This is a genomic window from Halomonas sp. BM-2019 (assembly GCF_017584085.1).
In genome coordinates this window covers 3938202-3983251 of record NZ_CP071922.1, presented here as the reverse complement: position 1 = coordinate 3983251, position 45050 = coordinate 3938202, and the positions used below count along the sequence as shown (strand labels likewise).

Annotated in this window: 37 protein-coding genes and 2 pseudogenes; 15 read left to right on the top strand and 24 right to left on the bottom strand. The window is 67.0% G+C overall.

Going from position 1 to position 45050, the window contains the following annotated elements; all coding sequences use genetic code 11:
- The 3 genes from J5F18_RS19680 to rpoH form a co-directional block, all read left to right on the top strand.
- A partial coding sequence (locus J5F18_RS19680; protein ID WP_346300199.1) for an ATP-binding cassette domain-containing protein occupies positions 1 to 261 on the top strand: 261 nt, incomplete at its 5' end.
- Positions 258 to 1232, top strand: a complete 975-nt coding sequence (gene ftsX / locus J5F18_RS19675) for a permease-like cell division protein FtsX (protein ID WP_346300198.1) — start codon at positions 258 to 260, stop codon at positions 1230 to 1232. The genes J5F18_RS19680 and ftsX, both read left to right, overlap by 4 nt.
- Positions 1233 to 1462: 230 nt before the next feature.
- Complete coding sequence (gene rpoH, locus J5F18_RS19670; RefSeq protein WP_346300197.1) at positions 1463 to 2329, top strand: RNA polymerase sigma factor RpoH; 867 nt, start codon at positions 1463 to 1465, stop codon at positions 2327 to 2329.
- Between the two features lie 300 nt (positions 2330 to 2629).
- On the opposite strand, the gene slmA is transcribed toward rpoH, so the two are convergent.
- The 5 genes and pseudogenes from slmA to coaBC form a co-directional block, all read right to left on the bottom strand.
- Entirely contained in the window at positions 2630 to 3241 is a 612-nt protein-coding gene (slmA, locus tag J5F18_RS19665) for a nucleoid occlusion factor SlmA (RefSeq protein WP_346300196.1), read from the bottom strand.
- 77 nt (positions 3242 to 3318) lie between these two features.
- Positions 3319 to 4227, bottom strand: coding sequence for an acetylglutamate kinase (gene argB / locus J5F18_RS19660; RefSeq protein WP_346300195.1), 909 nt, complete (start codon positions 4225 to 4227; stop codon positions 3319 to 3321).
- Positions 4228 to 4377: 150 nt separating this feature from the next.
- Positions 4378 to 5752, bottom strand: a pseudogene (locus J5F18_RS19655) (phosphomannomutase/phosphoglucomutase).
- A gap of 46 nt (positions 5753 to 5798) precedes the next feature.
- Entirely contained in the window at positions 5799 to 6266 is a 468-nt protein-coding gene (dut, locus tag J5F18_RS19650) for a dUTP diphosphatase (protein ID WP_346300194.1), read from the bottom strand.
- A gap of 27 nt (positions 6267 to 6293) precedes the next feature.
- Positions 6294 to 7550: a bifunctional phosphopantothenoylcysteine decarboxylase/phosphopantothenate--cysteine ligase CoaBC gene (coaBC, locus tag J5F18_RS19645; protein WP_346300193.1), complete on the bottom strand. Its 1257-nt coding sequence runs from the start codon at positions 7548 to 7550 to the stop codon at positions 6294 to 6296.
- A gap of 112 nt (positions 7551 to 7662) precedes the next feature.
- Here coaBC and radC point away from each other — a divergent pair, with 112 nt between their 5' ends.
- The 10 genes and pseudogenes from radC (at position 7663) to J5F18_RS19595 (ending at position 16040) form a co-directional block, all read left to right on the top strand.
- A complete protein-coding gene (radC, locus tag J5F18_RS19640; RefSeq protein ID WP_346300192.1) occupies positions 7663 to 8337 on the top strand; it encodes a DNA repair protein RadC in 675 nt (224 codons plus the stop codon).
- A 184-nt stretch (positions 8338 to 8521) separates the two neighbouring features.
- Positions 8522 to 8758, top strand: a complete 237-nt coding sequence (gene rpmB, locus J5F18_RS19635; RefSeq protein WP_346300191.1) for a 50S ribosomal protein L28 — start codon at positions 8522 to 8524, stop codon at positions 8756 to 8758.
- 42 nt (positions 8759 to 8800) lie between these two features.
- Entirely contained in the window at positions 8801 to 8956 is a 156-nt protein-coding gene (gene rpmG, locus J5F18_RS19630; protein WP_016417370.1) for a 50S ribosomal protein L33, read from the top strand.
- A 111-nt stretch (positions 8957 to 9067) separates the two neighbouring features.
- On the top strand, positions 9068 to 9898 hold the full coding sequence (gene mutM, locus J5F18_RS19625; RefSeq protein WP_346300190.1) for a bifunctional DNA-formamidopyrimidine glycosylase/DNA-(apurinic or apyrimidinic site) lyase: 831 nt from the start codon (positions 9068 to 9070) through the stop codon (positions 9896 to 9898).
- 17 nt (positions 9899 to 9915) lie between these two features.
- On the top strand, positions 9916 to 11109 hold the full coding sequence (locus J5F18_RS19620; protein WP_346300189.1) for a class I SAM-dependent rRNA methyltransferase: 1194 nt from the start codon (positions 9916 to 9918) through the stop codon (positions 11107 to 11109).
- 36 nt (positions 11110 to 11145) lie between these two features.
- Complete coding sequence (locus tag J5F18_RS19615; protein WP_346300188.1) at positions 11146 to 11466, top strand: DUF2007 domain-containing protein; 321 nt, start codon at positions 11146 to 11148, stop codon at positions 11464 to 11466.
- Between the two features lie 210 nt (positions 11467 to 11676).
- The gene (gene ald, locus J5F18_RS19610; protein ID WP_346300187.1) at positions 11677 to 12792 is read left to right on the top strand and encodes an alanine dehydrogenase; all 1116 of its coding nucleotides are present in this window, start codon (positions 11677 to 11679) and stop codon (positions 12790 to 12792) included.
- A gap of 81 nt (positions 12793 to 12873) precedes the next feature.
- The gene (locus tag J5F18_RS19605) at positions 12874 to 13899 is read left to right on the top strand and encodes a tryptophan--tRNA ligase (RefSeq protein WP_346300186.1); all 1026 of its coding nucleotides are present in this window, start codon (positions 12874 to 12876) and stop codon (positions 13897 to 13899) included.
- A 124-nt stretch (positions 13900 to 14023) separates the two neighbouring features.
- Positions 14024 to 14230 (top strand): annotated as a pseudogene (locus J5F18_RS19600) (YeeE/YedE thiosulfate transporter family protein); the annotation flags it as partial.
- Positions 14231 to 14360: 130 nt separating this feature from the next.
- Positions 14361 to 16040, top strand: a complete 1680-nt coding sequence (locus J5F18_RS19595) for an NAD-dependent malic enzyme (protein ID WP_346300185.1) — start codon at positions 14361 to 14363, stop codon at positions 16038 to 16040.
- A 62-nt stretch (positions 16041 to 16102) separates the two neighbouring features.
- On the opposite strand, the gene J5F18_RS19590 is transcribed toward J5F18_RS19595, so the two are convergent.
- From J5F18_RS19590 to acnA, 19 genes are all read right to left on the bottom strand, one after another.
- Complete coding sequence (locus J5F18_RS19590; RefSeq protein ID WP_346300184.1) at positions 16103 to 18046, bottom strand: DUF6519 domain-containing protein; 1944 nt, start codon at positions 18044 to 18046, stop codon at positions 16103 to 16105.
- 12 nt (positions 18047 to 18058) lie between these two features.
- Positions 18059 to 20632: a hypothetical protein gene (locus tag J5F18_RS19585; RefSeq protein ID WP_346300183.1), complete on the bottom strand. Its 2574-nt coding sequence runs from the start codon at positions 20630 to 20632 to the stop codon at positions 18059 to 18061.
- Complete coding sequence (locus tag J5F18_RS19580) at positions 20629 to 24042, bottom strand: putative baseplate assembly protein (RefSeq protein ID WP_346300182.1); 3414 nt, start codon at positions 24040 to 24042, stop codon at positions 20629 to 20631. Before J5F18_RS19580 ends, J5F18_RS19585 begins: the two co-directional genes overlap by 4 nt.
- The gene (locus J5F18_RS19575; protein WP_346300181.1) at positions 24039 to 26660 is read right to left on the bottom strand and encodes a hypothetical protein; all 2622 of its coding nucleotides are present in this window, start codon (positions 26658 to 26660) and stop codon (positions 24039 to 24041) included. Before J5F18_RS19575 ends, J5F18_RS19580 begins: the two co-directional genes overlap by 4 nt.
- Positions 26657 to 27019, bottom strand: a complete 363-nt coding sequence (locus tag J5F18_RS19570) for a GPW/gp25 family protein (protein ID WP_346300180.1) — start codon at positions 27017 to 27019, stop codon at positions 26657 to 26659. Before J5F18_RS19570 ends, J5F18_RS19575 begins: the two co-directional genes overlap by 4 nt.
- Before the next feature lie 319 nt (positions 27020 to 27338).
- Entirely contained in the window at positions 27339 to 27836 is a 498-nt protein-coding gene (locus tag J5F18_RS19565; protein ID WP_346300179.1) for a phage baseplate assembly protein V, read from the bottom strand.
- Positions 27833 to 28969, bottom strand: a complete 1137-nt coding sequence (locus tag J5F18_RS19560; RefSeq protein ID WP_346300178.1) for a hypothetical protein — start codon at positions 28967 to 28969, stop codon at positions 27833 to 27835. The genes J5F18_RS19565 and J5F18_RS19560 overlap by 4 nt, the downstream gene beginning before the upstream one ends.
- On the bottom strand, positions 28966 to 29265 hold the full coding sequence (locus J5F18_RS19555) for a hypothetical protein (protein WP_346300177.1): 300 nt from the start codon (positions 29263 to 29265) through the stop codon (positions 28966 to 28968). The genes J5F18_RS19560 and J5F18_RS19555 overlap by 4 nt, the downstream gene beginning before the upstream one ends.
- A gap of 9 nt (positions 29266 to 29274) precedes the next feature.
- Complete coding sequence (locus J5F18_RS19550; protein WP_346300176.1) at positions 29275 to 29892, bottom strand: hypothetical protein; 618 nt, start codon at positions 29890 to 29892, stop codon at positions 29275 to 29277.
- A 4-nt stretch (positions 29893 to 29896) separates the two neighbouring features.
- Positions 29897 to 30919: a HEAT repeat domain-containing protein gene (locus J5F18_RS19545; protein WP_346300175.1), complete on the bottom strand. Its 1023-nt coding sequence runs from the start codon at positions 30917 to 30919 to the stop codon at positions 29897 to 29899.
- A gap of 15 nt (positions 30920 to 30934) precedes the next feature.
- Complete coding sequence (locus J5F18_RS19540) at positions 30935 to 32698, bottom strand: DUF4157 domain-containing protein (RefSeq protein WP_346300174.1); 1764 nt, start codon at positions 32696 to 32698, stop codon at positions 30935 to 30937.
- On the bottom strand, positions 32695 to 32928 hold the full coding sequence (locus J5F18_RS19535) for a hypothetical protein (protein ID WP_346300173.1): 234 nt from the start codon (positions 32926 to 32928) through the stop codon (positions 32695 to 32697). The genes J5F18_RS19540 and J5F18_RS19535 overlap by 4 nt, the downstream gene beginning before the upstream one ends.
- Positions 32925 to 35030 carry an ATP-binding protein gene (locus tag J5F18_RS19530; RefSeq protein WP_346300172.1) on the bottom strand — a complete coding sequence of 702 codons (2106 nt, stop codon included), beginning with the start codon at positions 35028 to 35030 and terminating at the stop codon, positions 32925 to 32927. Before J5F18_RS19530 ends, J5F18_RS19535 begins: the two co-directional genes overlap by 4 nt.
- On the bottom strand, positions 35027 to 36331 hold the full coding sequence (locus tag J5F18_RS19525) for a DUF4255 domain-containing protein (protein ID WP_346300171.1): 1305 nt from the start codon (positions 36329 to 36331) through the stop codon (positions 35027 to 35029). The genes J5F18_RS19530 and J5F18_RS19525 overlap by 4 nt, the downstream gene beginning before the upstream one ends.
- Positions 36332 to 36334: 3 nt before the next feature.
- The gene (locus J5F18_RS19520) at positions 36335 to 36502 is read right to left on the bottom strand and encodes a hypothetical protein (RefSeq protein ID WP_346300170.1); all 168 of its coding nucleotides are present in this window, start codon (positions 36500 to 36502) and stop codon (positions 36335 to 36337) included.
- A gap of 878 nt (positions 36503 to 37380) precedes the next feature.
- Positions 37381 to 38100, bottom strand: coding sequence for a hypothetical protein (locus J5F18_RS19515; RefSeq protein ID WP_346300169.1), 720 nt, complete (start codon positions 38098 to 38100; stop codon positions 37381 to 37383).
- Between the two features lies 1 nt (position 38101).
- Entirely contained in the window at positions 38102 to 38629 is a 528-nt protein-coding gene (locus tag J5F18_RS19510) for a phage tail protein (RefSeq protein ID WP_346300168.1), read from the bottom strand.
- Between the two features lie 32 nt (positions 38630 to 38661).
- Complete coding sequence (locus J5F18_RS19505; RefSeq protein WP_346300167.1) at positions 38662 to 40278, bottom strand: phage tail sheath C-terminal domain-containing protein; 1617 nt, start codon at positions 40276 to 40278, stop codon at positions 38662 to 38664.
- A gap of 420 nt (positions 40279 to 40698) precedes the next feature.
- On the bottom strand, positions 40699 to 43458 hold the full coding sequence (gene acnA / locus J5F18_RS19500) for an aconitate hydratase AcnA (protein ID WP_346300166.1): 2760 nt from the start codon (positions 43456 to 43458) through the stop codon (positions 40699 to 40701).
- Between the two features lie 255 nt (positions 43459 to 43713).
- Here acnA and J5F18_RS19495 point away from each other — a divergent pair, with 255 nt between their 5' ends.
- Together J5F18_RS19495 and trxB are read left to right on the top strand one after the other, a co-directional pair.
- Complete coding sequence (locus J5F18_RS19495; protein ID WP_346300165.1) at positions 43714 to 43935, top strand: CPXCG motif-containing cysteine-rich protein; 222 nt, start codon at positions 43714 to 43716, stop codon at positions 43933 to 43935.
- Positions 43936 to 43994: 59 nt separating this feature from the next.
- The gene (trxB, locus tag J5F18_RS19490) at positions 43995 to 44945 is read left to right on the top strand and encodes a thioredoxin-disulfide reductase (RefSeq protein WP_346300164.1); all 951 of its coding nucleotides are present in this window, start codon (positions 43995 to 43997) and stop codon (positions 44943 to 44945) included.
- Positions 44946 to 45050 lie beyond the last annotated feature (105 nt).

Below are 45050 nucleotides of genomic sequence, written 5' to 3'. Positions count from 1 at the left end.
GAGCTCTCCGGGGGGGAGCAGCAGCGGGTGGGCATCGCCCGGGCGGTGGTCAGCAAGCCGTCGCTGCTGCTGGCCGACGAGCCCACCGGCAACCTGGACCCCCAGCTCTCCGCCGACATCATGGCGCTCTTCGAGGACTTCAACCGGATCGGCACCACGGTGATGATCGCCAGCCACGACCTGGCGCTGATCGCCCGGCTGCGCCACCGCATCCTGCGCCTGCACGACGGTCGCCTGGTGGCCGACCAGGAGGCCGCATGAGCCGCCGTCCCGCCCCGCCGCCGCGCGGGGCCCGCACCCATCGCACCCGCTCGTCGAGCCGGCTGCGCGGCTGGCTGCGCCACCACCGGGCCATGGCCCTGGACAGCGCCTGGCGGCTGCTGAAGGCGCCCATCGGCAGCCTGGTGACCATGCTGGCCATCGCCATCGCCCTGGTGCTGCCGGCGGCGCTCTGGCTGACCCTGGACAGCGCCCGGCTGCTCGACGCCGAACTCACCGAGAGCGCGACCCTGACCGTCTACCTGGCCCCCCAGGTGGACGAGGCCCAGGCGACGCGCATCGACCAGGCCCTGGCGGCCCACTCGGGGGTGGCGCGGACCCGGCTGATCACCGCCGCGGAGGGCATGGCGGAGTTCCAGCAGGCCCTGGGGCTCACCGACGCCCTGGAGCGCCTGGAGGAGAACCCGCTGCCGGCCAGCGTGGTGGTGACGCCGGTCGACCCCGCGCCGGAGACGGTGCGCGCCCTGGCCGCGGAGCTGGAGGCGATGAGCGGCGTCGACGAGGTGCGCCTCGATCTGGCCTGGATCGAGCGGCTGCGCCACCTGGCGGAGCTGGGGCGTCGCGTGGCCCTGGCGCTGGGGGTGCTGTTCGGCGGCGGGGTGCTGCTGGTGGTGGGCAATACCATCCGCCTGGCGGTGGAGAACCGGCGCAAGGAGATCGAGGTGGTGACCCTGATCGGTGCGACCCACGGCTTCGTGCGTCGCCCCTTCCTCTACAGCGGCGCCTGGTACGGGCTGGGCGGTGGCCTGCTGGCCTGGGGGCTATTGACGCTCGGCAGCGAGTGGCTGGCGGCGCCGGTCGCGGCCCTGGCGGCCAGCTACGGCGCCAGCTTCAGCCTGCCACGGCTGGGGGCGGACGGTTCTGCTATGCTGGTGGGCTGTAGTATACTGCTGGGCTGGCTGGGGGCCTGGATCGCGGTCAGCCGCCACCTCGCCGAGGTGAAGCCGCGATAGCGGCGCGAGAAGAGCTGAAGCCGCGCTAGCGGCACGAGAAGAGCTGAAGCCGCGCTAGCGGCACGAGAAGAGCTGAAGCCGCGCTAGGGGGGGCAGGCCCGCGATCGTGTGGCTGCCCGCCAGGTTTTATCGTGTTACCCTGTGATTTCACGGAACTTTCTTCGATCCTTGGCATCTATCCAAGCCGAAACGCCAATGGATTTCTGGGCTGACAAGGAGACATCCGGCACATGAGCACCAGTCTTCTTCCGGTGGGCCATCTCTCCCCGGGGCACGACCTCAACGGCTACCTCAAGGCGGTGAGCAGCATCCCGCTGCTGACCGCGGAGGAGGAGCGTGAACTGGCCTTCCGTCTGCACGATGAGGGCGACCTGGAGGCGGCCCGCCGCCTGGTCCTGTCGCACCTGCGCTTCGTCGTGCATATCGCCCGTAGCTATTCCGGATATGGCCTGCCCCAGGCGGACCTGATCCAAGAGGGCAACGTTGGCCTGATGAAGGCGGTCAAGCGCTTCGACCCCAACCAGGGCGTGCGCCTGGTCTCCTTCGCCGTGCACTGGATCAAGGCGGAGATCCACGAATTCGTGCTGCGCAACTGGCGAATCGTCAAGATCGCCACCACCAAGGCCCAGCGTAAGCTGTTCTTCAACCTGCGCAGCGCCAAGAAGCGCCTGGCCTGGCTGAACAGCGACGAGGTCGCCGCCATCGCCGAGGATCTCGACGTCAAGCCCGAGGTGGTGCGCGAGATGGAGGGGCGGCTCTCCGCCCACGATGCCGGCTTCGATGTCGCGCCCGGCGAGGACGAGGAGAGCAGCTGGCAGGCGCCGGTGCACTTCCTGGACGACGCCTCCGCCGACCCGGCCGCCCAGCTCGAGGAGAGCGACTGGGAGGGCGACGCCACCCGCCGCCTGCAGCTGGCGCTGGAGGCCCTCGACGAGCGCTCCCGGGACATCCTGCAGCGCCGTTGGCTGGTCGAGGAGAAGGCCACCCTGCACGAGCTCGCCGACGTCTACGGCGTCTCCGCCGAGCGCATTCGCCAGCTCGAGAAGAACGCCATGAAGAAGATCCGCCAGCAGATCGGCGACGCCCTGGTAGCGTAAAAACACCGAGCTACAAGCTACAAGGAGCAAGCTCCAAGGTAACCCCTTGGCTTGCTCCTTTTGTTTTGGTTCTTCACAGACTGGCGTGAATCAGTTCGGCTGGGAGTGGTGGGAGGCCGGGTTTCCCCGGGCGAAGGAGCCGAAGGCTCCCGGCGGAAGCCGCCAACCTCAGCAACACCCCCGGGGCGCCTGACGGCGCCATTCGCGCGGCAGAGCCGCCCTCCCACTAAGGCTGCCTCACGCTAATATGCGATGAGCCTCTTTTTTCTTGTGAGGCTTTTCCTGGCAACTCGGCGCTGGCTACGCCGTCTCCGGGCTCTCCCGCAGCAGCTGCGCCGAGAGCAGCGCCCACTGCGCCTCCCAGTGCTCGGTGGGGCGGCGCTTGAAGTCGCTCCTCACGTACTGGCTGATCCGCCCCTCGGCGGCGGCCAGCAGCAGGTTGGCGGCGGCCGAGGCGGGCAGGGTGGTACGGCGCCCCTCGCGCAGTTCCGCCTCGCGCAGGATCTGCTTGAGCTGGGTCTCGAGCCGTTCGAAGAGCTGGTGGATCCGCACCCGCAGGCGCGCCGTCTCGCCGGTGAGCACGCCGCCGTCGAGCAGTCGGGAGAGGCCGGGGTTCTTCTCGGCGAAGGCCAGCAGCAGGGTGAGCAGCGCGCCGCAGCGCGGCAGCGCCTCGGGGGTCTCCTCGAGGATGCGGGTGATGCGCTCGAACAGCGCCGCCTCGATGAACTCGATGAGCCCTTCGAACATGCGCGCCTTGCTGGGGAAGTGGCGGTAGAGGGCGGCCTCGGAGACGCTGACCTGCTTCGCCAGGGCGGCCACGGTGATCCGCTTGCCGCCGTCCTCCTCCAGCATCAGGGCCAGCGCCTGGAGGATCTGCTCGCGGCGGCTGGGCGTGGGAGTTGCCTGCGTCATCTGGGTCGTTTCTTGTCTAATGGTCGACTCATGCTAGTCGGGCCCTCGCCGCGACGCAAAGGCCGCGGCGAGGAGCCTTACTCCGCCTGGCTGGCGTCGGTGATCAGGGTGCCGACCCCGGCGTTGGTGAAGATCTCCAGCAGGGTGGCGTGGGGCACCCGGCCGTCGATGATATGGGCGCTCTTCACGCCGCCCTTCACCGCCTCCAGGGCGCAGCGGATCTTGGGCAGCATGCCGCCGTGGATGGTGCCGTCGGCAATCAGCGCGTCCACCTGGGCGGTGGTCAGCCCGGTGAGCACCTCGCCCTCGGCGTTCATCAGGCCGGCCACGTTGGTCAGCAGCATCAGCTTCTCGGCGGAGAGCGCCTCGGCCACCTTGCCGGCCACCAGGTCGGCGTTGATGTTGTAGCTGTGGCCCTCGGCGTCCACCCCGATGGGCGCGATCACCGGGATAAAGTCGCGCTCGGCGAGCATCTCGATGAGGTCGGTGGAGATATGCTCCACCTCGCCCACGTGGCCGATATCGATGATCTCGGGAGCGGTCATCTCCGGGGTCTGGTGCTCGACCTTGAGCTGGCGGGCGCGGATCTGGCTGCCATCCTTGCCGGTGAGGCCGATCGCCTTGCCGCCGCACTGGTTGATCAGGTTGACGATGCCCTTGTTGACCAGCCCGCCCAGCACCATCTCCACCACGTCCATGGTCTCGGCATCGGTCACCCGCATGCCGTTGACGAAGCGCGACTCGATGTTGAGCTTCTTGAGCAGGTCGCCGATCTGCGGGCCGCCGCCGTGGACCACCACCGGATTGATGCCCACCTCCTTCATCAGCACCATGTTGCGGGCGAAGGAGTCGATCAGGGTGTCCTCGGTCATGGCGTTGCCGCCGTACTTCACCACCACGGTCTTGCCGGTGAAGCGCTGGATATAGGGCAGCGCCTCGGAGAGTACCTCTACCACCAGGCGCGGGTCGCGGGTCTGTTCGGTCATTGTCGGTTCCCTTCTCTTGCTCCTGGCCGCCGGGGTCCCGGCGGCGCTGCTTGCGTTTCTGAAAGCCGCTGAGGAGCCCTTCGGTCTCCCTTCGCCGGGCAGAGCCCAGCTCCTACGGCGTCCTACCATGCTTGGCGGGCTTCCTCGGGGTTAGAGCGCCAGGTCCAGCTCCGGCGCCACCGCCGCCAGGGCGGCGGTGAACCTGCCCTTGATACGCGCAAGCGCCGCCTCGCTCTTGCCCTCGAAGCGCAGCACCAGCGCCGGGGTGGTGTTGGAGGCGCGGCACAGCCCCCAGCCGTCCGGGTAGTCGACGCGGATGCCGTCCAGGGTCGTCTTCACCCCCGCCACGCCGAAGTCGCCCTCGCGGGCCAGGCGCGCCACCAGGTCGAACTTGGTCTCGTCGCTGGCGGCGACGTTGATCTCCGGCGTGCCGAGGTCCTGGGGAAAGCGGTCGAAGAAGGCGTCGGCGTCGTCCGCCTGGCGGGAGAGCATCTCCAGCAGGCGGGCGGCGCCGTAGAGGCCGTCGTCGAAGCCGTACCAGCGCTCCTTGAAGAAGATATGCCCGCTCATCTCGCCGGCAAGCTGCGCACCGGTCTCCTGCATGCGTGCCTTGATCAGCGAGTGGCCGGTTCGCCACATCTCCGGCGTACCGCCGGCCTCCTCGATCACCCGGGTCAGGTTGCCGGTGCACTTGACGTCGAAGATCACCCTCGCCCCCGGCTGGCGGGAGAGGGTGTCCTCGGCGAAGGCCATCAGCAGGTGGTCGGGGTAGATCAGCCGGCCGCTGGGGGTGACCACCCCCAGGCGATCGCCGTCGCCGTCGAAGGCCAGGCCGATATCGGCGCCGGTCTCCTGCACGGTGCGGATCAGGTCGACCAGGTTCTCCGGCTGGCCGGGGTCCGGGTGGTGGTTGGGGAAGGTGCCGTCGATCTCGGCGAAGAGCGGGATCGTCTCGGCGCCGAGCCGCTCCATCAGCTGAGGGCCCAGCTCGCCGGCCACGCCGTTGCCGCAGTCCACCACCGCCTTGAGCGGGCGTGCCAAGCGCACGTCGGCCAGGATGCGCTCGAGATAGGCCGCGCGCACGTCCTGCTGGCGCACGCTGCCCTGGCCTTCGACCAGGTCGCCCGTGGCGAGGCGGGTGTGCAGGGCGGTGATCGCCTCGCCGGCGAGGGTCTCGCCGCCGAGCACGATCTTGAAGCCGTTGTAGTCCGGCGGGTTGTGGCTGCCGGTGACCATCACGCCGGAGGCGGTGCCGTCCAGGGCGTGAGTGGCGAAGTAGAGCACCGGGGTGGGCACCCGGCCGATGTCGATGACGTCGCGCCCCGCGGCGGTGAGGCCCCGAACCAGGGCGGCCTGCAGGCGCGGGCCGGAGAGACGGCCGTCGCGGGCCACCACCAGGGTGGATTCGCCGCGCGCGGCCGATCGCCTCGGCGCTCGCCTCGCTGAGGGTGTCGTCGACGATGCCGCGGATGTCATAGGCGCGAAAGATGGCGGCGGGGGCTGCGCGGCTGGTGTCTGGGGTCATGGGGTCGATCCGTTGCTGGCGCCAGAAAGAAGGGGGAGCCTCCGGCTCAGTGTCGTCCCGAACTGCCGAAGCCGCCGGTGCCGCGCCGGCTCTCGGCGAAGTCCTCGACCACCTCGAGCTCGGCCTGCACCACGGGGACGAGCACATACTGGGCCAGCCGCTCGAAGGGCTCCAGGGTGAAGCTGGACTGGCCGCGGTTCCACACCGAGACCATCAGCTCGCCCTGGTAGTCGGAGTCGATCAGCCCGACCAGGTTGCCGAGCACGATGCCGTGCTTGTGGCCCAGCCCCGAGCGGGGCAGGATCAGGCCGGCGAGCCCCGGGTCGGCGATATGGATGGCGAGCCCCGTGCGGACCAGCTCGCACTCGCCGGGGGCCAGGGTCAGGGGGGCGTCGAGCAGGGCGCGCAGGTCCATGCCGGCGGCGCCGTCGGTGGCGTAGTGGGGCAGGTAGTCGGCCAGGCGCGGGTCGAGCAGCTTCACGGCCAGGCGGGGCTTGGCGTCGGGGTGGGGCATGGGGCTTTCCTGTGGGCGTGGGTTGGGTCAGCGGGCGGGACGGGTGGCCAGGCAGGCCAGGGCGCGGCGTACCACCGCCATGGCCAGCTCGCGCTTGGGCTGGGGCCCCAGGCTCTCCTGGCCGTCGTGCCATAGCACCAGGGCGGCGTTGTCGTCGCTGCCGAAGCCGAGTCCCTCCCGGGAGACGTCGTTGGCGACGATCATGTCGAGCCCCTTGCGGGCGAGCTTGTCCCGGGCATAGGCCTCCACGTCGCGGGTCTCGGCGGCGAAGCCCACCACCAGGGGGCGGCTGTCGTCCGGCAGGGCGGCGACGGCGGCGATGATATCGGGGTTCTTCACCAGGCGAAGCACCAGCGCCTCCTCGCCCTCCACCTTCTTGATCTTGTGCTCGGCGAGCTGCTCGGCGCGGTAGTCCGCCACCGCGGCGCAGCCGATGAAGAGGTCGCTCTGCGGGGCGAGCCGCTGGGCGGCCTCGTGCATCTCGATGGCGGTCTCCACCTCGATCCGCTCCACGCCCGCCGGGCAGGGCAGGCTGACCGGGCCGCTGATCAGCGTGACCCGAGCGCCCAGGGCGGCGGCGGCCTCGGCCAGGGCGTAGCCCATCTTGCCGGAGCTGTGGTTGGAGAGGTAGCGCACCGGGTCCAGCGGCTCCCGGGTGGGGCCGGCGGTGATGGTGACGGCCAGGCCCGAGGCGGGGTCGGTGGCGGCTCCCGCGGCGCCGCCGGGCGCGGCTTCGGGCGCCTTGAGGATCGCAAGCAGGGCCTCGAGAATCGCCTCGGGCTCCAGCATACGCCCGGGGCCCACGTCGCCGCAGGCCTGGTCGCCGCTGTCCGGGCCCAGCAGCCGCCAGCCGTCATCCATGAGCCGCGCGGCGTTGCGGCGGGTGGCGGGATGGGACCACATGGCCTGGTTCATGGCCGGGGCCATCACCTTCTCGGCCTGGCTGGCCAGGCAGAGGGTGGTGAGCAGGTCGTCGGCCATGCCAGCCACCAGGCGCGCCATCAGGTCGGCGGTGCCCGGGGCGACCAGGATGGTGCCGGCCTCGGCCTCGGGGTCCAGCAGCGAGGTGCGCACCGGCTCGCCGGTGAGGGCCTGCAGCGTCAGGGGCGTGATAAAGGCCTGGGCGCCCTCGGTCATCACCACGCGAACCTCGCAGCCGGCCTGCTTGAGCAGGCGGGCGAGGACGGCGCTCTTGTAGGCGGCGATGCCGGCGCTGATGCCGAGCAAGATTCGGCGGCCGGCGGTCCGGCGGCCGGCGACTCCGATTCCGGAAGGCGATGACATGGGCGTGTCCCGGGGTGGTCTTGTCAGCCGCCTACCTTACCATCGGTGCCGAACCTTGCGTAGCGCAGGGAGTGGCTACACTGGGGGGAGACGGCAGGGCAGGGAGGCGGAGATGTCGATCAGGGACTGGCCGGAGGGGGAGCGCCCCCGGGAGAAGCTGCTGACGCTGGGGGCCGAGACGCTCTCGGATGCCGAGCTGCTGGCGATCTTCCTGCGGGTGGGGGTGCAGGGGCGTTCGGCGGTGGATCTTTCTCGGGACCTGCTGCTCGAGTTCGGTGGGCTGCGTCAGCTGCTCGAGGCCGACCAGGCGCGGTTCTGCGCGGCCCGGGGCATGGGCAGCGCCAAGTATGCCCAGCTGCAGGCGACCCTCGAGCTGTCACGCCGCCACCTGGCCAGCCAACTGGCCAGGGGCGAGGCCTTGACCTCGCCGACCCTGGTGCGCGCCTACCTGGCGTCGCAGCTGCGCCACCTGGGTCACGAGGAGTTCGCCGCCCTCTTCCTCGACAGCCAGCACCGGGTGATCCGCTTCGAGTCGCTGTTTCGCGGCACCCTGGACAGCGCGTCCGTCTACCCCCGGGAGGTGGCTCGCCGCGCCCTGGAGCTGGGCGCCGGGGCGATGATCTTCGCCCACAATCATCCCTCCGGGGTAGCCGAGCCCTCGGATGCCGACCGGCGCATCACCGACCGGCTGCGCGAGGCGCTGGGGCTCTTCGAGATCCGCGTTCTGGACCACTTCGTGGTGGGGGATGGCGAGGTGGTCTCCTTCGCCGAGCGCGGCTGGCTTTGATGCGGTAAGGTTCGCACGCTGGTAGGCCGATGTTGCCAGTTGCGCGATGGTCTGGTATAAAGTGCAGCCTTTGAATTCCCTTGGGTCAAATTTCACGGGATCTCCCGGTTTGCCCGACAGGTTTTGAACACTCAGGGTTCGCGCACCCGGCGCCGAACACCTGGCCAAGCGGTTGGAGGCTCCCATGTCCAAAGTATGTCAGGTTACCGGCAAGCGCCCGGTGACTGGTAACAACGTTTCACACTCCCAGCGCAAGACCCGCCGCCGGTTCCTGCCGAACCTGCACTCCCACCGCTTCTGGGTGGAGTCCGAGAACCGCTTCGTCAAGCTGCGCGTCTCCTCCAAGGGCATGCGCATCATCGACAAGAAGGGCATCGAGGCGGTGCTCAGCGACATCCGCAAGCGCGGCGACGCCGTCTAAGCGATTCGCGTTCCAGCGATCCATCAATGGGAGCAAGCAGTCATGCGTGACAAGATCAAGCTGGTGTCCAGCGCCGGTACCGGCCACTTCTACACCACCGACAAGAACAAGCGGAACACCCCGGACAAGCTCGAATTCAAGAAGTACGACCCGGTGGTCCGCAAGCACGTGATGTACAAGGAAGCCAAGATCAAGTAAACCTTGGTCGTCTTCCGCAGGTGTTCCAGCCTGTCCCCCTGAACCCGGCTGCGTCAGCCGGGTTCAGGCGTTTGTGGGGAAGCCGTCCGACGACCGCCCGAGCGTAGCGCCATGCCCGAACTGCCCGAAGTCGAGACCACCCGCCGCGGCATCGCCCCCCATCTGGAGGGGCGCCAGATCACGGAAGTGATCGTGCGCCAGGCGCGTCTGCGCGTACCGGTGCCGGACGATCTCGTCGAGCGCCTGGTGGGGGCCCGGGTGGGCGACCTTGTGCGCCGCGCCAAGTACCTGCTGGTGCCGCTTTCCGGCGGCGACTCGGCCGGCGGCACCCTGCTGTGGCACCTGGGCATGTCCGGGAGCCTGCGCATCGCCCGCCTCGGCGAGCTGCCGAAGAAGCACGACCACCTCGACCTGGTGCTCGACGACGGTGCCATCCTGCGCTACCACGATCCGCGCCGCTTCGGCTTCGTGGACTGGTTGGCCGGCGGCCCCGAGCAGGACCCGCGCCTGGCACGCCTGGGCCCCGAGCCGCTGTCGGACGCCTTCGACGGCGCGCGGCTCTACGCCCTCTCCCGGGGGCGGCGCCTGGCGGTGAAGCCCTTCCTGATGGACAACGCCGTGGTGGTGGGGGTGGGCAACATCTACGCCGCCGAGGCGCTGTTCCTGGCCGGCATCGATCCGCGCCGCGCCGCCGGGCGCATCAGCCGCGAGCGCTACGACCGCCTGGCCGCCGCCGCTCGGGCGGTGCTGGCCGCGGCCATCACCCAGGGCGGCACCACCCTGCGCGACTTCGTCAGCGGCACCGGCGAGCCGGGCTACTTCAAGCAGCGCCTCAACGTCTACGGCCGCCACGGCCAGCCCTGCCGGCAGTGTGGTGCCGAGCTGCGCCTCGTCACCCTCGGGCAGCGGGCCAGCGTCTTCTGTTCCCACTGCCAGACCTGATTCTTCGAGAGACCCCCATGACCCTGTCCTCCCTGCGCCTGAAGAAACACGCCGACCGTCGCCTCAAGGCCGGCCACCTGTGGCTCTACTCCAACGAGATCGATACCGCCGCGACCCCGCTCAAGGACCTGGAAGCGGGTCAGCAGGTGGTGGTGGAGGCCGTGGGCGGCAAGGCGCTGGGCGTGGCCTACGTCAACCCAAATTCGCTGATCTGCGCGCGGCTGGTCTCCCGGGACCCGAAGCAGGGACTCGACCGTTCGCTGCTGGTGCACCGCCTCAACCAGGCCCTGGCCCTGCGCCAGCGCCTCTTCGCGGCGCCCTACTACCGGCTGGTCCACGGCGAGGGCGACCTGCTGCCGGGCCTGGTGATCGACCGCTTCGCCGATACCCTGGTGGTGCAGCTCAACACCGCCGGCATGCAGGCGGTGCTGCCCGAGCTGCTCGACGCCCTGGACAAGGTGCTCTCGCCGACCACGGTGGTGCTGCGCAACGACACCCGGGGTCGCCGCGAGGAGGGCCTCGAGCCCTCCGTGGAGGTGGTCAAGGGCGAGCTGGCCGAGCCGGTGCTGCTGGAGGAGAACGGCGTGCGCTTCGCCGCCCCGGTGCTCGACGGCCAGAAGACCGGCTGGTTCTACGACCACCGGGTCAACCGCGCCTGGCTCAACCAGTTCGTGGCCGGCAAGCGGGTGCTGGACCTGTTCAGCTACGTGGGGGGCTGGGGCGTGCAGGCCGCGGCCCACGGGGCGCGCGAGGTGCTCTGCGTGGATGCCTCCGCGGCGGCCCTGGAGCGGGTGGCCGAGAACGCCGCCCTGAATGGCCTCCACGAGCAGGTGGCGGTGGGCGAGGGCGACGCCTTCGAGGCCCTGGCCGCCCTCAAGGCCGACGGCGAGCAGTTCGACGTGGTGATCCTCGACCCGCCGGCCTTCATCCGCAAGCGCAAGGACATCCCCGCGGGCGAGCGCGCCTACGGCAAGCTCAACCGCGAGGCGATCCGCCTGCTGGGCCGCGATGGCCTGCTGCTCTCGGCCTCCTGCTCCATGCACCTGGCGCCGGAGCGGCTGGTGGACGTGGTGCGCGGTGCGGTGCGCCACCAGGATCGCCACGGCCAGATCCTCTTCCAGGGCCACCAGGGGCCGGACCACCCGGTGCATCCGGCGATCCCGGAGACCGGCTACCTGAAGGCCCTGGGCGTGCGGGTCTTCCGGGATTGAGGGGAGGGCGGTGCGCTTGCGACTGTCACCAGTGCCATGACCGATTTCCAGCCCGTCCGCGTCTTCGCCCACAGCAATGCGCTGCTGGTCAGCCATGTGCGCAACCTGCTGGAGGCCGCCGGGATTCCCGCCGAGCTGCGCAACATGACCCTGGGCGGTGGCGCCGGCGAGCTGCCGTTGGGGGAGTGCGAACCCGAGGTGTGGGTGAAACCCCATAATCGTGAGCGCGCCGAGACGCTGATCCGCGAGGCCCTGGCCGGGGAGGGCGGCGCGCCGGCCTGGCGCTGCCCCGGCTGTGGCGAGCCCCAGGAGGGCGTGTTCGACGCCTGCTGGAAGTGCGGGACGCATCGTCCCTGACCCAGCGCTTCACCGTCCTGTTGATGGCCATACCCTTTCTGCGCGCCTGCACCCGCTTCGCCTGAATCGCGCTATCCAGCGGCGTCTTGCCCGAGGAGTATCGCCGACGCTACGGCGAGGCCGCCGTGTCGGAGTGATTGCGCCGACGGCGCCGGTCGGGCTGTGCTGTAATGAAGGGAAGCACAGGTCCCGCCAGGCAGAGGAGCCGCCATGCTGATCGCCGTTCCCCGGGAGATCAAGACCCACGAATACCGCGTCGCCCTGACTCCCGCCGGGGCACGGGAGCTGGTCGGCCACGGCCATGAGGTCAGGGTGCAGACCGGGGCGGGTGAGGGGGCCGGCTTCACCGACGCCGCCTACGCGGCGGCCGGCGCTCGGATCGTGAACGAGGTGGCAGCGGTGTGGGACGGTGCCGAGCTGATTCTCAAGGTCAAGGAGCCCCAGCCCGAGGAGATCGCTCGGCTGCGCCCTGGCCAGACGCTCTTCACCTACCTGCACCTGGCCGCCGACGAGGCGCTGACCCGGGGGCTGATGGGCAGCGGTGCCACTGCCATCGCCTACGAGACCGTGACCGATAGGCAGGGCGGCCTGCCGCTGCTGGCGCCCATGAGCACCGTGGCCGGGCGCATGGCGATCCAGGCCGGCGCCCATGGCCTGGAGAAGGCCCAGGGCGGCTCCGGCGTGCTGCTGCCCGGGGTGCCCGGGGTACCGCCGGCCCGGGTCGCGGTGATCGGTGGGGGCGTGGTGGGCGAGAACGCGGCGCGCATGGCGCTGGGGCTAGGCGCCGAGGTGACGGTGCTCGACAAGTCGATCCCGCGCCTGGAGGTGCTGGATGACCGCTACCAGGGGCGGCTGCGGACCCTCTTCGCCACCGCCGATGCCATCGAGGCGGCGGTGCGCGAGTCCGACCTGGTGATCGGCGCGGTGCTGGTGCCCGGTGCCGCGGCGCCCAAGCTGATCACCCGGGCGATGCTGGCCGAGATGAAGCCCGGCAGCGTGCTGGTGGACGTGGCCATCGACCAGGGCGGCTGCTTCGCGACCAGCCGCCCTACCACCCACGCCGCGCCCACCTTCGTCGTCGACGGCATCGTCCACTACGGCGTGGCCAACATGCCCGGCGCCGTGGCGCGCACCGCCACCCAGGCACTCACCAACGCCACCCTGCCGTTCGTGATCGCCCTGGCCGACCGTGGCTGGCGACGGGCCCTGGCCGAGGACCCGCACTTCCTGTCCGGGCTCAATGTCCACGACGGCCAGCTGGCCTATGCCGCGGTGGCCGAGGCCTTCGGCCTCGAGTGGGTCGAGCCGGCCGGTCTGTTGGACTGAAGTGGCGGGGGCCCGGTCGCCTTGAGGGGGAGCGCGCGTTACCATAGCGGGCATTTCCGAACAGCAGAGTCCGCTTTCCCCATGAGTGCAGCTTCCGAGAAGACCCGCGTTCTCACCGGCATCACCACCACCGGCACGCCCCACCTGGGCAACTATGTCGGGGCCATCAAGCCCGCCATCGAGGCGAGCCAGGACCCCAGCGTGCAGTCCTACTATTTCCTGGCCGACCTCCACGCGCTGATCAAGTGCCAGGAGCCGCGCCGGGTGCAGGAGTCGCGCCTGGAGATCGCCGCCACCTGGCTGGCGCTGGGGCTGGACAGCGACAACGCCATCTTCTACCGCCAATCCGACGTGCCGGAGATTCCCGAGCTGACCTGGATGCTCTCCTGCGTCTGCGCCAAGGGGCTGATGAACCGCGCCCACGCCTACAAGGCGGCGGTGGCCGAGAACGAGGCTGCCGGCAACCAGGACCCCGACAAGGGCATCACCATGGGCCTGTTCGGCTACCCGGTGCTGATGGCCGCCGATATCCTGATGTTCAACGCCAACAAGGTGCCGGTGGGTCGCGACCAGATCCAGCACATCGAGATGGCCCGCGACATCGCCGGGCGCTTCAACCACCTCTACAAGGGCGAGTACTTCACCCTGCCCGAGGCGGTGGTGGACGAGCGGGTGGAGGTGCTGGGCGGCCTGGACGGGCGCAAGATGTCCAAGAGCTACAACAACACCATCCCGCTGTTCGCCGCCGAGAAGAAGCTGCTCAAGCTGGTCCGCAAGATCAAGACCAATTCGCTGGAGCCCGGCGAGCCCAAGGACCCGGCCACCTGCACCCTGTTCCAGATCTACTCCGCCTTCGCCACGGCGGAGGAGAGCGCCGCCATGCGCCAGGAGTACGCCAACGGCATAGGCTGGGGCGAGGTCAAGAACCGCCTCTTCGAGACCCTCAACGAGCAGCTGCGCGAGCCCCGCGAGCGCTATCAGGCGCTGCTGGAGGACCCCGGGCACATCGAGTCGGTGCTGCTCAAGGGCGCCGAGCGCGCCCGCGCCGAGGCCGCCCCCGTCATGGACCGCCTGCGTCAGGCGGCGGGGCTGGGGCGCTTCGTCTGAGGCGCGACCCTCAGGGATGCCGCCGCGGTCGCCTGGCGGCGCCCGCCTCTCCGTGCCCGTCGTGGCCGCCGGCGCCCTGCTGCTGGGTGCCCTGGTCGTAGGCTCCGCCTTCGGTGCCCTGATGGTGATCGGCGGCCTCATGCTCGGCTACGGCGCACGCCTGGCCTTCGGCTGCAACATCGGTGCCTACTTCGGCGGCATCGCCTCGGGCAGCCTGCACGGCTGGGTCTGGCTGGTGGCGGCCTTTGCCGGCAACATGCTTGGCGTCAAGCTGCGCCCCTTCTTCTTCGGGGGCGGGGCGGCTCGCGTGTCGGCGGCCAAGGGCACCTGAACCGCGTCGATACTCGTGAAGCGCGCCCCGGCCCCGGCCGGGGCGCGGTCGTTTGGGGCATGGTAGAGTGTCGAGGAAGGTGCCGGCAGAGCGCCTACGGCCCGTTCCAGCCACCGCATCGAGACTCGAGATGACCAACGATCGCAAACGTCCCCTCTATATCCCCTATGCCGGTCCTCCGCTGCTGGAGATGCCGCTGCTCAACAAGGGCAGCGCCTTCACCAACGAGGAGCGCATCGAATTCAACCTGATCGGCCTGCTGCCGCAGAACGTGGAGTCGATCGACGAGCAGGTCGAGCGGGCCTATCGTCAGTATCGGCTCTGCCAGACCGACCTGGACAAGCACGTCTACCTGCGCGCCATCCAGGACGACAACGAGACCCTCTACTTCCGGCTGGTCACGCAGTACCTGGAGGAGATGCTGCCGATCATCTACACGCCCACGGTGGGGCTGGCGTGCCAGGAGTTCTCCAACATCTATCGCAGCCACCGCGGCCTGTTCATCAGCTATACCCATCGCGATCGCATGGAGGACATCCTGCGCAGCGCCACCAAGGACAGGGTCAAGGTGATCGTGGTAACCGACGGCGAGCGCATTTTGGGCCTGGGCGACCAGGGCATCGGCGGCATGGGCATTCCTATCGGCAAGCTGGCGCTCTACACCGCCTGCGGCGGCATCAGCCCGGCCTACACCCTGCCGATCATGCTCGATGTGGGTACCAACAACCAGCAGCTGCTCGACGATCCCATGTACATGGGCTGGCGCCATGAGCGCATCGGTCAGGAGGAGTACGACGCCTTCATCGCCCAGTTCATCGACGCGGTGAAGCGACGTTGGCCGGGTGTGCTGCTGCAGTTCGAGGACTTCGCCCAGGCCAACGCCGTGCCGCTGCTCGAGCGCTATCGCCACGAAATGTGCTGCTTCAACGACGACGTCCAGGGCACCGCCTCGGTGGTGGTGGGGACCCTGATGGCGGCCTGCCAGGCCCGCGACGAGGGCATCGGCGACCAGCGTGTGGTGTTCGTCGGGGCGGGTTCCGCCGGCTGCGGCATCGCCGAGCAGGTGGTGGTGGCCATGCAGGCCGAGGGGCTCACCGAGCGGGAGGCTCGCGCCCGGGTCTTCATGGTCGACCGCGAGGGGCTGGTGACCTCGGACCAGACCTGGCTGCGTGATTTCCAGCAGCGCCTGGCCCATGACCCGACCCTCACCGAAGGGTGGCAGGGCCAGGACCTGGTGGAGACCGTTCGGCATATCCGGCCCACGGTGCTGATCGGCGTGTGTGGACGGCCGGGCATCTTTACCGAGGAGGTGGTGCGCACCATGCACGCCGGCTGCGAGACGCCGGTGATCATGCCACTCTCCAACCCCACCTCCCAGGCCGAGGCGCGCCCCGAGGACGTGATCCGCTGGACCGAGGGCGCGGCCCTGGTGGCCACCGGCAGCCCCTTCGCGCCGGTGGAGTTCGAAGGGCGCACCTATCCCATCGCCCAGTGCAACAATTCCTATATCTTCCCCGGCATCGGGCTGGGGGTAGTGGCCTCCGGAGCCCGCAAGGTCACCGACGACATGCTGATGGCGGCCTCCCGGGCGCTGGCCCGGGAGGCGCCCATCGTCAAGGCGGGCGAGGGCGCGCTACTGCCGCCGCTGTCGAAGATCCGTGAGCTCTCCAAGGCGATCGCCTTTGACGTGGCCGCCCAGGCCCAGGGCGAGGGGGTGGCGCTGAAGACCGACGGCCTCAAGCTGCGGGCGTCCATCGAGCGCAACTGCTGGACGCCGGAGTACCGGCACTACCGACGCCGCTCGTTCTGAGTCACGAGCCTGGCAAGGCAAAGGCCCCGCCGGCTGACTTTTCCTCGCGCCAGCGTCGACCATCACGGCTTGCCTGACAGTTCGCGGGCTTCACGCAGAATCTCTGCGGCGCGGCTACGCGGAAAGGCGCGGCCTCCGGGGGTGCTGAGCACTTGTATCAGCGCCCTCTCGTCGAGTCGCGATAGCGCCAGCGAATCCTTGATCCCTGCCGCTACCAGGCGAGCCGCGGACACATCCCCGACACCCGGTACGTCGTTGACCGGCGCCCGCACAGCTACGCCGGCGCTGCCCTGGATGGCGCCCCTTCGGGTGCCGAGTACCATGTCGCTCTCCACTCGCGGCTCCCCGGAGTCGGCCGTGCTGATTTTGAGTGGCGAAATGGTCTGTGCAGGTACGCCGGCCTCGATGTAAGCCTCCACCACCAGATCTCCCCGGCGCTGGGCGATGGCCACACCCGCCTCCCCCTCCTCGGGCGCGATGGAACGCATCTCGACCCGCGACAACTGGTTCGCGGCAATCGTCTGAAGCAGGCGCATGCTATTCGCCTGCAGGACTGCGCTCGACGGTTCGGAGGGGGTAGCGGTCTCCCACTCGAACTCGATAGTGCCTAGGGGCACCCGTGCTTCTTCCGGCTGTTCGACGACTTTCTCGCCTGTCAGCGCACAGAGGGAAGCGAAGACACAGCGGCAGTCTTCGCCGCTTGTCACGCGACCGGTTGCATCGAGCTCAATGCGGCGGAGCGGTGCGATCCGGTGGCGGATGCCACTGGGCGGCAGCGCCTGCGGCCACGGCGTGCCGTCTGGCCCGGTCTCCTGCGGCCAGAGCACGTCGGCGATGGCGGTGCGGGCGGGTATCTGCCAGTAGTCGCCGATCTTGTAGTCGCCGCCCTGTTCGAACCAGACTTGAACCCCATCCTCGAGTTCGATCCATTTCGATTCCTGTACCGGGATGGCGTCCGAGGGCTGGTCCCAGCGGCGCAGCAGAGGGTGGGTCATGGCGGCCTCGTCGAATACTGGCAACGCGAACCCGTCGGGCACCGCCAGCGTCACCTCTGCGGTCACCCTGTTCACCGAATCGACTTTGAGTAGCGGCCGCGGCATCGCCCGTAGTTCCGAGACGTCGTCGACGATCTCGACCCAGTCGTTCTCCTTCAGCCCGCGGGCCCTGTCCGGACCGAGAGTGTCGAGCCGAACGAGCGCGCCCTGCAGGCTACGGATGCCGAAGGCGACCGACCCGTTGTCCCGTGACCATTTGAACGTTGCCTGTGTTCTGGCGCCGCCGGTGGTACCGGGGTCATGGATTTCGACCCGGTACAGCTGGTTCTCGGGCCCCCGATATTGCGCCGTCGGCGGTACGAGGCAGGGGTCGTCCGAGGGCATCTCGACCTTGGCGCGGGCGCGCAGGCAGCGCGGCCGGCGGAGGTCGGCACCGACCAGGTCGTCGAGCAGCGCGTCGCAGCCCAGGTCCTCGTCCGTCTCCTTGTCGAGTGGCGCGGCCTTGACCTGACAGACTACCTTCGTTCGTGTAGCGGTATCGGGCCCGCCGAGAGCCAGCTCGCGAATGTGGTCAGCCTGTAGGTAGTTCAGATGCCGTTCCCAGACGTCGAGGTAGATGAGATAGCGTCGGCCTGGTTGCAGCTCCGCCGGGTCGTCTCCGCCCGTCAGGAACGGAAAGTCGGCCTGGGCCGTGTAGAGTACCGGCTCTGGATGGGGCTCCGGCGGACAGCGCACCTCGGGCATGAGATTGCAGGCGATGCCGTCGACATAGTAGCGGCCCCAACCGATCTCGAAGTCACAGAGAAGATCGCCGGGGCAGGTGATCAGGAAGCCGTCGCCTGGCCCCCCATGCGGACCGATCAGGTCGGCGGCCAGCGATCGGGTCTGCTCGAGGAGGATCGCCACCTGCTCGTTCCAGTCGGCATCAAGGAGTACGCGGCCCTGTTGCATCAGTACCCTGGCGTAGTGGTGCTGGCGGTAATAGCTGTCGCGGCTCATGTCGGCTTTCACGGATCTACCCTCCTAGCTGGCAAACAGGAGCCCGGCGGACATACCGGCTGGAACGTGGCCCGCAAGTCGCGCCGAGAGCGCCGAGGCGCGTTGTGGTTGGTAAAGGTCGTGGAATGCGCCCATCTCGGAGGCGTCGCTGGCGCCCTCGCGTATGGCAGGAGCAGTGCAGAGGTCGAGCTGGCAGTAACCCGGGCGGCCATAGCGGCGATCCACGAAGAGCGGGTGCACAGCCGATCGTGCTTCTTCGCGCAGGCGATCACGGTAGGCTGCGCCGTCGTCCAGGAAGGTATACGCCGAGATAAACGCGCCGATATGTGGTGGCTCGGCCAGCGAGGCCACGGTCAACCGTGCGGTCAGCACGGCACGGCCGGCGGGGGGAAGTTGCGCAATCTCCCAGACCGGCGGATCGATGTCGTCGACCAGTGCGCCGCGACTGACGGTAACGTCAGGATCCGGTTCGAAGGGGCTCTGGGAAGCGTCGCCGGGCCTGCGCGGCGGGTTGATTGTGATCGCGATCCCTGCCGTGGTCCGCGGGCCCAAATTGTCGATCGCCAGCGTCAGTGTGAGGGTCTCGCCAATGGCCGGTGCCGGATTGCTGGTGTCGAAGTGCAGTCGCAGGTTGGCAGACTCGGGAATCGATTCCTCGATCACCCCCATGTCGCCCCCGACATGGATTGGCGCAACGACCGGTCCGCCGCGCTCTGCCACCGGCAGCGCCTCGAGCGCTTCGCTCACCGCCAGGTCCGGCTGGCAGCGGTAGCGGTGCGGTGTGCGTGAGCCAGCGGGCACGTAACAGAATCGCATACAGCCGATCTGGCGCCGCGCCACGCGGACAGTGCCGGTGAAGAGACTGTCCTCGGCGAGAAGGATCGCGTGGGTCTGCACCTGGCCTATCACCGTGCTCCGGTGAATGCGGAGTACGGCATGCGCCAGCGGCCAGGACGGTGCGCCCACCGCTTCGCGCGTTTCGGAAGTGGCATCGACGATGCTGTCGGTGATCGTGATCAGCGCCGGGTCGGCGCCGACCTCATCCTGGCTCACCTGGATAGACCCCAGGATGGACCGCTCGATCGTCACCACCGCGGTGCAGTCAATCAGCTCGAGGCTCGGCTCGACCGGCCGGCTGGGGCTGCAATCGGGGCCGATGCTCCAGCCGGGGACGAGCGTTGCATGTGAAATCCGCAGCTTGGCCATCGGGCCTCGGCACTGCAGGCTGCGCCCCGTGATCACGACCCCGTCGATCACGAACCGGCTGCCGGTCGCGCCCTGTACCGCCATAGCGTCACCGCGGGAGGCACGGTAGTCCAGCAGACGCAGCACGGCCCGGGTCCCATTCCGGGCCCTCAGCTGCAGGCTCTGTGCCTCGCGCAAGGCGATAGCCAGCGGCTCGGTATAGACGCCGCCGTCGACGATCTCGATGACAGCATCATCGGGATCGTCCGCGCGCCAGGCCTCGAGTGCCGTGCCGATCGATGGGTACTTCGCCCCTTCCCCTACCGGGTAGGTGGCGGCACCCCCAGGCTGGCGCAATGCGCGCGGATAGGCGCCGCCGCCGGTGTCGTCGCTGAACCCGTAGTGGTAGCGTACGTGCACGTCGCCAGCGGGCGCCTGCCGCTTGTGAAAGGCGATCCGACCGAGCTCAGGGTCTACGGCGATGTGGTTGCGGGCGGGTTGGTAGTGCCAGCCACTCAGATCCGCCACGATGACTTTCTCCGCCTCTACCAGCCCACCTTCGCCACGCCGCGGCCAGTCCTCCGCCCAGATGGCAAAGCTCTTGTCAGGCCCATAATAGGTCGCGAGGTTCTGCGCCAGCACCCGCCGCAGGATCGGCGCGGGGACGTTTGGCGGCTCGGCTAGGGCGTCGGGCCCCGGCTCCGGTACCGGAAGGGTGAACAGGGGCAGGTCATTGCCCAGCACGCTGAACGTGTAAGCGCCCGAACCTAGCTCCTCTCGTGCGTAGGCCGGCTCGTGGGCGACGGCATAGGGCTTCAGCCGCCAGACGTAGGCGCCGACGTGGGGAACGTTGAATGTTCCCTGAGTCCGCGTCGAGGTGATCCGGCGTACGTCGATGGTCCGTGCCACCGAGTCGAACGGCCCCCCCAGCAGCGTCAGTGCCAAGCCATCACGCAGATCCGCCGTGCGCCCGCGCGTCAACCGGTGGTGATTGACGGGCTGCATCCAGGCCAGCAGGCGGTAAAACTCCACAGCCCGCGCCGGCCAATCGGCGGTGTCCTTTGCGATCAACTCCAGCAGGGGTAGCGTCCCCTTGCGCCGTCGGTCGCGGATGCTGTTCGCCACCGCGCGGCGCGGCGTGATAACGGAGGACAGCAGTGCGGTGCGTTCACTGTCCGCGACCACTTGCGGTGGTGTTTCATAGCCGATCAGTGCCCCGATATAGGGCACCACCCAGTCGTCGCAGGTCTCAATGAACCAGTCGGCGTACTGCCGCGCGAGGTCGTCCTCCAGCACGTCTACCTGCTCGGTGACGACCTGCAGGAGGGCGCGAAGCGGTTCGCCGCGCTCGCTATCCCGCTGGCGGTGAACAACGGGTAGAAGGTGGTAGAGCCGGTCGGGATCGCGTGTCATAACGTCACCTCGGTGAGGATCAGCGCGTCCGCAAGCGCGGGGTTCAGATAGACGACCTGCGCCGGGCGTAGCTCTCCGTTCTCGCGCCGCGCCAGCGCCGCGGGCAGATAGGCGCTTGCGAGCGCCGCCTCGGGCCGCGCCGCGAATTCAGCCAAGCGTGCCGCGAGTGTCTCGGGAGTTTCTGCGTCCTTCTCGTACACCGCTTCGAAGAGGTCAACGTCGACATAGTCGACACCGGTTGCGGATTGCATGACGGCGACTACCTGGCTGAGCCGCAGAGGCTGGCCGAGCCCGCGTGCCTCGAAACCGAATGCCTCGAAGAGTCGCTGCCGCAGCGGCGGCTCCACATTCTCCCAGAGGTGGTCGGTCTGGACCCGAACCTTCGCACTCAGGAACACGAAAGCGGCCTCGCGCGGGGCCAACACGACTGGAACCGAGGGGTCTCCGAACCGGGTCAGCGAGGTCATCAGGTTGCGCCAGAGCGCCGACTGCGGGTCGATCGGCGCGTCGGCGGCCCCGGCGAGGGTCAGATGAACCACCTCGCGCCGACCGTCGGTGAGCCGAGCCGCCAGTGCCTTGTCGATCCCGGCGTAGAGTGTGGCGAAATCGGTGTAGTCATCCACCGACACCAGCCGGTCGAGTGCCCGCGTGGCGAGCGGCACTCGAGGTCGCGCCTGGTCCCGGGTCTCGGGGTCCGCGCCTCCGCTTGCACGCCGGGGATTCATGACTTCCTTCACACCGAGCGGCTTCGGCCCCAGCGTGGTGATCTGCTCGGCGTCCACGTTGCCCGGCGAACCAATCCCCACGCGGTAAGTCGCGGTCACGTTTTCCGACCCGCTCGGTACTCGTGCGCCGCGCAGGCCATCGCCGAAGGTGACGGCTGTTGTGCCTTCGTTGTTGGTGGCAATCTGATAGCCGCGGTCCAGAGGGGCCAGCGCCAGGAGGCTCTCGGCTTGTTGCCAGAGGATGTGATTGACGCGAAGTGCGAGCGTATTTTCCGTCCCCGCAGGCGTAGGCGCCGAGATATGGGTGAGCGGGCTACGAGACAGCGCAAAGGTCTGCATCCGCGCGGCGCTGTCCCCGCTGCCGATGGTCTCCCTCACCGTCTCGCCATGGGTGGCGAGTACGACGTTGGCGTTCACCGCCGCGGTGTGGCGCTTGTAGGTGTAGGCGAGTGGCTCGGCGAAGGTCAACCGGGTGTGCAGCGTATCGCCGGGCAGGTCGATCCGGTTGCCTTGTGGGTCGACGATCTGCGCCGTTAGGTGCTCGATGCCCGCGAGCATCGCCAGTTCGGTCCCCTCGACCCCCTCGACCGGCGTGCCGTCCGTGGTCAGTACGTCCGTCCGTTCGCCACTCACCGCTACCCAGCGCCCGGCCTCGAGCCCCTCGTACAGTCCACCGAGTTCCACCTCGACGCCCTTCAGGTCCTCGGTCAGCGGTTCCTCGGCCAGTTCCAGCGGCTCATTCTGGGCATGGATCGTGACCGGGCGGATGTCGGCGAGCGTCGCCTCCGCCCCACTCAGCCAGGGCTGGTCCAGAAGCGCGAGCGTTACCCGCTGGGACAGTCCGTAGTCTGAGCGCACGACACTCCGCACGTCGAGCACACCGTAGACATGGCAACCCTGCATCGGGCCGTCGACCATCAGCCGGCTGCCCGGTACGACACCTGGATACTCGGCATCGAAGGCCAGAATGCGCGTCGCCTCGGGCGTACCGGCGAAGCGGCTCTCGCTGCGTACCACGGTCAGCACGGTAGCGGCGGCATCGATCTGCACCGTTACCTGACTGCCGTTTCCGCCGGTGAATTGCGCCGGCTCAGGTGTGGGCGAGATCCCTCCGACGATGAAATCGAACTGGACGACCAGGCCGGTGTTCGCGGCAGCGGCCTCAACGGCGCCGCTGAACTCTGAATCGATGACGAAGGCATGGCCGAAGACGAACCACCGGGATTCCTCGCCCCCACCTCCCGCCTGGCGCCAGTTCACCCTGACTGTCCGCAGCCGTCCCGTCCCATCATCTGCGACGTGGTAGAGCGCCTCTACCTCGAGATTGACCCCGTCGAAGCCCTCGCGCCAGCGGCGGATCCCGCGCCCCCCGTCGGTTTCGGCGAGTTGATCGAGGCCCAGGATTACCTCCCGCGCCGCGGTCATCGGATCCCAGACCCGGATGGTCAATTCCAGCGGCGCCGCTTCGCCTTCAGAGAGGTTGACCGCCTCCTCAAAGGCTCGATCCAGGCTCGCGTCTCCGGCCAGCGTCGCGCGCGCGGCGACCGACAGGCTGCTGCGCCGCTCGGCCAGCAGCCATTCGCGCCGGGACACGGCGCCGTCCCTGCCATAGATGAACTCGAGCGGGGCCGTCGCACCGAAGGGTACCGCCGAGACCCGCAGCGCCTCTATCCCGTAGCGCTCCTCGGGGCGACTGCCCGTCACCGGGGCGTTGGCGTAGGCGGTGAAGAGCTGGCCGCGCAGCGTTGGTGCGAATTCTGCCAGGAGCTTCGGGCCGAGATTCGCCGAGGTGGAGTAGGTGCGCGCCGGATCGCGGCCCAGCTGGAATCTCGAGGCAGGCTGATCCGATGGCGGCCGACGCAAGGCCTTCACCACGTCGCCCAGCAGTGCCAAAGGTGACCGCTCCGCTGTCTCCTTCAGCCCGGTGAACGCGGTCGTGTGGAGGGCTCGTTTTTCGGCGAAAGCGATCCGCGTGAGCTGCGACTCGGCATCGGGCTCGACGCTGCGCAGAACGTAGGGCAGTAGCGCGCCGGGGCCCACTACCAGGATCATCTGGCTCGCCTCCAGCCCGGTCTCGGTGCCGGCGAGAAATCCCGTCATGGTGCCCGTGAAGCCAGGGGAGGGGGGAAACAAAACGTAGGGTTGCGACAAGCGCACGGGCAGGGTGTTCCAGTCCGCCCGGGCCTCCAGCGCCTCGAAGGTCTCGAAGGGCTCTGCGTTCTCGCCGGACGCCGGCAGGCTGCGCGCCAGTGTGCCTGCCGGAATCGTGACCTCGTAGCCATCCTCCAGCGTGAAGGCGAGATAGACGCTCGCCGCGACGCCGGGCCGCAGCCGGTAGCCCACCAGCCGGCCGAGTTCGAGAATCGAGCGGCGCTCGGTGGCGGTGGCCAGATAGCCCTCGTTGGCGATCCGCTCTTGGTAGAAGGTCAGCACGTCCGCCACCACCGCCCAGGCGTCGAGTAGCGCGATCGAGGGGTCGGACGGCTCACGCGTGCTCAACCGCTGCAGTGGCCGGGTGCCGTTCGGCAGTTCGTGGTGGGTCAGCCGCGCGATCATCGTTGCCAGGAAATCGGCGTGGGTGCCGACCCGGGCGGCGATCTCGGAGAGTCCCTGGCGGTTGTGGATGGTGCGTGGCGTGACCGGCTCGATGCCCTCGCAGCAGCCGCAGGTCGGATCGGTATTCATCGTCCCCCTCGCATGGTGAAGGTGACGCGCCCGTTCTCCGGCGCGTTCGGGTCGCTGTCGGCCTGCGCGATTTCAAGCGCGCCGATCGGCAGCACTCCTGCGGCGAGCTCGCCGTTCGGCCCCTCGTACCTGCGCTCGATCCGGGTCACCTGCACGCTCTCGACCCCCTCGATCGCCTGGGCCGTTGCCATGAGCCGGCTGAGTGAGATGTCGTCGCCAAAACTGAGTGCGTCCGGGTGGAAATAGCCGAGGCTGCCGTCGGCTAGGCAACTGGTGCCGAACCGTGCGTGCAGGGCCGCCTCGACATGGGCGCGCAGGTGGGTAGGTTGCACGCAGATGGTCATGGCAATATCGAGCGGTATCTGGGCCGCCCGGCGCACCGCAAGGTCGTGACCGATGCGGCGAAAGCGGCTGAGTTCGGTGAAGAGCTCGGCCAACAGGTCGTCGTCAGCGACCGCTGCGCCCAGGGCGTCGATCGCCACCCGCACCTCGTACCAGCTGCCGTTCCAGCGCAGTTCGGCTGCGGCCCGCTGGACCTTGGGGTGCCGCGTGGCGATATCGGCGTAGTCTTCCGGGGTGATAGCGCGCGCCAGCACCTGGGAGAAGGCGTAGGGCGCGAGCAGCTTGGCGTCCGTGACGGATTCGGGTGCGGTCCCGCCCACTGCCGGCAGCGGGTTGCGGGGTTTGAGGACGAGCCCGCCGATCGGTGTCGCCTGTACGGCGATGGTCAGTTTGTCGGCACCGATATTCCCATCCGGGCCATTGCCTGTGCGTTTGCGCACCAGAACCCGGCTGAACGCGTCCGGCGCCCGCCCCATACGGTTGTCGCCAAAACGCAGCCGGGCGCGGCGTCGGTCGTCGACCTCGACAGCCACATGTGTATCGAGGCGAGCGCTCGCCAAGAGGTCGCGCACCACGGTCCAGTTCCTGGGGTCGGCTCCTGTCGGGAGCTTGGCCGCGTCGCCGTCCGGTACACAGGCGGCGTCCGGCGTGCTGCGCACCGCGAGGGAAGCGGTCGCCTGATGGGGATCCTGGCGAAGTGCCAGGGAAGCGGGTGCGGCTGTATCCAGCGGGGTAGCGAAGGTCAGGGGTCCGTCGATGGGGGCAGGCGCGAAGCGTCCGGCACGGAGCACGATGTCCTCCGCCTGGCCCTCGGCCACGCAGACCGGTTCCTCATCGGCGAGCGGTACACAGCCCAGGTCCTCCTCCGGCCGCCAGCGGCCGTGGTCGACGAGCACGACGTTGCCGCGCACCACGCTCACATCTTCGAGCAGCACGCATTCAGGAGCGGGGCCAAGGGTCGAGACGCAAAATGGCATTGGCAGCGCGTCCTCCTCGCCCCATGCCACCTCCAGCAGCGGCTGTCCGGTCAGCGGATCGACCGAGGGTGTGACCTCGGTCAGGCGCACCGCGTGCCGGCGCATTGGGTCCGCGTCGGCAGTGTTGGCCGTGTTCGGCCCCATCACCTCCTCGAGGATCAGGACGTCGCCGGTCTGCAGGTACAGCGCACGGGTACCCGGTATCGGGCGAGCTGTGTTGGAGGGGCATTCCGGTTCTGCCTTCTGCTCCGGACCAGGCGTCGGCTCCTCGGGTTCGGAGGGCACCGGCGGTGAGCCGTCAACCAGGGTGGCCGCGGTCGCGCCCTTTGGCAGGCAGCACTGTCGCTCGCCCCAGGTGTAGATGCGGATCCTGTTGTGCGCCTGGTGCAGTGTAATCGAGGCGTCGGCATCGGCGACCAGCGGCGCGAACACCTCGTAGAGGTTCTCCGGCACCGCTTCGAACGGCACCCAGTCGGGCACGCCCTCGGAGGTGTCGGGCGCCCCCTGGAAGCTGGTCACGAAGGAGAGATCCCGCGCCTTCAGGGTGTGGTCCTGGGAGGTCCAGACTGTCACCCAGGCCCGGGCGTTGCAGCCCTCGTGCAGGTGGTAGTCAACGAGCCGCGCATGCCGTCGCACCGAGATCCGCTGTCGGGCGGTGCCGAGATACGCCTCGGTTGCGACCGCGTCCTGTTGATAGCTCAGATAGTCGCCGACATAGGCGAGCAATTCCACCAGCGTGATGCCGATGTCCGGCACGTGACGCTCGGTCCACTCCGGCATGACAACCGCCAGTCGGTCGAGAATCAGCCGGTGGAAACTGGTGTAATCCTTCGCCAGATAATCGATCTCGGGCGCCGGCCTCGCCTCCTCGGGGCAGAGCGGCTCCGGCTTGCAGTCGAGATCGCTCGGACACGCCGCCTTGAAGCTGAACTCGAGGCAGCGGTAGCGCGGGTCGAACGGTGCACCCTCCGGCAGGTTCACGAGGCACAGGCAGTAGGTCGAGAAATCGCCGGGGCGGTCGACCGTCACAACGAGGCAATTGTCGTACTCGGGATCGGTCTGCGGGCAGAGTTGGACGTCAATCACCTTGATGTCGCGTTCCCGCACACCGCCGCAGATCTCGATATTCCCGATGTCGATCCCCTCCGGTGCGGGGCCGAGGAAGTAGATGGTAAGCCGGCGCTGGTCGTCGCTGACCTCGAGATAGTCGAGCCCGTTGACCTGAGCTGCCCGCACTAACTGGCGCCGGGCGTCGTCGCGGCAGTTCAGGTCGGGTTCGGTGCCGCAGCCGCAACTCATGACAGGCTCCGCTCGAAGCTTTCGGTCCGCGTTTCCCCCGAGCGCTTAACCAGATAACGCACATCGACCCTCAGCACAGCTTCCTCGGTCGAGGCGACGAGCACCTGCACGGTGATCAGATCACCCAAGTACTGCTGCAAGCCCGCCTGGGCGGTTCGCTGCAGGCTCGAACCCAGGGCGTCGCTGTTCGGCTCAAACACCACGTCCAGCAGGCCGCCGCCGAAATCAGGGCGATTCACCCGCTCTCCTGCGCGAGTGAAAAGGAACTGCTCGATCATGTCGCGGATGTGATTGTCCTCGCTGGTGAGCGCAGTGCGCCCCCGCTCGTCGAAGTCGAAGGGATAGTCGATGTGGATCATGTCGCCTTCACCCGTGTTTGTGTGGCCACCACGGTGACCCCGGTACCTGTCGGTGCGCATACCGCCTGCGACCCCTGGATCAGTACGGGTTGGCCGCTCGCCTTGACCCTGAGCGCGCCGGTCGTCCAGGCCGCTGTGACGCAGGGTCCGTTGCCGCTAGGCGGGGGCGGTAATGCGCAACCCGCGATCGTATAGGGTACCGGCTGCACCGTGATCTTCTGGCCGCTGACCGAGACCCGCGGGTTGGGGGCCGTGGGCGTCGCCTGTCCGCCATGCAGGCAGAGTACCGTGGCCCCCTGGTGCAGCACGAAGCCCGGCATCAGGTCACCTCCAGCGCAGAGCCGTTGATTGCGGTTTTCGGCCCTTGTAGCGTCACCGTGGCGCCCTGACCGGTTGAGATTTCGATGCCCTGCGCGTTCATCTCGATCTTCAGCCCGCTCTGTGTCTCGACCGTCACGCTGGCGGGGCCCGGTCCATCCATGATGGTGACGGTGGCCGTGTCGGTCTGCAGGACCTTCATCTCGGCGATTTGCGGACTCGCCGGCACGTCGTTGGCGCTATCCCAGAAGCAGCCCATCCAGACGGGGTATTCCGGGTCGCCACATTCGAACATGATCCACAGCTGTGCGCCGACCGGGGGGATGAAGAAGAAGCCCACTCCCGGTCCGGCATAGGGCACACAGGGCAGCGCCCAGGTGAGCGTGTTATCCCCGAAGACGCTCGGCACCTTGATTTGCACGCGCCCCTTGCGCTCGGGATCGACGTTGTTCGCGACCTCGCCGCGGTAAAGACCGTCATGCATTACGCCGTTCGTCATGGCATCACCAGCGGAGTCGTCGTTCCGACCCCTTCCCTCGAAAGTGAGAATTTCTGCTTGTAGAGCCCTTTTTTCACATCGATTGTGTGAGTTACCGACTTGACGTAGAAGCGACCGTCGAAGCTATCGCCGGCGCCCCGTACGTCTACCAGGCTGCGTGGCTTGAGAATTTTTCCATAGCGCAATGCGTCGAGGGTGCCCTCGGCTGTCACCACGTTGTCGAAGGACTTGTCGACCTCGCCTTGCGCGCGTATGCGTTTCGCCGCGTCGGTCTCGCCGTCGGGACCATCGCCAAGGAAGTCGGACTGCCTTGGGTCAGGGACCCGGGCGGCAAGTGGCGGCTGGCGGCTATAGCTGTCCACCCTCTCGCTGCTGCCGTCGGACTTGGTGTAGGTCAAGGCCTTGGGTGACAGTTCGTTGTAGCTGAAGCTCATCGTCTCGACGTTGCTGCCGGGCCCCATGTTCACCGACAGTGCCGGCTGGGGGCGAGTCAGCCGCGGCGGCGGCCCCCAGTAGGCGAAGTTAGTGAGTGGCGTGGGCCCGGGCTCGACGTAGAATACGAAGCCGTGCTTGGCCGCAAGCTTGGTAATGAAACTCCGGTCGGTTTCTTTCGTGGTCTGGCTGCGGGTCTGTTCGGTCACCGGCCGGACTAGCGGATCGGAGGGAACCATGATCTGCGGTACGATCCCGTAGTCAATGATGTAGGGAATCAGAATCAGCCCAACGATCAGATTGTCGCCGAGTTGCGGATAGGGGCGCTGCACCTTCTCCAGATCCATCATCACGCTGACGTCCTCGCCGGTCACCGTGAGCTTGGACGCGCCGGGCTCGTCGCTTGGGGCCAACTGATGCTTGGTAATAATCCCGTCCATGATCGGCTGCGGGGTCACCCCGAAGAGTACGGATAACACCACCCGATTGAACGGCTGCAGCTTGGCTTCCCTGAGCAGTGCAAAGTCCTTGCGGTCAGCAAGGCCGCGACCCACCTGAAACACCATCTGAAATCCCGAGCGGTCGCTGTCCTTCGCCGTTACCTCGACGCTCTGCAGGGCTTCGCTCACCTTGAGTGGCGCAGGGGTGGGCAGGGTTTCGCCCAGCATCAACTGCAGATGAAGACCGAAAAGGTTTATCACGACGGCCCCCCCGGCAGGAGTGCGACGATCAGCCGGCGTCCGACCTCCTCGACCAGTGCCTCGGCGCGCATCGCGTTGTTGACATCGGCGAGCTGCCAGAAGAGTTCCGGGTCGCCCAGGTAGCGTGCGGCGAGGTGATCCAGTTGTTCCCCCTCGGTGACGATGTGCTCGCGGATCACCGTGCCGCTTCCGGCAGGTGGCAAGAAACGCCTTGCGACATAGCGGATCTCGCGCCCGTCCGGCCCCTTCGTGATGAGGGTCTCGAGGGTCGCATAACGGCTGCCAGGGTCGAACATCGTCTCACCTCACTCGAACAGTTCGTCCAGGTTGTCCACATTGCCGATACTGCCGATGGTGGCGAACACCTCCTTGGCGATCTGGTGCAGCAGGAAGATCCAGTAGCCCGGGTGGGTGAGGGACAGGTCGTTGTAGCTCAGCACGCGCAGGCTCAGGCTCGCCTTGGCCTCGATCGGGTTCAGGTTCGAGTCGAACTTCTGTTCCTCGATCGTGAACTCCTTGATCTGTACCGGCAGGATTCGCTGCGGCCCCCAGACGAAGAGTGTCAGCGGCCCGGTGGGCGGGATCACCTCGATGGTGCCGGTGGCCAGGAGCACCGTATTGGTGATCACCAGCGCGCTCTTCGGATACACCAGCATTTCGAGTGCCGAGAGCTGCGGATAGAGTCCCAGCGACTCGGTAATCCCGTCACCGATGTCGAGATCGTCCGCGGCGTCGAACTTGAGATCGAACTTGATCGTCTCCTCCGGCGGCCCCTTCAACCGCTCGGTCTCGAAGATCGACCCGGCCGTGCCCGAGGTCTGCGGTCCCAGCGTCCGGGTGAGCTTTTCCGGATTGAACTGGAACACCGTCAGCGAGGCGACGGGGTTGAAGGGGTCGAGACCTATCAGGGCGCCTTTACGCATTTTGCTACTCCAGGTTTCCGCCGCGGGTTAGGGCTTCGACGAGTAACTCCGTCAACGAAGGATCGAACACCGTAATTAAAGATGCATGATAGAGTCGACCTTCATACGAGTAGCCGGACACAATGGCTAAAACACCTTCGTCGCAATCCAACCTGGACTGTGCCATACATTCAGAGCGCATCGTGAGGGATGACGTCGTGGGTACGAGGCAATTTCCCATACCCGCTGGCCAGATCGGCCGCAGCCCTTCGCTCAGGACAATCGCTATGATGTGAACTGTTGCACGCGATTCGATACGGGCGATCGCTTCGGCCGCCTCAGCGCTTACCATTCGACCATTCTCCGCCTGTCCACTGTCGCCATCGGCTAAGGCGGCGAGTGCTGTCAGCTCCTCCGTACTCCCGATCTCTCCGAGTGCGAAGGCTGCCCAATACCGCACCTCGGCCGATGGATCGACTAGCGAACGTCGTAAGACGGGGCGCGCTGCATCCTCTCGGAGATCAGCAAGCGCCTCTACTGCTGCACCGCGCACATGGTTGGTCTCGTTCGGGTCGGCAACGACCCTAGCAAGCGTTGCCACCTCGGGTTCCGCTCCGAGTGTGCCGAGCGCGTAAACTGCTGCGCGACGAACCTCCTCGGCCGAATCTTGGAGGAGAGACTCTAGGTCAGGTAACGACGACATAGCGATCTGTCCGCCAAGGTCGCCGAGCGCGTGTGCTGCAGCCGCCCGCACCGCTGCAGCCGGATCGTGCAACGCTACTAACATCGAAGCCACGCCCCGGTCATCGTTGAGACGTGACAAGGCCCAAAGCCCAGTACAACGTGTTGTGACCGGTATGCTGTCTTCCAGCTGTAGTTTCAATAGATCCTGGTATTGGCATACTCCGGCCTTGGATAGTTGCTGCAGGTCGGCCTCAACCCTGGCTTGAAAGTCAGAAGGTATTGCAGACAAAATTTCGCGAAGTCGTTGCCAGATTCCCGGCGTATCGGGGAGGGCCGCTGCATCGTGTTCAGATTTTAAAATCACGGCCGTCACCCCACTTTACTGAGAACAATCACACTGGCAATGGCGTTTGTAGCAACCGGATGGAACGCTGTTGTTGGCGTCTCTCTTGGCAGCTTTGCAAGCTTCATTTTGGTTTGGCCCGCTGCCTCTCCCGGTTGCGCGCTTGTTCTGACATTGCGGCTCCGTGCCTTCTACGTTGCAGCTTGCCGTACAGTGCCAAGGTCGAGCCTGGGTACCACTGCCCGGCGCATCGCTGCCGGGGCCGCCCGAGCGCGCGCTACTGGTGATCGCCAGATCCATCCCTTTCAACACCCGGATTGCGCCGGTTAAGGTGGCGCCAGTGCCCGTAACAACTCCATTACGATGGCTGATCTGGTCGACAGACCCATCGACCAAGTGGTAGAGCGGACGCATTTTCACGCTGTAGGTAACGCCGCCTTGCAGATTCGGCTGAGTGAAATTCCGACTTAACGATTGTGTTTCGGAAACAGATACCGAATGCGTCCGGCTTATGGACTGAGTCGCCGAGAAATTTAAGCTGCGTGAGAATCCACCCGACAATCCCTCGAACTCGAACCCAATGTTGCTGCTTTGCTGTCCACCGACTGTGACGCTGGTGGTCGTGGTCTGACTGTCAGTTGTTGATCGTGTCGCGCTGGCAGAGAAATTGTATTGCAGTATTGCTCCATCTTCAGCTGGAGTAAAATTGTCCTGCCAGACTATCGGGCCTACTTCCTCCTGCAGTGTGGTTCGGGGATTGCGTATCGGGTTTTCGTATACATGAAATGTATCATAGTCATGAGGATACGCATCTGGATCGCCTGTCAACCAAGGTTGGCTACGGTCCACTTGGTACCATAACGACCACAGGGCAGAGCCATCACTGGGTGTTCCGGAAGCGATATTCGATCCTGTAATGTTATAGCTACCATAGGGAGTCCTTCGGTTCGAATCTATGCGGGTATCTGAGGCGTCATATAATTCCCATAGCGACGACCATGCATGGAGTGCGATCCACCTGCATCCGGTAGTATAGTTAATATTGTAGGTGCCATTGAAATGACTTTTCACAAAGTCAGGAACATTTGTGTCAAGACCGAAACCGCAGTACCGATAGGTGCTGCCGCTGGGTGGGGCCGGGAGCATCTGTATTACGTTGCCAACATCTGCCTGGCTGATCGTGGGGCTGGCCTGAAGATTCGCTGCTTCTCTGTCCGGCTGCAGCTCGTCCTGCATTAATGAACCAGGGATCGTGTTGCGAATAATGCGATTCGCGACGTTGTCAGCCTCAGCTTCCAGTGAGCCGCCGCTAGGTCCCACAGTGAGGTTGGGTCCCGAGGGCCGGCCCGATTGTTGCACCACATGTGTTAGTTCGTGCGCCAGAAGCCAGCGTCCGCTGGATGTGCCAGGATCGTATTCGCTGGAGCCAAAGACTATGTCGCTGCCTGAGGTGTAGGCACGCGCACCGATAGCACTGGCAGAGTCTTGCGCCATCTTGTCTGTGTGCACTCGAACATTGCTAAAATCACGGCTGAAACTACGCTCCATGTAATCTCGATCTGTGTTCTCTAGAGGACGGCCTGGCGTGCGGAGCACGTTATGAACAAGAGGCGGTGGTGATGCAAGAGCCTGCCCGAAACCAGCGCGTTGAATCTCTCTATGGCGTTTCTTGCAACCGCTGCATTCGGCCCCGCCCGATGTGTGTTGACCGCAGGTGCATTTTCGCTGCAGCAGGCCGGTCGCAATGGGTGATATGGCCTCACTGGTTTGATGGGCTCTAGTGTAACGGTGTGCGGTCATCGGCTCAGTTCTCCATGAATGCCCGCGGCGATCTTGGCGCCGAGCTCAGCGGCTGGAGTGTCCGCTACATCCGGCCGGTGCGCGGTCTTAACGGGTCTAATGCCTGCGAAACTTTCGGCACTAATCCGCTCGCTCAGTGCTCCGGAGATGGCCGCGCGAAGCGACTCCGGCGTAACGCCCTCCGGTAATGCGTCGACTACGATTGTCCTGATCTCCACCTCGACCTTCATGCGCCTGCCTCCTTGACGGTCGCCGGCTCGCGCCAGCGGAAGTCCGCCTCGTGGATCGGGCGCTCGAGTTTCTCGTACTCGGCCCGCGCCGCGGCGAGGACGCGGGGCATTGTCACCGACGCGCCTTCCTCCGCCGCGATGAAGGTGGCGTTGAGCGCCACCGTGGCGATATTGCCGCCCGACAGGTTCAGTTTTGCCAGACGGTCGTAGTCGAGGCCTTCCCGTGGCACACCCTCTGGCCAGGCCCGCCTCCAGATCGCGCGGCGCTGGACGGGGCCCGGATAGGGGAAGTTGATCACGAAGCGCAGGCGGCGCAGGAAGGCGTTATCCAGTGCGCCGCGCATGTTGGTCGAGAGGATCGCCAGGCCGCGGAAGCTCTCGATCCGCTGCAACAGGTAGCTGGTCTCGATATTGGCGTAGCGGTCGTGGCTGTCGCGCACCTCGGAGCGTTTGCCGAACAGCGCGTCGGCCTCATCGAAGAACAGGATGGCGCCACCGCCCTCGGCCGCGTCGAAGAGTTGGCGCAGGTTTTTCTCCGTCTCGCCGATGTATTTCGAAACCACCGCCGAGAGGTCGATGCGGTAGAGCCGCAGATCGAGCGCATTGGCGATCACTTCGGCCGCCATGGTCTTGCCGGTACCGCTATCGCCGGAAAAGAGCGCGCTGATGCCGAGCCCACGGTTCATGCGGGCCCGGAAACCCCAGTCGTCGTAGACCTGCGCGCGACGTGCCACCTGGGCGGCGAGCTGGCGTAGCAGTGTCTCCTCTGTCTCCGGCAGCACGATGTCGTGCCAGGTCGCGACGGGGTGGATGCGTTCGGCAAGGCGGTCGAGGTGGAGTGCGCTCGTTTCGATGCAGGCCTGCCAGAGCGCTTCGTTGTCGCCCACGGCGCGCGCAATGTGGTGGATTGCCGGTGCGTTGAGGTCGAACTGGCTCGAGAGTCGCGTGACGGTCTCATGCGGCGCACCACTCAGCACAGCCGACCATACGCGGGCCTGCTCCACCGCCGTCGGTTTGGCGACAGGCACGGCCTGGACCATCGGGCCGAGATCGCCCCGCCCCTCTCGCGCACCGACCAGGAACACCCCACCGGAGCGTGCCAGGAAGCGCGCGAGCGGCGGCTCGGACGTCTCATTGCCACTAACTGGCTCCCGCGCATCGAGGTAGAGCGCGATCGGCATCAGCAAACTCTCGCGGTGCCAGAGCCGCGCCAGCGTCTCGAGCTCGGCGGGCTGACGCGGCAGCATCGTCGCCGGCAGCTTGTATAGCGTCAGGTTGAGGGCACGCGCGGCATGCAGGGCAACCATTTCCTGGCTGATCGGGTCGGTGCCGATCAGTTGCACGAGCGGCGTCGAGCCTTCCGCCATCCGACTCAGATGCCGCGCCGCCTGCCCGGCAGCGGCCTCCTGCGAGGGTGGCAGGCTGCCGTTGAAGAGGGCCTCGAACGGCACGAGGAACGGCGACAGGCGGTCGTCGAGGTAGGAGAGGCCCTTCAGGAAGTTCACCGCCCGCTCGTCAGCGCGCAGTGCGCTCCCGGTCAGCGGTTGGTTGCCCGGCTGATTGATCTCGAGAAACCGCCAGTAGCGGAGCGGTCGGATCGGCGACATCACGTCCCAGGCGGGTTCATCGAAGAGCGCAAGGGCCAGGGCGAAGGTCGGGTACACTCGTGTGACGTCGCCTTGTGCCGCGGCGCAGAGACCGGAGATGCGGGTGTCGAGCTCTACCGCGGCGCACAGCAGCAGCACCTCACGTTCGAACGGTGTCAGGCCAAAGCGGTCGCCGAGGAGGTGGAGCGCCGGGCACGGATCGATCGCCTTTTCGGCCTCCTCGCGCTGGCGCAGGGCGGCGTTCAACTCGGCCTCGCTCGGGGGCTGAACGGGTGGGGGTGCCTTGGTCTCGCCGCTGCCGAAGAAGGTGGTCCAGCGGTTGCCGCCGCGGGGCGCTTCAACGGGGCGTGTATGTTCGGCCGCCAGCGCCATGAGGCGTAGTCGCAGATAAATGACCGAGGCAGACAGCCAGGCGTCGTTCGCCTGTTGCCAGTCCTTGGCGGTGGGCTCGACCGTGGCAGGGTCGGTGGCAGCTGTCTGCTCGGGCAAGGTCATGGCGTGATCGTCAAGGTCTGGGCCGGGTCGAAAGCCGGCGGAACTGCGGTGAGATCGACCGGCAGGCTGTCGATACCGTCGATACGCAGCCGCGCCACGTGATCTCCCTCGGGGAGTCCATCGACGGTGACCGAGACGACACTCGGGGCATCCGGGTCCGCCGGGGTGATGACGCCGCCCGTAACGGGTACCAGTTCCCGGTCACCGATCAGGACGCTCACGCGCTGGTCGACCAGGATTTGTGGTGTTGCGGTCAGCGTCACCGGGAAAGGCTGGGCGGCCACGGGCTGGGAGGCAGGCACCAGCGCGCTGACACGGGGTGCCAATGCAAAGGTCAGCCGGTTGGTTGTCCAGGGCGGCGCATCGGGCCTCGCGACGACCAGTTCCACGGTGTAGAAACCCGCGGGCCAGCTGCGCGCGACAGCCGGGGCCGTGACGGGTGGCAGGGTGAACCGCACGGTGGTGGCGTCCCTCTCGTCCAGCAGTGGCCGTATGTGGGTCGTCTCGCTGCGGTCGTGGGTCAGGCGCACGCTCATGTCGGTGCCGCCGAGGTTCGCGCCTGTCAGCACCACGGTATCGCCAAGCTCAGCCGAGGGTTTCGCCGCGGATGGCGGTGCTGCGAGCGTCGCGTCGAAAAACTCGGCGACACGACTCAAGCTGGGGGCCGGCCCGGCCACCATGGCCGGGCCGGTGTCTGCGGAGCCGCGCCGCAGGACCGGCAGCGCCGCGCGTGCGGCGTGCGCGCTCTCGATCAGCAGCACGCCGACCCTGTAGCCCGCCGAGAGCCGGTATTCGGATTGAAAACCCGACCAGATGCCGCTCAGTTCCTCGACCGTGAAGGGCAGGGCGGTGACGCGCACTCGTTCGGACTGGGCGTCGAGCTCTGCCTGGCTGAGTGCGGCCTGCAGTGCCGCCCGGCTCAGCACCGGGTTGTCGTGCAGGATTCGCATCGCGGTGCCTAGCAGCACCTGGCCAATCAGCTCGTTGTCGTTCTCGGCGTAAACCGTCACAAGGTAGTGGAGGTTCAGCGGCAGCAACGGCGGCTGCGCCTCGCCCGGTCGGCCACGCCGCGGGAGGTCGGTGTTGCGCCAGGCCGGGTCGTATTGGGTGTGATAAAGGTAGAGATTGACCCGGTTTCGGCTGCTATCGGGGCGCGCCTGATCCGGCGGCAAGGTGGTGATGTCGATCTGGTTCATCGGCCTCGCATCGACCGGCAGGGTGCTGTAGTCGGCCGTCGCCACTTCGTTGAGAAGGCTCCGTAGGGTCAGGGTGATGGCGACGATCGACAGGGCATTGCTCATCCCTCAGCCCTCCCTCGAGCGGTGGTCGAGGTAGTCGTCCAGGCTCATCAGCACCGGCTCCGGCCGCGGTGTGCGCGCAGGTGTATCCTTGGCCGGTACGGCGCCGGTGCGGACCTCGATCCGGCCGATGCTGATCTTGACGACGCTTTCGGCTGGCGTGCGTTCAAGCAACCGGAGCGGTTCGGGCACCGGTGCGAGGCTTGGCTCAGGCCCGGGTGTGGGGACGATCGGCTGCGTGGCCCGCGACCACGCTAGAGCCGGCTCGGGGTTCACGGCAGGCTGGTGTGGCGCAGGGGCGAGCGGTGGCCCGGTCGTGGGCGCCGGTGTCTCGGGCGTCTCACCGGCAGGCCTGCGCGAGGCTTGAGACGATGTCTTGGCTTCAGTCCGATGGTCCCGCTTGCGGTTGTCGGGGGCGGGGGGCGGCGCGGGGTCGCGGCGGGGCGACAGCACCATCTGGCGAATGATCTGTTGGAGCGGCCGGTCTGTGCGCGGCGGCTGAAGTTTTGACCGCTCCGGCGTGACCCCCTGCCGCTGCGGATTCCGTGGCGGTTCGGCTGGCAGTGTCACGGGAGAGTCCGGGCGTGTCGCCCGCACCGGCCCTTCCAGGTCCGGTGGCGGGGCCGGCCGTATGTCGCGCGGCTCAGGTGGCGGCACCTCGTTCGTCGGGGGCGGTGGCGGGGGAGTGGCCGGTGCTGCGCTTGGGGCAGGCTGTCGATCCGGGCGCGCCGGGATAACGGGCTCCGGACGAGCCCGCAGGGCCGGCATTTCAGGCGAGGGCGGCATGTCTGTCGCGGGCGCCTGTCGGGAGGCGGCACGCGGTTGCACAGGCGGAGTCGCCGGTGGCACGGATTCTCTCGGCACGGGCCGGGCCTGGGTCGATCCTGGCGCGGTATCCGTGACATCAACCGCGGGCTCTGGTGCTGCGGCACCTGGGCCGCCAGGCTCGAAGGTGGCGAGCGGGCGTGGTTGAACCCCCCCCCGCGCTGCCACGGGCTCAGACCCAGCCGAGGCCCCGAGGTTGCGGGAGACGAGGGAGACCATGAAATCGCTCACGATTGCACCCATTCGATATAGTGCTGCCGTCGCCAGGGGCTGAGGGCCAGCACATCATCCTCGCGCCAGCCGTAGGCACGTGCCAGCACGTGCACCTCTGCCAGGAGGCGGCGCACCCAGGCACCGAGTTCCTCCCACAGAAAACTCAGGATGTCGAACCGTGCCGACCAGCTATGGGAGCAGTTCGGGCAGTTCATTGCGGCTTTCAGATCCGCCCTCGGGTCGGCCTCGCCCATGTGTGCGATGAGCGCCGTGATCTCGGCCTCGTTTAGATCGGCGATTACTGCCGGTTCGCCCTCGCGGTTGATGCCCTGCAGACACGCCTCGAGCAAGGCGCGCGGCGCATCCGGCCCGGGCAGCAGCGCTTCGAGGTCTACGCTGTCGGGCAGGCGGAAGCTTACGCACAGATCCCCGGATTCAAACAGGAACGCCGTCGCTTTTGGTCCTGGCAGTCGCACGTCATCGATCGAGAAATTCAATTCCAACCGCTCGCCGCAGGCGGGGCAGTCGGCGAGGCTCGATAACGTCTCACCGAAGAGCCGAGCGCGGAGCTCCAGGAGCCGGTCGTCACGTTCGCCCAAGGGAAGGCGGGCGAGTGCCTTTTGCTCCATGCCGGTCTCTGCCGCCTCAAGCAGCAGCAGCGCACGGACCCAAGGCGGGCGGCCCTGGCCTGCCTCCCAGATGTGAAGCAACTGATGAGCCGACGGCGTCTGCATTTCAGTCCTCGGGCTCGGTGAAGCTTACCTCGGTCGGCTCGGTCACCGCCGGATCGCGTTCCCAGCCCTCATTTTCGAGCTTCAATGTCTGGATCGCGACCGCGTTCGCGCCAGCATCCAACTCGGGTAGTGACTGGTATTCCGAGGGCCAGCAGCGCAGCACGTTGTAACTGATCGCCAACTGTCCGGTCTCGTTGTACAGCTCGAGAATGATGTCCTTGCGGAAATCTCTCAGCGACACTTCGGCGCCGAGCCCGGAACCCAGGTTCCAGACCTTGTTTGCCCATTTCTCGAACTCGGTGTCATGCGTCACGCCACGTTCCAGCGTGATCGCCTCGAACTTGGTCTGGCCGGGCGACTTCCGCACCGTGGACGGGTCGCCGCCCTCGCGGTGCTCGACCACCTCGGTCGTGCGACTCAGCGCGCTCACCTTGCTGACGCCGGCGACGTAGCGACCATCCCACTTCACCCGGAACTTGAAGTTCTTGTAGGGATCGAAACGCTCGGCGTTGACGGAAAACTGTGCCATTTCACCCTCCTTGACCTGAGCGATCTCTATGATTAAGTCTCGATTTGGCCGGCCATCTGCTGGATTTTAATGACGACGAATTCGGCCGGGCGTAGCGGTGCGAAGCCCACTACTACGTTAACAATCCCGAGGTTGATGTCAGCCTGTGTGGTGGTCTCGCTGTCGGCTTTCACGAAATAGGCGTCGCGGGGCGAACTGCCCTGGAACGCACCCTGGCGGAACAGGTTGCGCATGAAAGCGCCAACGTTCAGCCGGATCTGTGCCCAGAGTGGCTCGTCGTTGGGTTCGAATACCACCCACTGCGTGCCACGATAGAGGCTTTCTTCGATGAAAAGTGCGAGACGACGAATCGGGACGTACTTGTATTCATCGCCCAGCTGATCCGCTCCGCGGAGCGTCCGGGCCCCCCATACGACGCGGCCGGTGATCGGGAAGGTGCGCAAGCTGTTCACACCACGTGGGTTCAACTGACCGTTCTCATCGTCGGTCAATCTGACTGCAAGTTTCGCGACACCACGCAGCGCCGTATCGATCCCTGCCGGTGCCTTCCAGACACCACGTGAGGAATCGGTCCTTGACCAGACTCCGGCGATGACCCCGCAAGCGACAAAGGTATCGATCTGTCCCTCGCGTAATGGATCAGACTGCTGGACGCGCGGGAAATACAGCGCCGCATTTCGCGCCGCGGTCCCGGTGAGGTTCAACGACGCCAGCCCCGTAGCCGGGTTCAGCACCGCTGCAACGTTACCCCACGCGGCTGGCGGATCCACGATCATCATCGCACGTCGCTCTACGCAATAGGCGAGCGCCTCGCCCCAAACCGCAGTGGGAACATCGCCGCCGCGGGTATCAGGTGGGATGCAGAGAATATTGAACAAGTCGGCGTCCTCGAGCGCATACAGCCCTGTCTTGGACGCACGGTCGCCGTTGAAGTCGGGTTGCGTACTCAGGTTGCTGCTGTCCTCGCCATCCGTCGTCACCGGGCTGGAGAGGGCGTCGTCCGTCCAGATCTGGGTAGGATCGGTGATCGCCCCATGCGCCGTCGGAAAAGTGAACGGCGGCACACCGGAGGCGCGGAGCAGGGTGGAACTCGCTTCCAGCACCCGGTCCACCTGCCGCTGACTGGAGACGGTAGTGAGGTTCAGAAAGGTTTCCTGCGCGCCCGTCCTCGTGTCGCGGACCGTCAGATTGAAGAGATCGGCGCTCGTCAGCCCTTCCGCGTCGACCCAGGGCAGTGGATGGGGATCGCCTGGAGTGGCCGGCTCTGGCACGTCGAGGTCGACCCGAACCCGCAGGCTGTTCCCCCAACTGCCGGCGCTCGAGGCTTCCACCAACAAGCCGTTGGCGTCGACCTGAGCTGTGGTGGCGCCGCCCTGCGCCGCCGTCGTGTAGCGCCTCACGATGATCGCCTGGGCGCCGCCATTGGCGAAGAAATCGCGTACCGCGTAGCTCATCGGATAGGCGATGCCGAGCCCACCGAACATCCGCTCGTAATCACCGAAGTTATTGATCACTAAAGGTGTGTTGACCTCACCCCGGGCCGCCCGGCCCAGGAAGGCGGTGATCGAAGTAGCAACGCCGGCGATGGTCCGAACTCCGCTCGGGATTTCCTCGATGTAGACGCCGGGATAGGTCAAGGGAGTGGGCATGGCGCGATTCCTCTGTCAGGAAGTTGACCGGCGCTTTTCACACATGACTACCCCCGCGCCGTAATTCGACAACACGGTGCTGTACTTGTAGGTGAGATGCATGATTCAAGCTAGTAAGCCGGGGGTGAGAATTCCAGCAGTTATTTACTAAAAGAGTGTTTTTGTGACATTGCGTCTGGTTGAGTCCGACAGGCTCCCAGTGAAAGACGAACTTTTTATAGAGGCGCCGCACCCTACAGGTGGCGATTGGCGGTGATCACCACGGGCTAGTCTGAATATTGCGCCAAGGATGAAAAAGTCGGCAGAAAATCGTTTGTGATTCAAGGGGCTTTCTGGGGTAAGACGCTCACGACAAGGCCCCGCCGGTCTCCCGGCGGGGCCTTTCGCTGCCGCGTTGAGGGCGGGCCTCAGGCCGTCCTGTCAGGCCGCGCCGATCATCTTGCGCAGCACATAGTGGAGGATGCCGCCGTGGCGGTAGTAGGCCAGCTCGTTGGCGGTGTCGATGCGGCACAGCGCCTCGAGCGTCTTCTCGCCCTTGTCGCTCTTGATGGTGACCTTCACCTTCCCGCCGGGGGTGAGCTCGGAGAGCCCCGCGATGGAGACTCGCTCGTCGCCGGTCAGGCCGAGGCTCTGGCGGCTCTCGCCCTCGGGGAACTGCAGCGGCACCACGCCCATGCCGATCAGGTTGGAGCGGTGGATGCGTTCGAAGGACTCGGTCAGCACCGCGCGCACGCCGAGCAGGCGGGTGCCCTTGGCGGCCCAGTCGCGGCTGGAGCCCGTGCCGTACTCCTTGCCGGCGATCACCACCAGCGGGGTGCCCTCCTCCTGGTACTTCATGGCGGCGTCGTAGATCGCCATCTGCTCCCCGGAGGGCACGTGGCGCGTCTCGCCGCCGACCACCCCGTCGAGCATCTCGTTGCGAATGCGCACGTTGGCGAAGGTGCCGCGCATCATGATCTCGTGGTTGCCGCGGCGCGACCCGTAGGAGTTGAAGTCCACCGGCTTGACGCCGCGCTCCTGCAGGTAGCGCCCGGCGGGGCTGTCGGGCTTGATGGCACCGGCCGGCGAGATATGGTCGGTGGTCACCGAGTCGCCGAGCAGCGCCAGGATCCGGGCCTCCTGGACGTCCTCGATGGCCTCGGGCTCGCGCCCCATGCCCTCGAAGAAGGGCGGGTGCTGGATATAGGTGGAGTCCTTCGCCCACTGGTAGACCTTGCTCCGGGGAACCTCGATGGCCTGCCAGACGTCGTCGCCGTCGAAGACCGCGGCATACTCCTTGCGGAACATCTCTGTCCTGACCTTCTCCACCGCCTCGGCGATCTCCGCCTGGGAGGGCCAGAGGTCCCTGAGGTAGACCGGTTGGCCGTCGGCTCCGCTGCCGAGCGGCTCGGTCGTCAGGTCGATCTGGACATTGCCGGCCAGGGCATAGGCCACCACCAGCGGCGGCGAGGCGAGCCAGTTGGTCTTGACCAGGGGGTGCACCCGGCCCTCGAAGTTGCGGTTGCCCGAGAGCACCGAGGCCACGGCCAGATCTCCCGCGTCGATGGCGGTCTCGATGGGGGTCGCCAGCGGACCGGAGTTGCCGATGCAGGTGGTGCAGCCGTAGCCCACCAGCTGGAAGCCCAGGGCGTCGAGGTCCTCCTGGACGCCGCCGGCGGCCAGGTATTCGGTGACCACCTTGGAGCCCGGGGCCAGCGAGGTCTTGACCCAGGGCTTGGTGGTCAGCCCCTGCTCCCGCGCCTTGCGGGCCAGCAGGCCGGCGGCCATCATCACGCTGGGATTGGAGGTGTTGGTGCAGGAGGTGATGGCGGCGATGACCACCGCGCCGGGATTGAGCTTGAAGGCGTCGCCGTCCAGATCCACGTCCTGGCTGTCCTCGTGGGTGAAGGCGTGGTGCTCGTAGCTCTCATCCACGCCCACCGCGGTCTGGCCGCCCTCGGACATCCACTTGCCCTTCTCGGTGGAGGGGAGGGACTTGCCGTCGTCCTCCATGAACCGGCTGAAGGCGCCCGGCACGTCGCGGAGGGCGACACGATCCTGGGGCCGCTTGGGGCCGGCCAGGCTGGCCTCCACCTCGCCCATATCCAGCGCCAGGGTATCGGTGAAGACCGGCTCGGCGCCGGGCTCGCGCCACAGCACCTGGGCCTTGCAGTAGGCCTCCACCAGGGCCACCTGGTCGTCGTCGCGGCCGGTCAGGCGCAGGTAGTTGAGGGTCTCGTCGTCCACCGGGAAGAAGCCGCAGGTGGCGCCGTATTCCGGGGCCATGTTGGCGATGGTGGCGCGGTCGGCCAGGGGCAGGTCCTTGAGGCCGTCGCCGTAGAACTCCACGAACTTGCCCACCACGCCCTTCTTGCGCAGCATCTCGGTCACCGTCAGCACCAGGTCGGTGGCGGTGATGCCTTCACGCAGCTTGCCGGTGAGCCGGAAGCCGACCACCTCGGGGATCAGCATGGAGACCGGCTGGCCGAGCATGGCGGCCTCGGCCTCGATGCCGCCCACCCCCCAGCCGAGCACCCCCAGGCCGTTGATCATGGTGGTGTGGGAGTCGGTGCCCACCAGAGTGTCGGGGTAGGCGAAGCGCTTGCCGTCCTGCTCCTTGGTCCACACCGTCCTGCCCAGATACTCCAGGTTGACCTGGTGGCAGATGCCGGTGCCCGGCGGTACCACGCGGAAGTTGTCGAAGGCCTGCTGGCCCCAGCGCAGGAACTCGTAGCGCTCGCGGTTACGCTCCATCTCGATGGCCACGTTGTCCCGGAACGCCGAGGCGTTACCGAACTTGTCGACCATCACCGAGTGGTCGATCACCAGGTCCACCGGGGAGAGGGGATTGATGCGCGCCGGGTCTTCGCCCAGCGCCTCCACGGCGGCGCGCATGGAGGCCAGGTCGACCACGCCGGGCACGCCGGTGAAGTCCTGCATCAGCACCCGGGCCGGGCGGTAGCCGATCTCGCGGTCGGAGCGCGCCTCGCGCTGCCAGTCGACCAGCGCCTGGGCGTCCTCGCGCGAGACGCTCTCGTCATCGGCGAAGCGCAGCTGGTTCTCCAGCAGGATCTTCAGGGTCATCGGCAGCCGCTCGATGTCGCCGAGCGACTCGGCGGCCTTCGCCAGGCTGTAGTAGTGGACGGTGTGGCCGCCGACCTCGAGGGTCTGCAGGGTATCCGGTAGGGCGTCATTGCTCATCGCTATCCTCCTTGGGGGGAGTCGAAACGAACCTTCCTGAAGCCTTCCCGGTCCGTGGGGTGGCATGGCGCCTCTGGCGCCCTCAGGTTGTCATGGTCATGATAGGCGGCGATTTCAAGCGCTGCCCGGCGCATCGGCCGCGGGGGTGCCCTTGAAAAGGCGCCGCGTCGGCGCCATCTAGGCGAGACCACGGTTGTGCCGCCCTCCAGGCTGACATGGCCGGATGACGGCCGGGTGACCGGTCCCGGAGGTACCATGAACGAGGAGCAGCTGGCGTCGCGTCGGGTGCACTGTCCCTACTGCGACGCCCCCTTCGACCTGCTGGTGGATGCCTCCCAGGGTAGCCACCTCACCTGGGAGGATTGCCACGTCTGCTGCGCGCCCATCCAGGTGCGCGTCGAGGTCAGCCCCGCCGGCGGCCTCGACGATGACACCGACTTCACCCTGGCGCTGGGGCGCGACGACGAGGTGCTGTAAGCTCTGCTGCCGCTGTCGGCCCCGGGCCGCCGTTTCCTTCTCTAACTGCGAGGTTCTCCATGAGCGATGCGCGTCACGAACGCCTGATCATCCTGGGCTCGGGCCCGGCGGGCTACTCCGCCGCGGTCTACGCGGCCCGTGCCAACCTGAAGCCGCTGCTGATCACCGGCATGCAGGCGGGTGGCCAGCTGACCACCACCACCGACGTGGACAACTGGCCGGGGGATGACGCCGGCGTGCAGGGCCCGGAGCTGATGGAGCGCATGAAGCGCCACGCCGAGCGCTTCGACACCGAGGTGCTCTTCGACCATATCCACGAGGTGGAGCTGAGGGAGCGCCCCTTCACCCTCAAGGGCGACAACGGCACCTACACCTGCGATGCGCTGATCATCGCCACCGGCGCCAGCGCCCGCTACCTGGGGCTGCCCTCCGAGCAGCAGTTCATGGGCCAGGGGGTCTCGGCCTGCGCCACCTGTGACGGCTTCTTCTACCGCAACCAGGAGGTGGTGGTGGTCGGCGGCGGCAACACCGCTGTGGAGGAGGCGCTCTATCTCTCCAACATCGCCTCGAAGGTGACCCTGGTGCACCGCCGCGACAGCCTGCGCGCCGAGAAGATCCTCCAGGACAAGCTGTTCGAGAAGGCCGAGAACGGCAACCTGGTGCTGGAGTGGAACCACACCCTGGACGAGGTGCTGGGCGACAACACCGGAGTGACCGGGGTGCGGCTCAAGTCCACCGAGACCGGCGAGACCAAGGAGCTGGCCGCGCCAGGGGTGTTCATCGCCATCGGCCATACCCCCAACACCGGCATCTTCGAGGGCCAGCTGGAGATGAGCGGCGGCTATATCCGTGTCAAGTCGGGCCTGGAGGGCAATGCCACCGCCACCAGCGTGCCGGGCGTCTTCGCCGCTGGCGACGTCATGGATCACGTCTACCGCCAGGCGATCACCTCCGCCGGCAGCGGCTGCATGGCGGCCCTGGACGCCGAGCGTTACCTGGACGAACTGTAAGCGCCTAGCGCCTAGCGCCGAGCTACAAGCGCCAAGCTGCTCAGTGACGGGCAGCCGGTGTCGTGGCGGCCAACAAGAAACCCACCGGGATTCGAGTCCGGTGGG

Bases quoted from the DNA above. Each gene is read 5' to 3' on its own strand.
- J5F18_RS19570 (WP_346300180.1), bottom strand. From the start codon at position 27,019: ATGATCCACATCGACTATCCCTTCGACTTCGACGAGCGGGGGCGCACT.
- J5F18_RS19495 (WP_346300165.1), top strand. From the start codon at position 43,714: ATGAACGAGGAGCAGCTGGCGTCGCGTCGGGTGCACTGTCCCTACTGC.
- coaBC (WP_346300193.1), bottom strand. From the start codon at position 7,550: ATGTCATCGCCTTCCGGAATCGGAGTCGCCGGCCGCCGGACCGCCGGC.
- ftsX (WP_346300198.1), top strand. From the start codon at position 258: ATGAGCCGCCGTCCCGCCCCGCCGCCGCGCGGGGCCCGCACCCATCGC.
- rpoH (WP_346300197.1), top strand. From the start codon at position 1,463: ATGAGCACCAGTCTTCTTCCGGTGGGCCATCTCTCCCCGGGGCACGAC.
- rpmG (WP_016417370.1), top strand. From the start codon at position 8,801: ATGCGTGACAAGATCAAGCTGGTGTCCAGCGCCGGTACCGGCCACTTC.
- trxB (WP_346300164.1), top strand. From the start codon at position 43,995: ATGAGCGATGCGCGTCACGAACGCCTGATCATCCTGGGCTCGGGCCCG.
- J5F18_RS19505 (WP_346300167.1), bottom strand. From the start codon at position 40,278: ATGCCCACTCCCTTGACCTATCCCGGCGTCTACATCGAGGAAATCCCG.
- J5F18_RS19535 (WP_346300173.1), bottom strand. From the start codon at position 32,928: ATGAAGGTCGAGGTGGAGATCAGGACAATCGTAGTCGACGCATTACCG.
- J5F18_RS19615 (WP_346300188.1), top strand. From the start codon at position 11,146: ATGACCGATTTCCAGCCCGTCCGCGTCTTCGCCCACAGCAATGCGCTG.
- ald (WP_346300187.1), top strand. From the start codon at position 11,677: ATGCTGATCGCCGTTCCCCGGGAGATCAAGACCCACGAATACCGCGTC.
- J5F18_RS19575 (WP_346300181.1), bottom strand. From the start codon at position 26,660: ATGAGTTGCGGCTGCGGCACCGAACCCGACCTGAACTGCCGCGACGAC.
- J5F18_RS19620 (WP_346300189.1), top strand. From the start codon at position 9,916: ATGACCCTGTCCTCCCTGCGCCTGAAGAAACACGCCGACCGTCGCCTC.
- J5F18_RS19565 (WP_346300179.1), bottom strand. From the start codon at position 27,836: ATGACGAACGGCGTAATGCATGACGGTCTTTACCGCGGCGAGGTCGCG.
- slmA (WP_346300196.1), bottom strand. From the start codon at position 3,241: ATGACGCAGGCAACTCCCACGCCCAGCCGCCGCGAGCAGATCCTCCAG.
- J5F18_RS19550 (WP_346300176.1), bottom strand. From the start codon at position 29,892: ATGCGTAAAGGCGCCCTGATAGGTCTCGACCCCTTCAACCCCGTCGCC.
- J5F18_RS19525 (WP_346300171.1), bottom strand. From the start codon at position 36,331: ATGAGCAATGCCCTGTCGATCGTCGCCATCACCCTGACCCTACGGAGC.
- argB (WP_346300195.1), bottom strand. From the start codon at position 4,227: ATGACCGAACAGACCCGCGACCCGCGCCTGGTGGTAGAGGTACTCTCC.
- J5F18_RS19580 (WP_346300182.1), bottom strand. From the start codon at position 24,042: ATGAATACCGATCCGACCTGCGGCTGCTGCGAGGGCATCGAGCCGGTC.
- J5F18_RS19595 (WP_346300185.1), top strand. From the start codon at position 14,361: ATGACCAACGATCGCAAACGTCCCCTCTATATCCCCTATGCCGGTCCT.
- J5F18_RS19555 (WP_346300177.1), bottom strand. From the start codon at position 29,265: ATGTTCGACCCTGGCAGCCGTTATGCGACCCTCGAGACCCTCATCACG.
- J5F18_RS19510 (WP_346300168.1), bottom strand. From the start codon at position 38,629: ATGGCACAGTTTTCCGTCAACGCCGAGCGTTTCGATCCCTACAAGAAC.
- mutM (WP_346300190.1), top strand. From the start codon at position 9,068: ATGCCCGAACTGCCCGAAGTCGAGACCACCCGCCGCGGCATCGCCCCC.
- rpmB (WP_346300191.1), top strand. From the start codon at position 8,522: ATGTCCAAAGTATGTCAGGTTACCGGCAAGCGCCCGGTGACTGGTAAC.
- acnA (WP_346300166.1), bottom strand. From the start codon at position 43,458: ATGAGCAATGACGCCCTACCGGATACCCTGCAGACCCTCGAGGTCGGC.
- J5F18_RS19530 (WP_346300172.1), bottom strand. From the start codon at position 35,030: ATGACCTTGCCCGAGCAGACAGCTGCCACCGACCCTGCCACGGTCGAG.
- J5F18_RS19540 (WP_346300174.1), bottom strand. From the start codon at position 32,698: ATGACCGCACACCGTTACACTAGAGCCCATCAAACCAGTGAGGCCATA.
- J5F18_RS19515 (WP_346300169.1), bottom strand. From the start codon at position 38,100: ATGCAGACGCCGTCGGCTCATCAGTTGCTTCACATCTGGGAGGCAGGC.
- dut (WP_346300194.1), bottom strand. From the start codon at position 6,266: ATGCCCCACCCCGACGCCAAGCCCCGCCTGGCCGTGAAGCTGCTCGAC.
- J5F18_RS19585 (WP_346300183.1), bottom strand. From the start codon at position 20,632: ATGACACGCGATCCCGACCGGCTCTACCACCTTCTACCCGTTGTTCAC.
- J5F18_RS19605 (WP_346300186.1), top strand. From the start codon at position 12,874: ATGAGTGCAGCTTCCGAGAAGACCCGCGTTCTCACCGGCATCACCACC.
- radC (WP_346300192.1), top strand. From the start codon at position 7,663: ATGTCGATCAGGGACTGGCCGGAGGGGGAGCGCCCCCGGGAGAAGCTG.